The 57,671-nt window shown below is 56.0% G+C and carries 47 protein-coding genes (2 of these 47 running past the window's edge); 20 read left to right on the forward strand and 27 right to left on the reverse strand.

Features of this window, described 5'->3' with window-relative positions; translation table 11 throughout:
• From rapA to ACQYWX_RS07615, 3 genes are all read right to left on the reverse strand, one after another.
• Positions 1 to 2,343, reverse strand: partial view of an RNA polymerase-associated protein RapA gene (rapA, locus tag ACQYWX_RS07605; protein WP_431688385.1) — the 5' portion only. It extends 561 nt beyond the left edge of the window; 2,343 of the gene's 2,904 nt are visible here — the first part of the coding sequence; it begins with the start codon at positions 2,341 to 2,343; its stop codon lies beyond the left edge, outside the window.
• Between the two features lie 169 nt (positions 2,344 to 2,512).
• The gene (locus ACQYWX_RS07610) at positions 2,513 to 3,205 is read right to left on the reverse strand and encodes an exonuclease domain-containing protein (RefSeq protein WP_431688386.1); all 693 of its coding nucleotides are present in this window, start codon (positions 3,203 to 3,205) and stop codon (positions 2,513 to 2,515) included.
• Complete coding sequence (locus ACQYWX_RS07615) at positions 3,202 to 5,172, reverse strand: putative nucleotidyltransferase substrate binding domain-containing protein (protein WP_431688387.1); 1,971 nt, start codon at positions 5,170 to 5,172, stop codon at positions 3,202 to 3,204. Before ACQYWX_RS07615 ends, ACQYWX_RS07610 begins: the two co-directional genes overlap by 4 nt.
• Before the next feature lie 544 nt (positions 5,173 to 5,716).
• Between ACQYWX_RS07615 and ACQYWX_RS07620 the strand changes: the two genes are divergently transcribed.
• Positions 5,717 to 6,106 carry a hypothetical protein gene (locus tag ACQYWX_RS07620; RefSeq protein ID WP_216734850.1) on the forward strand — a complete coding sequence of 130 codons (390 nt, stop codon included), beginning with the start codon at positions 5,717 to 5,719 and terminating at the stop codon, positions 6,104 to 6,106.
• A gap of 16 nt (positions 6,107 to 6,122) precedes the next feature.
• On the opposite strand, the gene ACQYWX_RS07625 is transcribed toward ACQYWX_RS07620, so the two are convergent.
• The 4 genes from ACQYWX_RS07625 to ACQYWX_RS07640 form a co-directional block, all read right to left on the reverse strand.
• Positions 6,123 to 6,395 carry a PilZ domain-containing protein gene (locus ACQYWX_RS07625; RefSeq protein ID WP_216734849.1) on the reverse strand — a complete coding sequence of 91 codons (273 nt, stop codon included), beginning with the start codon at positions 6,393 to 6,395 and terminating at the stop codon, positions 6,123 to 6,125.
• A 173-nt stretch (positions 6,396 to 6,568) separates the two neighbouring features.
• Positions 6,569 to 7,354 (reverse strand): enoyl-CoA hydratase/isomerase family protein, encoded by a 786-nt coding sequence (locus ACQYWX_RS07630; RefSeq protein ID WP_431688388.1) that lies wholly within the window; start codon positions 7,352 to 7,354, stop codon positions 6,569 to 6,571.
• Between the two features lie 11 nt (positions 7,355 to 7,365).
• Positions 7,366 to 8,745 (reverse strand): hypothetical protein, encoded by a 1,380-nt coding sequence (locus tag ACQYWX_RS07635; RefSeq protein ID WP_431688389.1) that lies wholly within the window; start codon positions 8,743 to 8,745, stop codon positions 7,366 to 7,368.
• Positions 8,742 to 10,184: an AMP-binding protein gene (locus ACQYWX_RS07640; RefSeq protein WP_431688390.1), complete on the reverse strand. Its 1,443-nt coding sequence runs from the start codon at positions 10,182 to 10,184 to the stop codon at positions 8,742 to 8,744. Before ACQYWX_RS07640 ends, ACQYWX_RS07635 begins: the two co-directional genes overlap by 4 nt.
• A gap of 723 nt (positions 10,185 to 10,907) precedes the next feature.
• On the opposite strand from ACQYWX_RS07640, the gene ACQYWX_RS07645 reads away from it, so the two are divergent.
• Positions 10,908 to 12,383, forward strand: coding sequence for a methyl-accepting chemotaxis protein (locus ACQYWX_RS07645; protein WP_431688391.1), 1,476 nt, complete (start codon positions 10,908 to 10,910; stop codon positions 12,381 to 12,383).
• A gap of 43 nt (positions 12,384 to 12,426) precedes the next feature.
• On the opposite strand, the gene ACQYWX_RS07650 is transcribed toward ACQYWX_RS07645, so the two are convergent.
• Positions 12,427 to 13,164, reverse strand: coding sequence for a M48 family metallopeptidase (locus tag ACQYWX_RS07650; RefSeq protein WP_279503346.1), 738 nt, complete (start codon positions 13,162 to 13,164; stop codon positions 12,427 to 12,429).
• A 192-nt stretch (positions 13,165 to 13,356) separates the two neighbouring features.
• Here ACQYWX_RS07650 and ACQYWX_RS07655 point away from each other — a divergent pair, with 192 nt between their 5' ends.
• A complete protein-coding gene (locus ACQYWX_RS07655) occupies positions 13,357 to 13,746 on the forward strand; it encodes a TM2 domain-containing protein (RefSeq protein WP_279503348.1) in 390 nt (129 codons plus the stop codon).
• 166 nt (positions 13,747 to 13,912) lie between these two features.
• The gene (gene smrA / locus ACQYWX_RS07660; protein WP_216734842.1) at positions 13,913 to 14,494 is read left to right on the forward strand and encodes a DNA endonuclease SmrA; all 582 of its coding nucleotides are present in this window, start codon (positions 13,913 to 13,915) and stop codon (positions 14,492 to 14,494) included.
• 73 nt (positions 14,495 to 14,567) lie between these two features.
• Here smrA and ACQYWX_RS07665 read toward each other — a convergent pair whose 3' ends face one another.
• Positions 14,568 to 15,593 (reverse strand): DUF2804 domain-containing protein, encoded by a 1,026-nt coding sequence (locus tag ACQYWX_RS07665; RefSeq protein WP_216734841.1) that lies wholly within the window; start codon positions 15,591 to 15,593, stop codon positions 14,568 to 14,570.
• Positions 15,594 to 15,785: 192 nt separating this feature from the next.
• Between ACQYWX_RS07665 and ACQYWX_RS07670 the strand changes: the two genes are divergently transcribed.
• A complete protein-coding gene (locus ACQYWX_RS07670) occupies positions 15,786 to 17,123 on the forward strand; it encodes a sphingomyelin phosphodiesterase (protein ID WP_431688392.1) in 1,338 nt (445 codons plus the stop codon).
• A 13-nt stretch (positions 17,124 to 17,136) separates the two neighbouring features.
• On the opposite strand, the gene ACQYWX_RS07675 is transcribed toward ACQYWX_RS07670, so the two are convergent.
• The gene (locus ACQYWX_RS07675) at positions 17,137 to 18,267 is read right to left on the reverse strand and encodes a hypothetical protein (protein WP_431688393.1); all 1,131 of its coding nucleotides are present in this window, start codon (positions 18,265 to 18,267) and stop codon (positions 17,137 to 17,139) included.
• A gap of 226 nt (positions 18,268 to 18,493) precedes the next feature.
• Here ACQYWX_RS07675 and ACQYWX_RS07680 point away from each other — a divergent pair, with 226 nt between their 5' ends.
• Genes ACQYWX_RS07680 through ACQYWX_RS07690 form a run of 3 tightly spaced genes read left to right on the forward strand, consistent with a single transcriptional unit; the run spans position 18,494 to position 21,796 of the window.
• Positions 18,494 to 18,967, forward strand: a complete 474-nt coding sequence (locus tag ACQYWX_RS07680) for a (2Fe-2S)-binding protein (protein WP_216734838.1) — start codon at positions 18,494 to 18,496, stop codon at positions 18,965 to 18,967.
• Between the two features lie 14 nt (positions 18,968 to 18,981).
• Positions 18,982 to 21,180, forward strand: a complete 2,199-nt coding sequence (locus tag ACQYWX_RS07685; RefSeq protein ID WP_431688394.1) for a molybdopterin cofactor-binding domain-containing protein — start codon at positions 18,982 to 18,984, stop codon at positions 21,178 to 21,180.
• 25 nt (positions 21,181 to 21,205) lie between these two features.
• Positions 21,206 to 21,796, forward strand: a complete 591-nt coding sequence (locus ACQYWX_RS07690; RefSeq protein WP_431688395.1) for a nucleotidyltransferase family protein — start codon at positions 21,206 to 21,208, stop codon at positions 21,794 to 21,796.
• Positions 21,797 to 21,891: 95 nt separating this feature from the next.
• On the opposite strand, the gene ACQYWX_RS07695 is transcribed toward ACQYWX_RS07690, so the two are convergent.
• Both ACQYWX_RS07695 and ACQYWX_RS07700 read right to left on the reverse strand, forming a co-directional pair.
• Positions 21,892 to 22,554, reverse strand: coding sequence for an SDR family oxidoreductase (locus ACQYWX_RS07695; protein WP_216734836.1), 663 nt, complete (start codon positions 22,552 to 22,554; stop codon positions 21,892 to 21,894).
• Between the two features lie 83 nt (positions 22,555 to 22,637).
• On the reverse strand, positions 22,638 to 23,207 hold the full coding sequence (locus ACQYWX_RS07700; protein WP_431688397.1) for an NADPH-dependent FMN reductase: 570 nt from the start codon (positions 23,205 to 23,207) through the stop codon (positions 22,638 to 22,640).
• 347 nt (positions 23,208 to 23,554) lie between these two features.
• Between ACQYWX_RS07700 and ACQYWX_RS07705 the strand changes: the two genes are divergently transcribed.
• The gene (locus ACQYWX_RS07705; RefSeq protein ID WP_431688398.1) at positions 23,555 to 24,151 is read left to right on the forward strand and encodes a DUF938 domain-containing protein; all 597 of its coding nucleotides are present in this window, start codon (positions 23,555 to 23,557) and stop codon (positions 24,149 to 24,151) included.
• 73 nt (positions 24,152 to 24,224) lie between these two features.
• Here ACQYWX_RS07705 and ACQYWX_RS07710 read toward each other — a convergent pair whose 3' ends face one another.
• The 3 genes from ACQYWX_RS07710 to ACQYWX_RS07720 all read right to left on the reverse strand — a co-directional run bounded on the left by ACQYWX_RS07710 (position 24,225) and on the right by ACQYWX_RS07720 (position 27,825).
• Positions 24,225 to 24,878 carry a DUF4291 domain-containing protein gene (locus ACQYWX_RS07710; protein ID WP_431688399.1) on the reverse strand — a complete coding sequence of 218 codons (654 nt, stop codon included), beginning with the start codon at positions 24,876 to 24,878 and terminating at the stop codon, positions 24,225 to 24,227.
• A 121-nt stretch (positions 24,879 to 24,999) separates the two neighbouring features.
• A complete protein-coding gene (locus tag ACQYWX_RS07715; RefSeq protein ID WP_431688400.1) occupies positions 25,000 to 26,376 on the reverse strand; it encodes a WS/DGAT/MGAT family O-acyltransferase in 1,377 nt (458 codons plus the stop codon).
• Between the two features lie 234 nt (positions 26,377 to 26,610).
• Complete coding sequence (locus ACQYWX_RS07720) at positions 26,611 to 27,825, reverse strand: PilT/PilU family type 4a pilus ATPase (RefSeq protein ID WP_216734831.1); 1,215 nt, start codon at positions 27,823 to 27,825, stop codon at positions 26,611 to 26,613.
• Positions 27,826 to 28,113: 288 nt separating this feature from the next.
• Between ACQYWX_RS07720 and ACQYWX_RS07725 the strand changes: the two genes are divergently transcribed.
• The gene (locus ACQYWX_RS07725; RefSeq protein ID WP_431688401.1) at positions 28,114 to 30,660 is read left to right on the forward strand and encodes an EAL domain-containing protein; all 2,547 of its coding nucleotides are present in this window, start codon (positions 28,114 to 28,116) and stop codon (positions 30,658 to 30,660) included.
• Positions 30,661 to 30,713: 53 nt separating this feature from the next.
• On the opposite strand, the gene ACQYWX_RS07730 is transcribed toward ACQYWX_RS07725, so the two are convergent.
• The 3 genes from ACQYWX_RS07730 to ACQYWX_RS07740 form a co-directional block, all read right to left on the reverse strand.
• The gene (locus ACQYWX_RS07730; protein ID WP_431688402.1) at positions 30,714 to 31,193 is read right to left on the reverse strand and encodes an OmpA family protein; all 480 of its coding nucleotides are present in this window, start codon (positions 31,191 to 31,193) and stop codon (positions 30,714 to 30,716) included.
• 467 nt (positions 31,194 to 31,660) lie between these two features.
• Complete coding sequence (locus ACQYWX_RS07735) at positions 31,661 to 32,479, reverse strand: alpha/beta fold hydrolase (protein ID WP_431688403.1); 819 nt, start codon at positions 32,477 to 32,479, stop codon at positions 31,661 to 31,663.
• Between the two features lie 2 nt (positions 32,480 to 32,481).
• Entirely contained in the window at positions 32,482 to 33,504 is a 1,023-nt protein-coding gene (locus ACQYWX_RS07740) for a M14 family zinc carboxypeptidase (protein ID WP_279503373.1), read from the reverse strand.
• Between the two features lie 223 nt (positions 33,505 to 33,727).
• Here ACQYWX_RS07740 and ACQYWX_RS07745 point away from each other — a divergent pair, with 223 nt between their 5' ends.
• The gene (locus ACQYWX_RS07745; RefSeq protein WP_216734826.1) at positions 33,728 to 34,546 is read left to right on the forward strand and encodes a tetratricopeptide repeat protein; all 819 of its coding nucleotides are present in this window, start codon (positions 33,728 to 33,730) and stop codon (positions 34,544 to 34,546) included.
• A gap of 41 nt (positions 34,547 to 34,587) precedes the next feature.
• On the opposite strand, the gene ACQYWX_RS07750 is transcribed toward ACQYWX_RS07745, so the two are convergent.
• The 4 genes from ACQYWX_RS07750 to ACQYWX_RS07765 form a co-directional block, all read right to left on the reverse strand.
• The gene (locus tag ACQYWX_RS07750) at positions 34,588 to 34,869 is read right to left on the reverse strand and encodes a hypothetical protein (protein ID WP_431688404.1); all 282 of its coding nucleotides are present in this window, start codon (positions 34,867 to 34,869) and stop codon (positions 34,588 to 34,590) included.
• A gap of 130 nt (positions 34,870 to 34,999) precedes the next feature.
• Positions 35,000 to 37,606, reverse strand: coding sequence for a CHASE2 domain-containing protein (locus ACQYWX_RS07755; RefSeq protein ID WP_431688405.1), 2,607 nt, complete (start codon positions 37,604 to 37,606; stop codon positions 35,000 to 35,002).
• Positions 37,607 to 37,729: 123 nt separating this feature from the next.
• On the reverse strand, positions 37,730 to 39,310 hold the full coding sequence (locus ACQYWX_RS07760; RefSeq protein ID WP_431688406.1) for a FecR domain-containing protein: 1,581 nt from the start codon (positions 39,308 to 39,310) through the stop codon (positions 37,730 to 37,732).
• A 61-nt stretch (positions 39,311 to 39,371) separates the two neighbouring features.
• On the reverse strand, positions 39,372 to 40,058 hold the full coding sequence (locus ACQYWX_RS07765) for a response regulator transcription factor (protein WP_279503379.1): 687 nt from the start codon (positions 40,056 to 40,058) through the stop codon (positions 39,372 to 39,374).
• Positions 40,059 to 40,856: 798 nt separating this feature from the next.
• Here ACQYWX_RS07765 and ACQYWX_RS07770 point away from each other — a divergent pair.
• From ACQYWX_RS07770 to ACQYWX_RS07780, 3 genes are all read left to right on the forward strand, one after another.
• Entirely contained in the window at positions 40,857 to 42,794 is a 1,938-nt protein-coding gene (locus ACQYWX_RS07770) for a hypothetical protein (protein WP_431688407.1), read from the forward strand.
• Positions 42,795 to 42,911: 117 nt separating this feature from the next.
• Positions 42,912 to 43,235, forward strand: coding sequence for a BolA family protein (locus ACQYWX_RS07775; protein ID WP_011398756.1), 324 nt, complete (start codon positions 42,912 to 42,914; stop codon positions 43,233 to 43,235).
• A gap of 8 nt (positions 43,236 to 43,243) precedes the next feature.
• Positions 43,244 to 43,861 carry an L-threonylcarbamoyladenylate synthase gene (locus ACQYWX_RS07780; RefSeq protein WP_279503385.1) on the forward strand — a complete coding sequence of 206 codons (618 nt, stop codon included), beginning with the start codon at positions 43,244 to 43,246 and terminating at the stop codon, positions 43,859 to 43,861.
• A 36-nt stretch (positions 43,862 to 43,897) separates the two neighbouring features.
• On the opposite strand, the gene ACQYWX_RS07785 is transcribed toward ACQYWX_RS07780, so the two are convergent.
• Complete coding sequence (locus tag ACQYWX_RS07785) at positions 43,898 to 44,512, reverse strand: hypothetical protein (protein ID WP_216737305.1); 615 nt, start codon at positions 44,510 to 44,512, stop codon at positions 43,898 to 43,900.
• A 173-nt stretch (positions 44,513 to 44,685) separates the two neighbouring features.
• Between ACQYWX_RS07785 and sbcB the strand changes: the two genes are divergently transcribed.
• On the forward strand, positions 44,686 to 46,137 hold the full coding sequence (gene sbcB, locus ACQYWX_RS07790) for an exodeoxyribonuclease I (RefSeq protein ID WP_279503386.1): 1,452 nt from the start codon (positions 44,686 to 44,688) through the stop codon (positions 46,135 to 46,137).
• Positions 46,138 to 46,244: 107 nt separating this feature from the next.
• On the opposite strand, the gene ACQYWX_RS07795 is transcribed toward sbcB, so the two are convergent.
• Both ACQYWX_RS07795 and ACQYWX_RS07800 read right to left on the reverse strand, forming a co-directional pair.
• Positions 46,245 to 49,043 carry an insulinase family protein gene (locus tag ACQYWX_RS07795; RefSeq protein WP_431688408.1) on the reverse strand — a complete coding sequence of 933 codons (2,799 nt, stop codon included), beginning with the start codon at positions 49,041 to 49,043 and terminating at the stop codon, positions 46,245 to 46,247.
• A 221-nt stretch (positions 49,044 to 49,264) separates the two neighbouring features.
• Positions 49,265 to 49,561: a hypothetical protein gene (locus ACQYWX_RS07800; RefSeq protein ID WP_011398751.1), complete on the reverse strand. Its 297-nt coding sequence runs from the start codon at positions 49,559 to 49,561 to the stop codon at positions 49,265 to 49,267.
• Between the two features lie 339 nt (positions 49,562 to 49,900).
• Between ACQYWX_RS07800 and phbB the strand changes: the two genes are divergently transcribed.
• The 3 genes from phbB (at position 49,901) to ACQYWX_RS07815 (ending at position 54,071) form a co-directional block, all read left to right on the forward strand.
• Positions 49,901 to 50,647, forward strand: a complete 747-nt coding sequence (phbB, locus tag ACQYWX_RS07805) for an acetoacetyl-CoA reductase (protein ID WP_279503390.1) — start codon at positions 49,901 to 49,903, stop codon at positions 50,645 to 50,647.
• A gap of 431 nt (positions 50,648 to 51,078) precedes the next feature.
• Entirely contained in the window at positions 51,079 to 53,064 is a 1,986-nt protein-coding gene (locus tag ACQYWX_RS07810; protein ID WP_431688409.1) for an SDR family oxidoreductase, read from the forward strand.
• A 404-nt stretch (positions 53,065 to 53,468) separates the two neighbouring features.
• Positions 53,469 to 54,071 (forward strand): peroxiredoxin, encoded by a 603-nt coding sequence (locus tag ACQYWX_RS07815; protein WP_011398748.1) that lies wholly within the window; start codon positions 53,469 to 53,471, stop codon positions 54,069 to 54,071.
• Between the two features lie 130 nt (positions 54,072 to 54,201).
• Here the strand turns inward: ACQYWX_RS07815 and rnt are convergent, their stop codons facing one another.
• Together rnt and pyrC are read right to left on the reverse strand one after the other, a co-directional pair.
• On the reverse strand, positions 54,202 to 54,858 hold the full coding sequence (rnt, locus tag ACQYWX_RS07820) for a ribonuclease T (protein WP_011398747.1): 657 nt from the start codon (positions 54,856 to 54,858) through the stop codon (positions 54,202 to 54,204).
• 103 nt (positions 54,859 to 54,961) lie between these two features.
• Entirely contained in the window at positions 54,962 to 55,999 is a 1,038-nt protein-coding gene (gene pyrC, locus ACQYWX_RS07825; RefSeq protein WP_216737300.1) for a dihydroorotase, read from the reverse strand.
• Positions 56,000 to 56,152: 153 nt separating this feature from the next.
• Here pyrC and ACQYWX_RS07830 point away from each other — a divergent pair, with 153 nt between their 5' ends.
• Both ACQYWX_RS07830 and ACQYWX_RS07835 read left to right on the forward strand, forming a co-directional pair.
• Positions 56,153 to 57,058 carry a flagellar protein MotY gene (locus ACQYWX_RS07830; RefSeq protein ID WP_371824060.1) on the forward strand — a complete coding sequence of 302 codons (906 nt, stop codon included), beginning with the start codon at positions 56,153 to 56,155 and terminating at the stop codon, positions 57,056 to 57,058.
• A gap of 140 nt (positions 57,059 to 57,198) precedes the next feature.
• Positions 57,199 to 57,671, forward strand: the beginning of a protein-coding gene (locus ACQYWX_RS07835) for an argininosuccinate synthase (protein WP_127969249.1). 742 nt of this gene lie beyond the right edge of the window; 473 of the gene's 1,215 nt are visible here — the first part of the coding sequence; it begins with the start codon at positions 57,199 to 57,201; its stop codon lies off the right edge, out of view.

The following is a 57,671-nucleotide window of genomic DNA, read 5'->3' on the forward strand; positions in this document are numbered from 1 at the left end:
CTCCCAGGTGAGGAACTGCATGTCGTCGCGGCTTAACGCCAGATCGCGATGGAAGGTCGCGGTGACGCCATCTTCCGGCAATCCTGGGAAGTGGCTGCACTGCATATGATCTCCAGGGCGGAAGATATACGCGCGTTCGCTGTGCTGCTCCTGGTCCACGCCATATTGGCTGAAGACGCGCTCAATGTAGTCTTCCAGCTCTTTGCGGCGCTCGTCTTCTGCGATCTGCTCAACCAGATCGTTCGCTTTCAGCGGGTCACAGGAATTGAGTTCCAGCAGTGGATCGCGGCCTTGTTGCAGCTCCTGCAGCGTTTCTTCTGTGAACTGGTGGGTGTCAGCGATCAGTTGATTGAATTCATCCCGATCATCCGTTTGCTCCAGCTCGCTTTCCAAGCGCTCGGCGAAGCGTTGGTAAATCGCCGCGCCAGCGGGGCAAGGGCGACTGAAGGCGTTGATGCCTTCGTTATGCCAGCGTAGCAGGCGTTCCTGGGCGGAGTTTTCGAAGAACGGAACGTGAATATTCACATCGTGGCGTTGTCCGATACGGTCCAGTCGGCCAATGCGCTGTTCCAATAAGTCCGGATTTTGCGGCAAGTCGAACAACACCAGGTGTCTGGCGAACTGGAAATTGCGTCCTTCACTGCCAATCTCTGAACAGATCAGCGCCTGAGCGCCGTATTCGTCGTCCGCGAAATAAGCGCCGGCGCGATCGCGCTCCAGCAAAGACAAGCCTTCATGGAATACGGCTGTGCGGTAGCCGCCGCGTAAACGCAGGAAGTCTTCCAGATCCAGAGCGGTTTCCGCGTGAGCGCAGATCACCAATACTTTTTCCAGACGATTTTGTTTCAGCCACTGCGCCAACCACTCCACGCGGGCGTCGGTTTTAACCCATTCCGCGCCCAGCAGACGCTCGGGGTGCAGCCGTTGCTCCAGGTTGGCGGAGGCGGTCAGGGCGGCGAGTTCTTCCGGTTGGGGCAGCGGGTGTAAATGCAGGACGCGCTGTGGGAACCCTTTGATGGCGGAACGGGTGTTGCGGAACAACACTCGGCCTACGCCGTGTTGATCCAACAGCTTGCGCACGGCGCGTTCGACCCGGTGCAGGGCTTCTTCCTGGCTGTCCTCGTCGGCGTCGACCTCGAATTGCTGTAGTTCCGTCAGCAGCGTGTCCACCGCATCCTGTCCCAGGTAGCCGGCCAGCTTCGCCTGCACATCCTTGGAGTCCAGCAGACGCTTTGGACCGCTTTCACCCAGCAACTCTTTGACTAGGTCGTTGACTGGCTGATACTGGCTTTCCTCTTCCCGGAACCGCTCCAGATCATGATAGCGGGCGGGGTCCAGCAAGCGCAGACGCGCGAAGTGGCTTTCCAGGCCCAGCTGTTCTGGCGTCGCGGTCAGCAGCAACAGGCCGGGCGCCTTCTGCGCCAGTGCTTCGATGTGGCTGTAGGCGGGACTCTGTTGTTCTGGCGACCACTTCAGATGGTGCGCCTCATCCACGACCAGCATATCCCACTGGGCGTTCAGGGCGTGTTCGCGCCACTGTTCGTTGTCAGTGATGAAGTTCAGGCTGCAGAGCACCAACTGAGAACATTCAAATGGATTTTCCTCGCCGGACTCGGTCAGCGCTTCGCAACGCTCATTGTCGAGGATAGAGAACTGCAGATTGAAGCGGCGCAGCATTTCCACCAGCCATTGGTGCAGCAAGCTTTCCGGCACCACGATCAGCACGCGCTGGGCGCGTCCGCTCAACAGCTGGTGATGCAGGATCAGGCCCGCTTCAATGGTTTTACCCAGTCCGACTTCGTCCGCCAGCAATACCCTGGGGGCGTGACGGTGCGCCACTTCGTTGGCGATGTACATCTGGTGGGGCAGAAGTTGCACCCGCGCGCCCATCAGGCCGTAGCCCTGGGTCGCCTGCTGGCGGGTTTGGTAGCCGAGGGTTTCCTGGCGCAGCAGATAACTGCTCAGTTTGTCGACCTGACCGGAGAACAGGCGATCTTTCGGGCTGACGAAGTGGACGAAGCTGCTTAACTCCAGCTCCGGCAGTTCGACTTTGCGGCCTTTTTCGTCAAGCGCCTCATAGATCAGATAGCCTTGTTGCTCCATCACCCCGGCGACAGTGTATTTCTTCTCGTCATTATCGCTGACGTTATCGCCTACCTGATACTGCACGCGGCTTAAAGGCGCGTTGGCGGCGGAATAGGTGCGCTGCTCGGTGGCGGCGGGAAAGCTGATGGTGATTCTGCGATTATCGTTTTCGGTGATGATGCCGAGGCCTAGTTCAGGCTCAGTGTTACTGATCCAGCGCTGGCCGATCACAAAATTCGGGGTACTCAATTTACTCATTCTCGCTGTATTTAACGGTGTGCTTCCGTCGTGGCGGGAGAGGGCGCGTAGGCTCTCCCATGACGCAACGGACACTGATTGCGGGCGGCGCGCGGTGACGAACAGGCGCAGTCCGGCGCAAGGGCGTTATGGTATCACTGCTGGGGATCTGTTTCCTGTTCGCTTTTTGTCAATGAGCGCGCATTTTTTCCAGTTTGATCCGCGCGGCGACTTTATCCTGCAGTCCTTTCCAGGTAGTCACGCCCTGGCTGCGGGCCTTTTGCAGGCAGATTAACGCTAGTTCAGCGGCGGCCATGGCGTCGCAGGCGGCATGATGGCGTTGATCGTTATATAGGCCGAAATAGTGGGACCAGTCGTCCAGGCTGCGCAGATGGGAGGGCGCTTCCGGACATAGCGCTTTCAGCCATTCCGCCACGTCGTAGAATGGCAGCCGGCAACTGACGCCCAGATGCGCGCGGGCTTCTTTTTCCAGCATGGCCTTGTCGAAGGGCGCATGAAAGGCGAGCAGGATGGCTCCGTGCGCATAGCTAAGAAAGGAATGAATCGCTTCTTTGGGCTGTACGCCCTGGCTGAGGGCTTGGTGGGACAGGCCGTGAATCAGAATATTGTCGTTTTCCAGGCGTGCGTCAGCATTGATCACCAGTTCGAATGTCTGTTCCAGGCAGATGCTCAGGCCGTCGATTTCCACTGCGCCGATAGCGATCACCACATCTTTTTTTGTGTTAAGGCCGGTTGTCTCCACATCCGCCGTTACCCAGCGTATATCCTCAAGCGCCTGCCCCGGCGGAGGCGGCGACCAGCGCGTGAGGGCTTTGACGTCCGCGTCCATGGAAAAAAAGTCCGTTAATTGATCCAAGGTCATAATTGATAACTCCAGGCGAGCTTCCTTTGTAGTCGTTGGGCCTGGCGGCATGCTTCTTTCAGAATGCGCTGGTCGAGATCGTTGAGCGCATTGGGCGCCACCAGGTTGGTCAGTTCCTTGCCTTCCCGCTTGCAGTGCAGGTGATGTCGCAGGCGCAGCAGTTGAATGAAGTCGAACGCTTCTTCCCAGGCGCGCGCATCCCGGGTTTCCAGAACATTGGCTTCGCTGAGCTGGCGCAGCCGATAAATGGTGTTGGAGGCTTCCACTCCGTGTGCGAGTGACAGGACTCGGGCGGCGTCGACAAAGGGCGTCAGCCCCTGCTTTTTCAGGTCCACGCCTTCCAGGCCATGCTCTTTACGGGTGACGAATCCTTTGAATAATCCCAGTGGTGGCCGGTGCTCCAGCGCCGCCGTGGCCAGCATGCGTTGAAACAGTGTGTGCTGCTGGATGCGACGACGAATAGGAGCGAACATGCGGCTCGCTAGCGTCGCATCGCCCCACTGCGTTCTCAGGTCGAAGAAAATGCAGGAGTTGAGTACGTTCTGCGGCGTCGCGGCGTCAATAAAGCCATTGAAGCGCTGCTCCCACTCCTGCGCGCTCAGACACAGTGTGGGGTTGCCCGCCATGATATTGCCCTTGCAGAGTGTAAACCCACACTGATCCAGAGCCGCGTTGATGCGCGAGGCCAGGGGCAGCAAACGCTGACGGGCCGACTCCCACAGGCGCGAATCCTCCAGCTCGAAGATGATGCCGTTATCCTGGTCCGTCAGCAGGGTTTGCTCGCGCCTGCCGGCGCTGCCGAACGTAATCCAGCTAAACGGCACGCCTGGGTCGCCTTGTTCTTTGATGATCAGCCGGATGACCTGACGGGTGCTGTAATCGTTCAGCAGGGTCACAATATGGTTGAGCTGCTCGGCGCTGGCGCCGTGGGCGATCATGGTTTCCGCCAGACGCGCCACATCGCTCTGCAACGCCGCCAAAGCGTCTACAGAGGGCGCGTTCGCCAGCGTGCGGGCGATATGCACCAGATTGACCCGCTGCAGGGAAAACAGGTCGCGTTCGGAAACAACGCCCAGCAGTTTGTCATTCTCCGCGATAAGAACATGGGCGAAATGATGTTTCGCCATGATCAACGCTGCTTCAAAGGCGGTAGCGTCCGGCGACAGGGAAATCGGGTCCGCGTTCATGCGACTGGATATGGGCGCATCCAGATCCGCGCCGGGATCGGCGATAAAGCGACGCAAGTCTCTTAACGTAAATATGCCGATGGGTTTGCGATTGGCGTCCGTCACCACCATGGAGCCGACGCCTCGTTCATCCATGATCCTGACCGCTTTGCGAATGCTCAGCGTCGGCTCGCAATGTACGGCCTGACGTTCAATAAACTGACTCAGCGGCGTATTGAGAGAATAGTCTTCGCCCAGGGTGGACTGCGCTTGCGCCTGTATCTGCCGGTTGACCTGGTCCAGCAGGCTGCTGACCCCGCGCAGACAGAAGTCGCGGAATACCGGGCAGACCGCCAGCATGCGGGAAAAGTGCTCTTTGCTGCAGGTAATGCAGAACGTGTCTTCCTGAGCTTTGTGTAACGTGCGGGTAGGGCGTTCGCCAAGTAGCGCCGCTACCGGGAAACAGGCGCCGGGACCGATGTCGAATGTGGGGAGTTCATTGGCGTGACGGTAGCTGTCGCGTTCGCCGACGATATACCCCTGCTTCACGATATAGAACTTCTCCGGCGCGCCATCTTCTGGTCCGATGATCGGCGCGCCGGCGGGGAAAAACTCGATGCTGGATTTTTCCAGCAGCGTCGCCAGTGGGCCGTCGTCCATTTGCTTGAAAGGAACGAAGGCGCGCAGAAAATTCATCAGGGATCGGATGTTCTGAGGGATGGCGCTGTCTGCGCCAGAGGCTTCCGCCAGCGACATCCGGGAAACTCCGTTTGGCGTGTTGTCAGGGGATGAATCGGACATAGGGGCGACCTTTTTTAAACTTATTTATAAATAGGCGCGTGTTCCTAAACTATACGTCTTTAGTTGTACTGCGTCCCGCCGCCAGGCTTGGCGTAGATCAATTTGCATGAGAAAAACGGCGAGGGCGCATCGCCACTGGATCGAAACGCCGGGCCGGCCAAGGTTTAGACTAAGGTCGGGGTTTTACGGTATGGGGCCTTTGCTACTATAACGACGGGACTAGCTGGGCTATTCCCGCGAGCATAGGGAGGGCCCCTGAGTTTTCAGAGGTTCTTTTTGTGCCCCGGTCGTATAGACACTACCGGGAACGACCTTCAATGGTGTGTGAACGCTGAGTGATGGACGTTATTGTCCATGTTAAACCGGGATAGGCAGGTGGAATCTCCGCTGGCCGCCCGGTATTTTTTTTCGGTATGCTTCCCTTCCGTTGTTCTATCATCCCCTGTCATTCTGGAATCAGCACGGGTTCAACCCCATGTGCGCCTTGGTGTTGTATTATCACACTCAAAGCCTCGAATTTTTGTAAGTGAAGGAGCCTCATTGTATGAGCAAAAAATTTCATCTGGCCATTGCCGTCATCGATATCGAGCAGTCGGTGGAGGAGTACAACGAAAGGCTGGGGCGTCCCGCTGATGTTGTGGTGCCGGGTGAATATGCGCTATGGCGCACCAAGGAGCTGAACTTTTCTATTCGTAAAACCGCGCCAGGCGAAGGCGGGCGTTTACGTCACCTGGGCTGGGAAGACTCCGAGGCCAAATTCTTCACCTGCGATAAAGATTGCAACGGCATTTTGTGGGAAGAGTTCTCCGCTTCGCAGCAAGCGGCGGAAATAAAGTCCGCATGGCCGGAGACGGATTACAAGCCGGGCAAGAACAAAGACAAGAAGAGCAAAAAGAACAAGCTGGACGAACCGCCTGAAGAGCCCGCCTCGTAACCGAGAGGCTGCAAAATCAGTCTTTCGGAATGAATCGCAATCCTACCCCTTCATTCTCAATTCTCACTACTTCGCTTTCCACCGATTGACCGGGTTCTCCGGGCAGATCCAGTACGCGAATCTGCACTTTCATGTGTAATTCAGGCGTGGTTTCTTCGGCGATGATAACGAAGGCCCCGCCATCGGAAACATCCCGGGTCCGGGTTTCGATAACGCCCAATTGCGGGCTGGATAGCTCAACCCGGAAATTGGCTTTGATGCGGGGGGAGTTACGCTTTTCTCTACTCATAACAACATTGGGCTCGCTGCGAATTCATGTCAGGCGGACGCGGACTTCTTATCAGTGTAGACCACAAAATGAGCGAGAGGGAGAGAGAAGAGGCATGCTGGGACTGCGCACGCCTCGTTAGATCGGCTGGTTTTCACTAGCAGGTTAATCCGCCGTTACTCCTCTCTTTTCTTTCACCTGCCAGGAAAAACGGCGGGACGCTTTTCAACAAACGCCTGCACGCCTTCCTGCTTGTCAGCGCTTTCGAATGTGCGCCTAAAGGCTTTCTTCTCCACTTCCAGCGCTTCATCAGTAGTGCGCCCGTAACTGGCGTTGATGGTGTGTTTGCACAGGGAAATAGCCACAGGAGACTGACTTTTACATTGCAGCAGGATATCCCGGGCGGCGGCCAGCATGGCGTCGGCGTCGGCGAACACGCGGTTGACCAGGCCGATTCGCAGCGCCTCACCTGCGTCGATGCGACGGCCGGTGTAGATCAGTTCGCGAGCGCGTCCGGCGCCGACGAAACGGCTCAGTCGCACGCAGCCGCCAAAGCAGGGCGTCAGGCCTAATGAGACTTCCGGCTGGCCAAACTGGGCGCGCTCGGTGCAATAAATGAAGTCGCAGGCCATCGCCAGCTCACAGCCGCCGCCAAGGGCGTAGCCGTTCACGCAGGCGATGACCGGAATGGGCAGCGCCTCCAGTAAGGAGGTGATCTCCTGTCCCTGGGCGGCGAATCGTTCGCCTTCTTCAGGAGACATTTGCTGCATGGCGGCGATATCCGCGCCAGCGATGAACGCTTTTTCGCCTGCGCCGGTCAGAATCACGCCGCGGACAGGGAAACCCGGCTCCTGCAGTCGCAACAGAATGGCTTTTAACTCGACAAAAAGCTCGGGCGATAAGGCGTTCAGTTTATCTGGGCGGTTGATCGTCAAGGTCGTGACGCCGTTGACGCTGGTTTGTTGTATTAGTGCAGTCATGATCAATCTCCTCAAGAATCCCAAATGGCGCCAAAGGCGGGAATGCCGCGGCTTTCCAGTTCATAAACAACGTTCCAGGTGACCTTTTTGTTTGAGATGCAGATAACCGCTTCAGCGCCGGTATCGCGATAAGCCAGATAGGCCAGTCTGGCGAGGTCGGGTTTGCCATGAGTGTCGGTGTCCCAGATCAAGGCGTCCGGGTGAGCCGCTTTGATGTCGTTAACCAGCTCATCGCCGTAGGTTTTGCGGGGATTGCGCGTCGCCCACACCAGCTTCGCCGGCACGCCTTGCGCAACCAAATGCGGCAGGCAGGGACCGATGCCGCTGCCCGTGGCGATCCATACCACCTTTTTGAACAGGGTTTCGATATTGCCGACCCCCGCGGTGGGAATACCCTTGACCCACACTTTGCGGGGCTGGTTATCGATAAACGCCCCGGTCCAGTCGCCAGCCCGGGATATGGCCAACTGAAAACCTTCCCGTCCCGGCAACGGAATATTGGCGAACGCATGCCACTCAAACAGCGGGTTCAAACTGAGATCCGTCGATGAGCCGGCGAAGGGCGTTACACCATAATTAAAGTCGGCGATGACGGCATGGTTCGAAGGTTTGTGGATGGTCACTTCCACTTTGCGCAGGCGCAGCCAGGGCGCCAGGATGCTGAGGGTCACCGCCGCCAGCGCCCACACCTGAGGCGAGGTCGCGAGCGCAGACGGCAACTCGCTGACAGGGTGCGCCGCCGCGCTCAGAATAAGCGTCTGCGCCCAAAACAGGAGGACGGACGCCCAACTGCCGAAGCGTGCGGAGAACTCGAACTGATCGTGATATTTGGCGCGCAGGTCGGGCAACGCGAGAATGATCATCAGAGTCAGTATGCTCAGATGAACAGACGCCAATATCGGTATCGACAAGGGCAGGGCGGCATAGCTTCCGAGCAGGCTGAAAACCGTGAACGCGGCGTACCACAGCGTACCGCAAAAGAACCCTCCGACATGGATTCCGCCAAAGTGATACACCTTGCCCATGGCCCAGCGCCATTTCAGCGGCCAGTGGGTGGGCATGCTGGTGGCGATAGCGAACAGCGCATTAACGACATACTGCTGTCGAATCAGAATGGCGATGGTGAAATTGACAAGGGCGCCGTTCAGCACGGTTTCCATCGGCAATTGGTCTATGCGCCAGCCGCCATTTGTCAGCCAGTACAGCGCGCCGATATTGAAGGCGGTCATCAGTACGGCGAGACGGTTATAAGGCATCACCTTCGGATGACGGGCCCATTTGTGCCAAGGATGTTGCTGCGGCATCTTGATGCGGGACAGGTCAATGTGCTTTTTCTGCGGCGGCGCCTTGGGCGCATATTGCAACGCCGTCTTGGATAAGGAGGCCGTCATGCCGGAACCTCCTGCGAGGCGGGGATATTCGCCAGCATTTCCTCCAGGCGCCTCTTATCGACCTTGCCCCGCGGGGTCATGGGGAACTCGTCCAGAGCCAGGACTTTATCGGGGATGCAGTAATAAGGGAGCTTTGCCGCGACGGCCTGTTTTACCAGAGCAGGATTGACGCTGGCGGGTTTGACGAAGGCGGCGAGGTCGCGGCTGGTGTGTTTGATCACCACCGCCTGCTGACATCCGGGCAGGGCTTCTATGGCGCAGGAAACTGAGTTCAGCTCGACCCGGAACCCCCGGACCTTGACCTGATCGTCAGTACGTCCCAAATGCTCCAGTTCGCCATTGTCCAGCCAGCGCCCAAGGTCGCGGGTGCGGAACATTTTGCCGCCGTTATCCAGAAAGGGGTCGTGGCGATAGCGGTCTTCATTGAGTACATCGTTGTTGATATAACCCGCTGTGACGCAGGCGCCGCCAGCCCACATTTCGCCCACTTCGCCGATGGCGCAGGGTTTTAGTGAATCGTTTAAGATGTAGACCGTATTGTTCGGCGTGGGGGCTCCGATGCTCAGCGGGCCCTGATCCGGCAGGTAGCGTCCCATGGTGTTCACAATGGTCACTTCAGTGGGGCCGCAGCAGTTATAGAACTCACAATAGCCGGCCCACTTTCTCGCCAGCGGCTCGGGGCAGGCTTCCCCCGCGACTGCAACTGCGCGGAGGTTGGGGCAGGAGGCGGGATCGAGTTTGCTCAAAATACTGGGGGTGGCGATCACCACATTGGCGCGGCTGATTGTTTCCTGAAAATCGCAGCCGCGGATAATCAATTCTCCACCGTGGGCGAGGGTGGTCAGGATCTCCCAGGCGGCCATGTCGAAGGCGATATTCAGGATCTGCGCGACTTTTTCTCCGGGTTGAATGCCCAGATCGCCCGGCGCGGTCAGCAGCAGGTTGCAGACATTGCCATGCGTGACTTTGACGCCGTTGGGCGCTCCGGTTGTGCCGGAGGTGAACAGCACGAAGCAGGCGTCATCTTCTTCTACGGTCGGAAAAGATGGGGGAATTGGGGCGCTATCGGCGCATGCACGGCGGCTCAGGATTTCATCGATACACAGGCGCTCGCAGTCTGGAGGAACCGGCACGCTGTCATAGAATTCAGAAAGGGTAAGCATCACCCTGGCGGCGGAGGATTGCGCGACGAGCTTTAACTGTTCCTGCGGGCAGATCTTCACGTCCTGAGGCACATAGGCAGCCCCTACCTTGAGCGTCGCCAGAACGCCAACCACCATGGGGATGGATCGACGTACAAACAGAGCGACATGGTCTCCTTTTTTTACACCCGCCGAAATCAAAACGCCTGCGAGAAAATCCACTTGCTTTTGCAGTTCGCCATAACTGATCTTTTCGCCCAGATGCTCGACGGCGGTTTGATCTGCAAAGGTCTTCATACTTTGTTCTATGGCTAAATATATATTGCTAAAGGGCGGCGTCTTATATTCGCCCTGGCCATATTGGATAAATTTTATTTGATCTTTGGGAGATAAACCTTGCAGAGGTTCTAAACGAAACTTCTGTATAGATTGGGAAAGTTCTGATTTTTGAATGACGGAAGCGGTGAAGTTCATAAGTCTCTCCTTCTATTTATCTTTTGACAAGGCGAAAGCAACCCTTCAAGCCTCGGTTCGCCTGATGTCAATGGACTATGATCGTTGTGAAACAAATGGATTAGGTGAAGCGGCGAATGTTCTCCGTTTCTTTATATATTTAACTTTTTGTTTAACTTTTATCTTTGAGATTAGTTCCCTTTGAAATGGGGAATTAATACTTTGATTACGACTTTTGTTGTTGGAAAAAGTTCAGAATAAATTGATGAAAAAGTATAAATAAATGAATTTTAAATAAGGTTATATCCAAGGGCTGATAATATATCTCGTAAATACAAGTAAACTTATCTGCAAGGGCGACGGGATTAGTCTGGGGTTGGAATGACGCTGGTAAGAAGGAGCGAAAGTGTTTGTTCTTTCTATGGCGTTGCGCTAAGGAATCTGATTAACGGCTTGAATCAAAAAAAATTTTTACCTTTGTACTACACTTGCTACGAGGTCGTTGTTTTTGCCTCAGGCGGAGGCGTGGGCGGCCGATTGTAAACCTGATAACCAAGTGTGGTACGAATGTCCTGGCTCACAAATGTCGGTCTTAGATATAAATTTTGGCTGGTCAATGCGGTTTCGTTCGGCATCATGCTGGCGTTGGTATTGGCTTCCATGCGCTTGTCTCATAACGGCGGTATTGAGCTGCTGGCGTCCGAGTTGAAGGTGGCGGTGCGCGCTCCCGCTGGGCAGACAGCCGGTCCCTTGCGCGTGTATGAACTGGATAAAGTGCCGGCTAATACGCTGCAGCGGGACGTCTTGCGCATGATTTCCAGCGACGCTGCGGCGCAACCGCGAATGCTGGTTCAGTCTTCGGAGAGTTTAATGTCGGACGAACCAGACAAGGTAGTGGCTTATCTGCGTGATGGCGGCAAGGTAAAAGTGGCTCTGGGCGACGCGCCTAGTCTATGGAAAGTATTTAAGGATCAGGCGCCGGCGTTCGCCGGGATTGTTTTTGTTCTGATGTGTCTGCTGCTGGTGGCGTCGCAATTACTGATCGCGTTTGTGGAGCGTCACGTCAATCGACTCAAATCCATCATGTTGCAGGCGCAGAGCCAGAGCGACCTGACGCTGCGGGTGCCGATCGAATGTGAGGATGAAGTGGGGCAAATGGCTTCAGCCTTCAATCAGATGCAGCAGACCTATCAGGAGGCGGTGCTGCAGATTCATAACGCTGTCGCTACGCTGCAGCAGGAAGTGGGATTGCTGGCGCAATATTCCACAAAGACCCGCGATCAGATGTCCCGTCAGGCTAACCAGACCGAAAGTGTGGCGGATTCCATGCAGCAGATGCTGGACGCGGCGCAGCAGGTGGCGCAGTACGCGGATGAGACGCGGGAAATGTCAGGCAACGCCGATGCGAAAACTGAATCCGGACTAAAAGAGGCGCAGGATTCCAAAGTCGCCATCGCTAAGCTGGCCAAATCAGTGGACTCGCTGGTCGATCTGACCAACCAGCTCAACGAGGACACACAGAAAATCCAGTCTTCCACCGGGGAAATCACCAGTATCTCCGAGCAAACCAACCTGTTGGCGCTGAACGCCGCTATTGAAGCGGCCAGAGCAGGCGAACAGGGAAGAGGCTTCGCCGTGGTGGCGGACGAAGTGAGAACCCTGGCCACCCGCGCCTACACCGCCAGTGAAGGCATCGACTCCATCGTCAACGCCATTCAGGATCTGGAGAAGAAAGTGGAGAAGGGCATTCTGGAGGGGAGGGAAGATGCGGAGCGCTGCCTCGCCGGCGCACAAAATACAGTTGGATTGCTGACCGGCGTGAAAGAGCTGGTGCGGGACATTCTGGAAAAGAACACTTTGATCGCCACCGCGGTCGAACAGCAGGGCGCGACGGTCGGCGCCATGAATGACAACCTGCAGGAAATGCGCAATCTCACCCGGGACACTTCGCAGATCGCCGGAGAAGTCGCGGCCAGCAGCAAATCCATCCACACTCAGGCCAATACGCTGGATCGTCTGGTGAAGGCGATGAAGGTGAAATAGAGACTGGGACGGCGAAAGTCGATAGTCGCGAAGAGGATAGGCGTCAGGGCAAAACCCGCTGCTCCCAAAGGCGGATTTCCTTGCGCAGGCTGCGCCAATCCGGCAACAACTGTTCCTGTAGCGCATAGAAACGAGGGCTGTGGTTCATTTCCCGCAGATGGCACAGCTCATGGGTCACCACATAATCCACCAATGACAGCGGAATCTTCACCAGATTCACATTCAGCGTGATCATGCCTTTGCGATTACAGCTGCCCCAATAACGCCGCATGAAGCGCAGGCGCAGGGTGGGTTGAACCACATTCCAGGCGGCGATGCGCTCATTCCATAAAGCCAGGCGCTCTTCTAACAGCGCCTGCGCCTGATTGCGATACCAGGTATTCAGGTACTTTTCCGCCTGGGCCGGGTTCTCTTGATAGCGACCGGGCAGACAAATACGTCCGTCCTCTGTCAACGCCAGGGAGCGTAAATTGGGCTGGTACGCCAGCCTGAACTCCGCGCCCATGAAATAATGGAGACTGTCTGTGGCGTAACCCGGGGCTTGCTGAGGCTGCGGCAACAGCGCCTGTTTGTGCTGCTGCATGCGAATCCAGTGAATTTTTTCCCCGAGCAGGCGGTGAATGTCCCGTTGGCTGACGCGCAATGGCGCGCGGACTTTGACGCTCTGGTCCCGATGCACTTCAATCACTACAGATTTGCGGCGGGAGGAGCGCAGCAGTTGATACTGCAGGTCCAGCGCCGGGTGCATGCACAGGTTGGTGGCGGAGGCGTTTTCTGTCATCGGGAATGGGGTCTCTCAAAGCTGCTGCCGGCATTGTAACCGCTAACGCCGTGGGACGGGATTACAATGCGCTCGGCGGTCTCGCCGCCGGGTATGTAAAAATACGGTGGTCCGGTTGATATATGGGCTTCCGACCCCATTAACCAGTCTCATTAACATGGAAATCCACTTTACAGCGGAAATATGACGCATATGCAAAATGACACGCATTCCAAAGCCATGGGATACATCCTGTGGATTTTCGGGTTTACCGGCTCTCATCGTTTTTACTATGGCAAACCCGTTACCGGCACTATCTGGTTTTTCACTCTCGGCCTGTTGGGCATTGGCTGGATTATTGACCTTTTCCTGATCCCCTCTATGGACCGCGAAGCGGATCGTCGTTTTAAAGACGGCTCCACCAGCTATACCGCGAGCTGGATTCTTTTGACCTTTTTGGGCTTTTTCGGCGTACATCGTTTTTACATGGGCAAATGGCTGACTGGCCTGTTGTATTTGGTCACGGGCGGTGTGTTTGGCCTGGGTATTCTCTACGACTTCTGGACGCTGAACGACCAGATTTCCGAAGTGAACGCTGCCTAAGCAGACGACGATCAGCCGTTTCTTGAATCAGTGGGCGGCTTGGGTCCGTCCACTGATGGCTACGCATTGTGGACGGCTTGCGCTGGCGCGGGCGAAGATGTTAGAACGAAACAAGAGGCGCTGAAGGGATGCGGGCGCAGGCTTAACAGTAGAAGAGGGTAGTACCATGCAAGAAGATAAAGATGATCTTTTTGCCGAAGAGATGTCAGGGGTCAAGCCGTTGCCCCGCCATAATCAGGCGGACGTCAAGAAAACCAAGGAAGAAACCCCGGGACAGGAGGTTCGCCGTAAGGCCGCCGTCAGGCATAAGCTATTGGATCTCAACTTTCTCAGTTCCGACGATCATGTCGAGATACTGAAAAGCAATGACCTGCTGGAATACAAAAAAGATGGCGTGCAGCATGGAGTGTATAAAAAGCTCCGGCTCGGCCAGTACCAGATCGAAGCGCGTCTTGATCTGCATCGCAAGACGGTGGAGGAAGCGCGGGTAGAGGTGTTCCAGTTTGTGCGCGATTGTCTGCGTTACGACTTGCGCACGGTGATCATCCTGCATGGCAAGGGCGACCGTAATCAGAATCAGGAAGCGATCATCAAGAGTTACGTCAATCGCTGGTTGCGGGAATTCGACGAAGTCCTGGCGTTTCACAGCGCACAAAAACAGCATGGCGGTTCCGGCGCAGTCTATGTTCTGCTGCGCAAAAGCGACCGTGAAAAGCAGAACAATCGGGAACGTTTTGGCTCCCGCTAATCTTTGAGAAAACGCAGCCGGCCAGAAGCCGGCGTCGTGTTTTCCGTCTACCTCTTACCGATCCGGCTTATTCTCACCACTTCGCGTAGTGATCTTCAGCGAATCCAGGCTGATCGATAATATCGATAGCTTCACCCTGGGCGGTGATAATGCGGCCGTTGTAGCTGCCGAACATCTGCCGGAAATTAGAGGCCAGCAGCCACAGATTGATTTTGTCGCGGCGGCATCCTCGCGGGGTGAACGTGAGGTCGATTTTTTTGCTCTCAGAGTAAACCCGCCAGGGCTGGAAAGGCTCGCGGCGGTTGAAGCGGAAACGCACCGGCTCCAGTGGATGCATCATGCCGTTCAACCACATGGCGTTCTCCGTCATGCCGGTTTCGTTGACGCCGTTGGCCAGATTCAGACCCAGGCGGCGGCCGGTGGAGTCCACGCCGCTGACGCAGGCCCACTTCCATACAGTTTCTCTGCGCATAAAGCCGCAGGACCAGTCAGAAGAGCCCATCATGCCCATATGCTCCAGCAGGTACTTGTGGCCTTTCCAGATTAGATGGCCGCTGACCGGCAGGCCGGCGCTTTTCTGGGTGTAGACCCAGCCGTTGTATCCAGCGGGGCAGCACAGGCGCAGGGGGTCCTGGCGCACGCCGAAATCCAGATAGGCGGAGAGTTGCAGCCCGCTTTGCAGTACGACGTCGAGTTTGTGTCCGGAAGGGAAGTTATTGAAATCGAACTCGCTTTTGCCGTTGCTGAAACTCACGTCGCCGTTGTCCGGGGTGACGCTAAACTGAGTTTTACGAGCAAGTGGCTGCAGGAAGCTGAATTCCTCATATTCGCCAGTCGCGCCGTTAAAGCAGTAGAGAAAGGCGTTGGAGACCCATTTCAGGTCAACGATGGCGACGCCGATAATCAAATCCTGACTGAGCAGGCCGAAGAACTGAAACTGGTTGAACTTCTTTTCCTTGAAGAAGGGGCTGACGGCCTGGTCCATGGGGGTGCGCAGATCATAATCCCAATAGTTGATCTGCCCGACGGGTTGGGAAAAGCGGCCCCATGCAGGTTGGCCGTCCTCGCCAATAAGAATGGGGGTGTGGAAGCTGGTCATATTGTCTCACATGGTTTTTTTTATGTTTTCAGGTGTTGTACGCCATGACAGAGGCTATTCCGTTTTCATTTTAATGTTAATTTAACGGGGTTAAATCTGTGATTCAGGTCCGATTATGTTAATGACGTTCTGTTACATTCCGCTCACTGACTTCTTAGAGACGATAAAAATAACAATCTTGGGAGGACGGAGATGCGGCGATTATATAAATGGCTGGCGGGAGCGGCGATGTTTTTACTGCTGACGCGATGGTCCTGGGCGGAGACTTATATCTACCTGACCAACAGCACGATGGAGACAGTCACTCTGAGCACCGCGCAAAGCGGTTACGACAACATCCGGGAGGGTGTGGAATGGGACCGGCTGGAGACGGAGATTCCGCCCCTGGCCACGGTAAAAATTCTGCGCTTCAACCGTGACCAGGGCATCAAGTGGGGTAAAACCTACTTCTTCGACACCACCGTAATGGGGCGCAATAGTACGGCGCTGCTGCGGCAGAAACTCGAAGGAACCTGGAATTTCAGCAAAATGTGGATTGCGGCGGACGACGACCCCTGGCGTTATGACCGCGACATTCACGCCATCCCCAGAGAGTTTGACGGGGTGGACAGCCACTTGGCGTATCGCTCGCAATACGCCAGACCTGGCGGAGACGACGTTTACTACGTCATTAACAATGACTGGACCCTCAGCGAACGCGTTCCGCAAAGCAATCACCTCAAAGTGCTTACCTATAATGCCTGGGCGTTGTTGCCGGGCCTGATGTCAAAGAATACCTCCAACCGGCTCGCCACCATGGCGGAAGCCGTGAAAGGCTATGACGCCGTGGTGTTTCAGGAGGTGTTCGACCCAATACTTACCGCGCGTTTTCGCAGCGACCTGCAGGCGGAATATCCGTACCTGACCGAGATTCCCTTCAAACTGGGGCGCATTCTGACGGGAGGCAGTTTTATCGCCAGCCGTTGGCCGATCCTGGAGCAGAACACGATGGTCTACGAAGGCTGCCGCAATGACGGATGCTTCGCCTCAAAAGGGGCCAATTACGCCAAAATCGATAAGGGCGGACAGATTTACCATTTGTTCGGCACGCATACCCACGCCTATACCGGGGAAGAGGATGTCGCTCTGCGGCGCTGGCATTTTCAGCAGTACAAAGCCTTTGTCGACAGCAAAGGGGCGGCGGCGGATGAGCCGGTCATCATCGCAGGCGATCTCAATGTGGATAAGCTCAACTTTCCGACGGAACATCAGGATATGCTGGCGATTCTGGACGTCGCTGATCCGCCGTCACAGAGCCAGTATCCGCATACCTATGATGGCGGCGTGAATACCTTCGCGGACTCCAAGTACACCGAATATCTGGATTACGTGTTGACCTCGAACGCGCACGTCGCGCCGGTGTACTCCCACAATCGAGTGCGCATTCCCCGTTTCATCGAATGGGAGCACTGGACGACCTGGGATTTATCGGATCACTTCCCTGTGGAAGGCGAGTTCGTCTTTCCGTTGCCAGCCTATCCGGTGGAATAGGGACGGAGGCCAGTCATGGCGCCGGCAGATCTTCGGTGAAGCGGCGCATGAAGGCCGTTTTGACATGGTCGGGCAGCTTGCCGTAACCGCTGTCCCGCCAGTCCTGCAGTAGCTGGAGGTAGTCCTGATCATCTTCGCGGCGGTATCCCGCGGCCATGGCGATGGACTTGGGCTTCAGGGTGGGCGCGGTGCTGTAGTCGGCGCCGGAAGGCGCGTCGCGGTTCCATAACATGTGGGATTCGCCCAGCTCGCCTTTGAATTGATAGAAGGCGTCGTCCGGCGGCAGCGCCGTCAGCGTGTATTCGATCTCTATTTGGCCGTGGGTCACATCCATGCCGCCAAGAAAGGGGCGATCTGCGCCATAGATCAGGTATTCCGCGTCATCCGGCGTCAATGCAGTGGCGGCGCGGCGTCTCTGTTCAGAGGGCGAATGGGGATACAGTTCGTTGGATGACTTGGCGATATCCAGCCTGATGCGGCCATCCTCCGGCAGCTCAAGATCCCGGTTCAGAATGTACGTGGTCAGATAGTCATGCTGCTGCAAGGTGATGGCGATAGGGCGTTGCTGGTCATTCAGCGCAATGGTGGCGGAGACGTACTGATCCGGGCTGCGCCAGTGACGGGTATCTCCCAGCAGGTTCAACATGATCGACTTCCAGCCCGGCATGCCCACCGGCAGCCCGGAATAAGCGAATGTCAGGTTGTAGGTGAGAAAGGTCCAGGTTTTGGCGTCTTCCAGCCCGACATTGTCGTAGTCGACCCGGCCGTAGGCGACCTGTCGACTCGTGTCGCCATCGCCGTCATAAAAAAAGCAGACGTCTGGATTGTAGGTGAATTTGTTGAGGGTTTCCGGGCTGACGTCCTCGCTGATCAGCGCGCCGTGTTTGTCATACAGACGGCCGTTGGCGATGTAGTCGCGATAAAAATCGATGAATAACGTCTGTCCTTCCGCCGCGAAAAAACGGGGCTTATAGCGCTCCAGCAGCTCTCTTTCCGGTGCGGAAGGCAGCGTGGTGCGTGGAGGATTGACGGAAAAATAGTCCAGAAAATCCGGCGTCATGGACAGGCGCTCGGCGAAGGCGAGGCCTGGGGATAATGTGATACAGACAAAGACAAACCGCTTGATTGCCAACGTCGGCTTCATGCTCAGCGAACTCCCTTAGCGCAAAGGTCTACCTGACAAAACATTATGTTTTAACTACGCGAACTATAAGGAAAAGTTTTGTGTGGCGCCACGGTTATAAGCGCGCAGAGCGAAAGTAAGCGCCTACATGTGAACTCCAGCGCTTTCGGTTACTACATAGACAAATGACCATTGGTCATTTAGTCTTTCGAGCATCATAACAACAAAATGCGAACAGGGCGTCTTTATGAAATTAACCGTGAACGGCGAACCAAGAGAAGTGGATGTGACGCCGGATACTCCATTGCTTTGGGTGATCCGCGATGAGTTGCGACTGACGGGAACCAAATTCGGCTGTGGCATGGGGTTGTGCGGCGCCTGCACTGTGCATCTGGATGGAGAGCCCATTCGCTCCTGCATTACTCCGGCGAGCGTGGCCCAGGAACGCAAGATCACCACTATCGAAGGCATTGGCGATCCAGACCAGCCCCATCCGTTGCAGCAGGCCTGGGTGGAGTTGAATACACCCCAGTGCGGGTACTGCCAATCTGGGCAACTCATGTCCGCCTGCGCCTTGCTGACGAAAAATCCTCAGCCTTCCGATGCGGATATCGACAACGCCATGTCCGGCAACATTTGCCGCTGTGGAACCTATCCCCGCATTCGCGCCGCCATCCATCAAGCAGCGGCGCAAATCAATCAGAACTCAAACCAGAAATAGAGGGGGAAGGGGCTATGGAGACCATTGCATTATCCCGTAGAGACTTGCTTCGGGCTTCCCTCAGCGCTGGCGGCGGACTGATGGTCGCTTTGCAGTTGCCTGGTTGCGCGTCCTTGCCGCAAGGGATGGAGACGAATTCGCTGCGACCCAACGCCTGGTTGGAGGTCACGCCGGACAATCGCGTTATTCTGACTCTGGACCGGGTGGAGATGGGGCAGGGAACCTACACGGGCATGTGTACGCTGCTGGCGGAAGAGCTGGATGTCGATCCTGCCTCCATCGAAGTCGTGTTTGCGCCGGTGGATTCCGCCTACGAACAGCCTGATTTCGGTCTGCAAATCACCGGCGGCAGCACCAGTTTGAGCAGCAACTGGGTGCGATTGCGGGAGGCGGGGGCCATGGGGCGAGCCATGCTGGTCGCCGCCGCGGCGCAGGTCTGGAATGCGCCGGCGTCATCAATCATCACCGAGCATGGCGTCTGTCGCTTGCGCGAAGGCGGCCCATCGCTGAGTTATGGCGATTTGGCGGAACTGGCGGCGCGGCAGCCCACGCCGACTGACATTACCCTGAAGTCGCCGGCGGATTACCTCTACATCGGCAAGTTCAATCAACGACTGGACGCTTCCTTGAAAAGCTTCGGCCGCGCAGACTTCGGCATCGACGTGCAATTGCCTGATATGTTGTATGCGGTGATGGCGCGGCCTCCCGCGACGGGGGGCGCTTTGCGCACGCTGGACGATCAGGCGGCGCGGAATATGCCCGGCGTGGTGGCGGTCATACAGGTTCCCCGTGGCGTCGCCGTAGTGGCGGATAAATACTGGCGCGCCCGTCAGGCCCGGGACAAGCTGAAGATTGAATGGGACGCCGGAGAATTGGGAGAGCTGGATACCGCGTCGGTCTTTGATCTCTACCGGCAAACCCTGGACACGGAAAGCGGAGATACCGTTCGCAGCGAGGGCGATGTCGAGAGCGCATTGGCGTCAACTTCAGAGAGAGTGACGGCGGAGTATCGCGCTCCGTTTCTCGCCCACGCCACAATGGAGCCGCAAAATTGTACGGTCTGGTTTCGGGACGGGCGTTGCGACGTATGGGCGCCCACTCAGGGGCCCGACGTGGCGCGGGCGGTGGCCAGAAGAGAATGTGGCTTATCCGCCTCCGACATCCATATTCACACCACGTTTATCGGTGGTGGGTTCGGGCGTCGTCTGAGCCAGGATTTCGTTGGCGAAGCCGTTTCCATCGCGCAACATTTCGATCGCCCGGTGAAATTAATCTGGTCGCGAGAGGAAGACATTCAACATGACTTATTTCGACCCGCGTCGCTGCACCGACTGACCGCGGCGTTGTCGCCAGGGGGCGAGGCGCTCGCTTGGACTCATGACATCGCCGCGCCGCGGGTGATTGATCATTACGCGAAAGAAGCCGCAGGGGCGGTCGCTCCGACATGGGCGCCGCAAGCCATGGTGCGCATGGCCGCAGGCGTGGCGAAAATGGTCACGCCGGATCAGAGCGCTTATGAGGGCGCGGAGGATGTCCCTTACGCGATTCCCCACATCCGCGTGCGCCATATGAAGGCGGACTCTGGCGTTCCTATCAGTTATTGGCGCTCGGTCGGCCATTCTTTCAACGCTTTTGTGGTGGAGAGTTTTATCGATGAGCTGGCGCATCATGCCCGTCAGGACCCGTTGGCCTATCGGGAACAACTACTGCGTGATCATCCACGCCATTTAAGAGTGCTGCGCGCGGCGGCGCAGAAGGCGGACTGGCATGGTGCGCTGGCGCCAGGCAGAGCGCTCGGCGTGGCCTGCCATAAAAGCTTTGGAACCTATGTCGCGCAGGTGGCGGAAGTGTCTGTGGAAAACGACGCTATCCGGGTGCATCGGGTCGTATGCGCCGTCGACTGCGGATTGGCGGTGAATCCTGATACGGTGATCGCACAAATGCAAGGCGGCGTCATTTTCGGCTTGACAGCGGCTCTGTATGGGGAGATAACCCATATTCAGGGTGCGGTGAGACAGTCAAACTTTCACGATTATCCGGTATTGCGCATGAATGAAACCCCGGAAATCGATGTGGTTCTGGTTGGTGGTGACGCCGCTCCCACCGGAGTAGGAGAGCCGGGAACGCCGCCCATAGCGCCGGCGGTGGCCAATGCCGTATTCAGGCTGACCGGACGACGCTTGCGCGACCTGCCGTTGCGGCTGAAAACATGAATATAGCCGGGAGATTATAATAATTATGGGATGGTTGGTGCTGGCCGCAGGACAGAGCCGCCGCTTCGGCGCGGACAAACTGACGGCTAAAATGAGAGACGGACGTGCGCTGCTGGCGCACACTCTGGCGGCGTTGACGGCGACGGAGCAACCGGTGCTGGTAGTGGTCAGACCCGGACACAACGCCGTCACTGCATTGTTGGATCGCCTTGACGTTCCCTATACGGTTTGTCCCCACGCGGAGGCGGGTATGGGCGCCTCATTGGCCTGGGGAGTGTCGCAAGTACGGGACTGGATGTTCTGCGGCGTGGCGTTGGCGGATATGCCTTACATTCGCGCGAGCACGCTGGCTGCGCTGCATGAGCGTGGAGAAGAAGAGCGCATCATCGCGCCTTTCTACCACGAGCGGCAGGGACATCCGGTAATTTTCGGACGCCGCTTTTACCCGCAATTGATGGCTCTGGGCGGCGACGCCGGAGCGAAGTCGGTGTTGCAGCGATACAGCGATGCGTTATTGCGTTTGGACGTGGAGGATCGCGGGGTGCTGTGCGATGTGGATACCCCGGATGATATCCATGAAGCGCGGCAGGAAGGGGTGGCTTACTCTTTGCCCTGAACCCGCTTTCGCTGTCTGAGCCCTGTCTCGCGCATCCCGCGGGACAGGGCAAGCTCATTGGGCGATGGTCGCCCGGCCTTACATTTTTGTCCGACTTACCAGGGCAACAATTCCCCATTCGCATGCCAGAACTTCCCTGAGTTCTCCAACGTCAGTTCGTCTATGCGTGCGGCCAGTCCCTTCGCTGATACGTCGGGAGTGATATCGCCGGAATGCCCGGTCATGTCCGTAATAACATAGCCCGGATGCAGCAACGCCACCGCTACGCCGCGACTTTTCAGGTCCAGCGCCAGAGATTTACCAATTGCGTTGAGGCCCGCCTTGGACATGCGATAACCGTAGTACGCGCCGGAGCTGTTGTCTGCCACTGACCCCATGCGACTGGTGATCAGTCCTACCTTGGCGCCTTTATGCAGGTTTTCCATCAGCGCACTGGTTACGCGCAGCGGTCCCAGCGTGTTGATTTCGAATTGCGCGCGCATGGTGTCCCAGTTGGGGCTGGGCAGCGTTTCATGGTGCAACAGGCCGGCGTTGTTGATGAGAATATCGACGGCTTGTCCCGCCAGGGCCTGACGAATCTGTTCCACGCATGCGTCCTGGCTGATGTCGATATCGGTCAAAACGGTCACGTTCAGTTGTTGTAACTCGTCGGAAGCGCGTCGGCAGATGGCGGTGACTTTATCGCCCCGTTGGCTGAAAAGACGCGCCAGTTCCAAACCGATGCCGCGATTGGCGCCGGTAATGACGACGTGAGCCATGATGTGCTCCTTGTATCCTTGATGAATGGAGGGTTCCCCTGGGAGATGGGGACGCCCCGCAAAGGATACAAGGCGCGATGCGGTTATTTGGCGGCGAAGCGGACCAGGCGTTCGCTGAGACGTTGCACCCGGGAGGCGGCGGCTTCGTCCGTGATGGCGCCTTCCGCGTCGATGACTTTGTTAGCCTGCCCAAGCGCCACTTGCTCAGGCATCATCACGCAACCGATGCCGGACAATATGGTTCTGACCATCGGCAGAGCGCGAATGCCGCCCAGGGTGCCGGGAGACGCCGCCAGTAACGCGACCCACTTATCTTTAAACGCCGCCATGGAGGGCTCGCCTTCCAGTGGGCGCGACACCCAGTCGATCATGTTCTTTAGAACGCCGCTGATGCCGCCATTGTATTCGGGGGAAGACAGAATGAATCCGTCGTGAGCTGCGAGAATCTGCTTAAGCTTGAGCGCGTTCTCCGGCAGGCCGGATGCGCTTTCTATGTCTCCGTCGTAAATGGGCAGGGGATAATCCGCCAGGTCCAGAAAGGTCACCTCAGCGCCAGCGGCTTCCGCATAGCGACCCGCCGCGCGCGCCAGTTTCTTGTTTAGAGAATCTTTACGCAGACTGCCAGCGAAAACGAGAATTTTGGGTTTACTCACATCGACCTCCTTAGTTGAGTAGATTTCTCGAAGAATACCGACGCAGACGGCTTCTCTCCACCTCTAAATTTCGCCGCCCGGCGACCGGGAGTCTGATCGTATTACGATAAATTTGATTGATTTGTAATCTGATAATGTGGTTCAGATATCCACACATCCTGTGGATATCTCTTTGGAAAACGATGGGAGCCCTTTATTTCGTAGGGATTGCGGAGATTTTGGTAATTTATGATCAGTGTATTTTTTAGACTGACTGCTTGTCGCTTTTCTATCCAACGGCACAGGTTGCAATATCCGGAGGATTTGGAAATGATTCAACCCGGATAAAACATTAAGGAGACCCAGTTGTGAAACCTGTCGCTGAAGCCTGTTTGCGGAATCAGGCCCCGATCGCCGAGGCGGTGCGAGAGCCGTTCGCCAATGTGAAAACAGTATTGGAAATCGGCGCCGGCACCGGGCAGCACGCGGTGTATATCGCTGAGCGCATGCCTCATCTGCAATGGTTGCCGACGGATCTGGCGGAGGCCTTGCCGGGGATTTGCGCCTGGGTGGAGGAGTCGGGTCTGGATAATCTTTTGCCGCCCAAAGCGCTGGATGTGACGGCTGGGGATTGGGGACTGACTGAAATCTTTGATGCGGCTTATACCTCGAACACGTTGCATTTTATCGGGTGGACGCCTGTGGAAGCCTTGTTTGCGGGCGTCGCCAAGCGCTTACGCGTGGGGTCTCCCTTTTGCGTTTATGGGCCGTTTAATGAAAACGGAGCATTCACCAGTCCGGGCAATCAGGGTTTGGATGAGTGGGTGAAAACCCGCGATCCTGACGCAGGACTGAAGGATCTGGCGGACATTGAAGCGCTGGCGTTGCGCTATGGTTTCAAGCTGGAAAATCTCAAGCGGCTGCCAGCGAACAATCTGTTGCTGGTATTTTGCTTTGAAGGGTGAAGGGAGGAAGAGAAAGAGGAAGGGAGGAAGATAAAGAGAGTGCGCTTGCGGCGGAAAGGCCGGCAAGCGTTGATCAGTCCGGCGAGTCCAGACGCAAACGGGCGCTGACTTTGGCGTCAGAGGGGACAAACACCTGTTCCTGTGGCGTCATCAGCTCCGCATAGCGTTCCGGGGTGGCGTGAGCGCGTTGTTCTGCGATGAATTCTCTGAAGTCGATCACTTCCAGAATTTCTTCTTTGCCATAGCGGGCGAGCATGTCTCCACGTAGTCCCAACTGAATGGCGCGGCGCTCGCATTTGGCTCCGTTCGGCGTATGATCCGGGTCCCATTGCAGACGCACGTTGGAATTTTGCACGGCTTCCTGCCAGGCTTCCTGAGTTGGGAACTCTTCCGGATTGTAGGAAGAGGGAATCGCCTGGCTCAGGATGTCTTCGAAGAACTGTCTGCGTATTCTCAGGCCCAGCACTACCTCCTGGCCTTCCTTCATGCCCCATCCGCAGCGATACATCATCCACAGAAAGTTGGGTTTAATCCAACTCATGCGGGAGTAGCTGTACGCGCCGCCGAAGCGACCGTGTTTGATGGCGTACTCGCCGATTTCCGGTCGATAAGCCTGATAAACGATGAGTGTGTCTTGATCCTGATGCGCCAGAATATGTCTGCCGCTGGCGGGCCAGAGAGTGGTCTGTTCGAGGTAGGGTGTGGTTTTAATACCTTTGATTTTCATTTTTCACTTCCTTAGTGATGTAGTTATTTCTCCTATTGCCGAATTTAACCGGCGGTGAGAGCGCATAGGTTAACCGAAGCGAAGGCGCGCGCCAACTGCGGCGCCTTCGCTTGATCGCGGCTCAGACTCCCGCTGCTTTCTCCAGCTCGGCGATGCCTTGTTCGATGTAGTCCAGCAACCGCTGCATGGACGGCAGGGTTCTGCGGCAGGCGGTGAAGCCGAACTCCAGCTGGTCGCGATAGCTTACCAGCGTGATGTTCAATGCGGCGTAATCCACCGGGATTGATACCGGATACATGCCTTCCAGACGCGCGCCATTCCAGTACAGCGGCTTGTCCGGGCCGGGCACGTTGGATATCACCACATTGAACGCCTGCCATTTGGGCGCGAGGCCTGTCAGCAGATTTAAGCCCGAAGGCGCCAGGGTGAGGGCCGTGTAATTGACTGCTTCTTCCGGCGTCATCTGACGAAAGCGTTCTTTGGACTCCCGCGCAGAAGCCTGGGTCACCGCCAATCGACGCACCGGGTCGGCGATGTGGGTGCCGAGGTTGGCCAGAATCATGGCGATTTGGTTGCCGCTGTCGCTGTCATCCTGGCGGATGGACATGGGCGCCATGGCGATCAAGGGCTGATCGGGCAACGCCTGGCGACTGAGCAAATAGTTACGCAAAGCGCTGCCGCACACCGCCAGCACCACGTCGTTGACCGTGGCCTGGAACGCCTTGCCGATCGCCTTAAAGCGTTCCAGCGCGTAGGACTGGGCGGCGAATCGGCGTGAGCCGGTAATGCGCTGATTGAGAATGCTTTGCGGCGCGCGGAAGATCAGGCCAGCGCCGCTGTCATCGCGGGCTTTCAGCAGGTTCTTGCCCAGTTCTCTGACCAGCGTGGGGACCGTGGCGATTTGTTTGCTGGCGCCTTCCACCAGTTGCGACAGACTGTGAACCAGATCGCCGGCAGTGGGGGCGTGCGCCTCGCGAGCTGGTCTGGCGTCTTTTGATATCGCCCAGATCGGCGGCATCTCCGTCGCGGTAGGATCGAAAGAATACGATTTCACGCACATGCGCATGGCGGCGACGCCGTCCAGCATACAGTGATGCGCTTTGTAGTACACCGCGAAGCGGCGTCCGCGAATGCCTTCAATCAGATGGCATTCCCACATGGGGCGCTCACGGTCCATCAGGTTGCTGTGTTCTGCGGAGACATGCGCGAGCAGTTCCCGGATGCGGCCGGGCTTGGGCAGCGCCTCATGGCGGAAATGGTGCTCAAGATCAAACTGGGCGTCAGTATCCCAATAGTAACGCCCCCAACGCTGGCGCAGGCGGCGGTTGAACGGCGGCTGCGGCGTGGCGTAGGCGCGCAGTTGCTGCGCCAGCTCCGTCATGTATTTGGCGTCGGCGTCGTCAGGGAAACTGAAAATATGGAGACCGCCGACATGCATAGGCTGTTGGCGCTTTTCCAGCCAGAGGAATATCTGGTCGACTGGACTGAGTGGGGTCATAACGTCTACTTCCTGGTGTGATGTGCTTTTTAGTTGTTATGCAAATTCGTTGTTATTGAATTTAATCGTCACGGCAAATTAACTGCCGCTACAAAGCCTGTAGCCAACCCTGGAGTTAAAGCTAAGTCTTTGAGACGGTTCAGTTTGGCGGAAGCCGGAACGGCTGACAACTGCTATCGCAGCCCGCAAGCGGCTGTATCTCGCTTGCGGGAAAACGGGAGACTGGCTGGGGGGTCAATTTTTAGGTTTGAAGGGGTCGTTATCCTCCTCGTCGTCCTCTTCAATTTCCTGCAGGCTGAGAGAAAAGCCGCTGCTGGGCTTCTTGGCCGCCAGTTCTTCGGGGCCGGCGTCCTCAACTTTTTCATCGCCCAGGCTGGTGGGAACTTCCACCCCGGCGTGCAGTTTGATGCGCAGACGCAGGTTGTTGGCGGAGTCGGCGTTTTTCAGGGCTTCCTCCACGCTGATTTTTTCCTGTTGCACCAGCTTGAACAGCGCTGCGTCAAAGGTTTGCATGCCTATGTTTTCCGACTTCTGCATGATCTCTTTGATGCCGTCGATATCGCCGCGCAGAATTAGTTCACTGACTGTGGGCGTACCCAGCAGAATCTCGATGGCGGCGGTGCGCTTGCCGTCAATCGTTGGCACCAGACGTTGAGAGACGAAGGCTCTTAGGTTCAGCGACAAGTCCATCAGCAACTGATTACGCCGCTCTTCCGGAAAGAAGTTGATGATGCGGTCCAGCGCCTGGTTGGAGTTGTTGGCGTGCAGAGTGGAAATACACAGGTGCCCGGTTTCCGCGAAAGCCAGCGCGTGCTCCATGGTTTCCCGGTCGCGGATCTCGCCGATCAGAATCACGTCCGGCGCCTGCCGCAGGGTGTTTTTCAGCGCGTTATGGTAGCTGCGCGTATCGACGCCCACTTCCCGCTGGTTGATGATGCTTTTCTTGTGCTTGTGAATGAACTCCACCGGGTCTTCGATAGTAATGATATGGCCGCCGCTATTGCTGTTGCGGTGATCGATCAGCGCCGCCAGAGAGGTGGACTTGCCGGAGCCGGTAGCGCCGACGAACAGAATCAGACCCCGTTTCGACATCAATACTTCTTTCAGGATAGGGGGCAGCCCCAGGCTGTCAGCGTTGGGAATATCGGTCACGATATTACGGGCGACGATGGAGACTTCATTGCGCTGTTTAAAGATGTTGACCCGGAAACGGCCAACCTGGGGAATGCTGTACGCCAGGTTCATTTCCAGCTCATGGGCGAACTGCTCACGCTGCTCTTCATCCATGATGGAGTTGGCGATTTCCATGATTCTGCCCGGCGGAATAGGGGTTTTATCGATGGGTTTCAATTTACCGTGAAATTTGGCGCAGGGCGGCGCGCCGGTGCTCAGGTAGAGGTCGGACCCGTCATTCTTGGCCAGAACGGTCAGATACTGGTTGAATTCCATGCAGAAGTCTCCCGAAGTGATGTCCGGTTGGTTTGGAGCATTGTCGACTTTTTGATTTTTTTCAAAGGGCGCGTCTTTAACAGATAGACGAAAATTATCCTTCCCGCCACCACAAAATGGCCTATTGAGCGGCGCTTGCCGCTATGTAAATCTACGGCCTGTTGCGGCTGAGCTTGCAATGATTTTTCGCAGACTGCAGAAACAGGGAGCGTAAAGTTAGAAAAGTTGGCTGTATGACATATAGTTTTTATAACGCATGATTTTCCCGGGGAAAGAAATCAACGGCTCATGCAGCTAATTCGCTACTCTATCAACTTCGTTCTGTTGCTTGCGCTGTATTACCTGGGTGGTCGCCTGGGATTGCTGCTGGATGTGTATTACGGCGGCGTAACGCCATTGTGGCCGCCCTCAGGGCTGGCGCTGGCGATGATTTGGTTCAGCGGCTGGCGCTGGGCGCCGGTCATCATCGTAGGCGAATTGCTGTCGGCGATGACCTTGCATCAGTCGATTCTCAACGGCGTTATCGGCGGCATTGGCCAGCTCAGCGAAGTCGCCTGTGCGATGCTGATGATCCGTTACTTTGGCATCACCCCTTATCTCAGCAGCGTCGGCGACAGCCTGCGCTTCATCGGCCTGGCCGCCTTGCTGGCGCCGCTGTTCGGCGCGGGATTAGGCGTGGCGGGACAACTCTCCAGTGGACTGATCACTCCCGAACAGGCCGGAGCGACCTGGATGACCTGGTGGCTGGGCGACTCCATCGGCATCATGATTGTCACTCCGCTGATTCGATTCTGGTGGATAGAGCCGCCGTCCGGCTATCGTCTGGTGTTGCGCTGGCTGACTCAGACTTCCTGGGTGGCCATGTTCTTCACCGCCGCCTTCGTGATTATTCCCGACAAGGCGTGGACCCTGTTTTTTCTGTTGCTGCCTTATGTCGTCTATACCTCCATCACCCTGGGTAAGCAGGGCGCGAGCCTGAGTCTGGTCGCGCTGGCGGCGCTGGTGTTGGGCGAGGGCGCGCAAGGCGTCTCCAGCGACTTTATGATCAGTGTGAAAATGGCGTTCGTTGGAACCTGCACCTTGCTGGCTTATGTGGTGACCGCCAACTTTGAAACCAATCGCACCATCCGCAGCATGCTGGCCACGGAGCGCAACCGGCTGCGGACCACGCTGATGTCGATCAGCGACGGCGTGATCAAAGTCGATGAACGCGCCCATGTAGTGTTTATGAATCCCATGGCGGAGCAGCTGACTGGATGGAGCGAGCGCGCGGCCATGGAGAAGCCCTTCGTGGTGATCTGTCCTCTCAAAACGTTGAAAGAGCCTGGGCATCCCGCAAATCCGGTGGAGTTTTTCCTGGCGCAGACGCAACGCGATGCGCAGATAGAGAGTTATGCCTTTGAGTCCGCTGAAGATGGCTCCCGAACCCTGGAAACCCGCATTCGCCGGGTCGTCGGCGGTGGAGGACGGGGCGACCGACTCAGCAACGGCGCCGTGATCGTGTTGCGGGATATCAGCGATGAAGTGCGGTTGCGTCGGCAATTGGAGCATCAGGCGTTGCATGACCCGCTGACCGATCTGCCCAATCGCCGTGCTTTGGACAATTATCTGCACCGGCTGTTAAGCGAGAACACCAACCATCTGGTGTCGGGCCTGCTCTATATCGATCTGGACCAATTCAAACTGATTAATGACACCTGCGGCCATGAGGTGGGCGATCTGTTGCTGAAAAAGCTGTCGTCCCTGTTGCGCAAGAATACGCCGGAGCGCGGCATGCTGGCGCGCATCAGTGGCGATGAATTCGCGCTGGTGATTGAGGGCGTCACCGAAGCGCAAACGCTGGCGGTGGCGGAGCAGGTGCGACAGACCATTTCACACTGTCAGTTGGCCTACGAGGATCTGGTGTTTTCCGTGGGCGCCAGCATTGGCGTCACCTTTATCACGGATCAGGACAATAGCCGTCAAGCGGTGCTGTCCCGCGCTGATATCGCCTGTTATCAGGCCAAGGAAAGCGGGCGCGACAGAGTCAGAGTCTACCATGCCGGCGATACTGTCATGATGCGTTATCACGGCGAACTGGAATGGTTGTCGCAGTTGAAAAACGCTATCCAGATGGGACAGTTCGAGCTGTACCAGCAGGGCATTTTCTGTGTGGATGAAAACGGCGATGCGGTGGACATGCCGGGATGTGAAGTGTTGATTCGCCTGCGGCGACAGGATGAGATGGTCAGTCCTGGCAGCTTCATTCCTGTGGCGGAGCGTTTTGGGTTTATGCCCATCATCGATCGCTGGGTGACGGAAACCCTGTTCCGACGCATGTCCAGCAGCGTGGGGCTGGAGTTTATCTATAACGTTAATTTAAGTGGCGCCACATTTAACGATCATGGCTTCTTCAAAGAGGTGGAAGGCTGGGCGGAGAAGTATCGCATCGATCGCTCCCGTGTCTGCTTTGAAGTAACGGAGAGTGTGGCGTTGGCCGATATCGCCCAGACGCGGGAGATAATCCGCAGCATGGCGCAGAAGGGATACCGCTTCGCCTTGGATGACTTTGGCAGTGGTTCCGCCAGCTATGGCTATCTGAGCGAATTGCCAGTGAATTACGTCAAGCTGGACGGTGGTTTCGTACGTCGGGTGCTGGAAGATCCGTCTGCGGAAATCGTGATTGAATCTCTGGTCAAAATCGCCCGCTTACGCAGCATGCATTGTATCGCCGAATGTGTGGAAAGCCGGGATATCGCCTGCCGCATGGTGAAGTTGGGGATTCCGGTCTTGCAGGGCTTTTTCTATGACCGACCTCAACCCATGGGGCCGGTCACAAAAAACGAGGGGAAGTGAAGGGCGTGGATCTTGGCGGCCAATGATGACCGCCAGTTTCCGTCAATCAGCACTTAGAATGTTTCGCTGACTTCCGCAGCGTTATGCTCCATGATCTGGGGCGCGCCGTACACCGCCACCTGATCGTTCAGGTAAATCAACTCGACGCGACGGTTCTTCTCATGGTGAGAGGAGGTCAGCAACGGCTCGCGGCTTCCCCAGCCGAAAACTTCCACCTGCTCGGGGCGAGCGCCGTTGTTCAACAGGTAATCCGCTACACGCTGCGCACGCTCTGCAGAAAGTCGCTCGTTGTAAGAGGCCTGGCCGGATGCGTCAGTATGTCCGTGTATTTGGATTTGGTAGTTAGGGTGCACGCTAAGAAAATCCGCATGCTGTTTCAGCGCCGACATATCTTCCTGGTTCAGATTGGATTTCTCCAATGGGTAGAAGATAACGCGGGGTTGAGGTGGTTCGACGTCTGCGAACTGGTTCGCGCCGCCATACTCTTTTTCCAGGGCTGCGGCTGTTGCGTCGTCAAGTACTAGAACAGTCATATCATTTCCCTCCGTGGTCGAGGCGCTTGTTACTTCGGTTGTTGTGCTGTCAGAAGTTGTTCCTGCAGCGTTTATTGTTTCAGCGGCGTTCGATGTCGTTATTTCTGGGTTGTCATCGGCCTGGGATAAACCGTAGCTATACAGCTCATCGGCTTCCGAAGTTGACACATCCCTATTATTGTCGGCGACTTCCACGTTATGGGCCGCTGACTTTACAGCAAAGTCTTCGGAAGGTGAAGACTCCGGCGTTAGATTTTGCGAGCTGCACGCTGCGATCATGGCCACGGAAAACAGAGTGGCGCTGATGCGAGTGAATTTATTTGGGTTCAGTACGGGGTGTTTCATGTCTCTGTCCTGTTCTGTTGTTGCCTTGTGATTGTCATTACAACAACGAAATCAGGCGCGACGATGGGGGCTCCCAGGGCAATGCGCTGACGAATCATGGCCAAATGTGGCGGAGGCCCTGATCAGGCGAGAAGGCGCTTAGCCTCCGCCTGTGCGCACAGCGGTATGAGCCAATTGAGCAATTGCAGCCGCAACCAGTGCGGGTCTTCCACCGGCAGATCGTGCCCGGCTGTAGGATGCGTGACGCAACGGGTTTGCCAGGCCTGCGCCATGGCGATAGAGCATTCCGGGTCCACCAGTTTGTCGCCAAGACTGCACAAAATCAGGCAGGGCCGGTTCGGCGCGAAATCAAACGGGCAACTAAAGCGCGCCGCCGCCGCCAGCTGACGCAGAGCATTAACCGTGCGCACCGGGCGCTCACGGCTCCAACCGGTCCAGAGACGCAGGCGCTCACGGGTGCGCAATAAAGGAGACAGCGTGAGCTGCATAATAAGCTTTTCCCGACGGGCGGTGGTGACGCCGACGCCTTTCAGCACCTTGGGCCATACACGCAGCCGCAGGCGACTCCAGGGCGCGCCATAGGGACGCATGCTGGCGTTGATCAGCGCCAGTCCCGCGACTTCTTCAGGATGATCATAGGTCCATTGCGTGGCTAACATGCCCCCCATGGATAAACCCACCAGCACCAGTGGGCGCTGCGTTTGCCAGTTTTCTCGCAGCCCGGAGATCATACTGGCGATAGTGGCGGGGGTGGTTTCCTGGTTGCGAACGCCGTTGCCTGGGATATCCAGGGTGCGCACGCGAACGTCCAGACCCTTTGCGTCCAGGGCCTCCTGCAACAGGGCGTCGAAGCCTTCCCAGTGGCGCCCGTCCCGCATCCATCCCCGCAGCAGGATCAAATCATATTGATCCCGCGCTGGAAACTCATGGGCCTGGTTCATAATCAGGACTCATACCACAGGGATAACGCCGCCAGTTCATAGTGCTTGCGCTGGCGTTTGTCCGGCAGCCAGTTGCCGTAAGAACGCACGGCGTTTTTCAGAAAGTCGATGAAGATAAGGTGGCGACGCAGTACGCGGCGCAATCGATGGGGAAGCACGGGATGGAAGAAGCCCAGTAACTGGATAAGCTGGCGCGGATTCTTTTTGATCCAGAGCCAGGAGCCCATTTCCATAGTGATAGGCAGGAACAGGCGGTTGGCGGCTTTCGCCTCCATGTACAAGTAGTCCCATAAATCGCCATGGGAGGTGTAGACCCGGGACTGCGGTTCGAAGGTGTAGACATGGTTGGGATAGGTTTCGAACAGCAGGTTACGCAGCGCGAAGATCTCCGGCAGGTGATAAATCGGCTCTTTACTGTAGGCGTAAGGAAACCAGATCTGATCGTTGAAACCGAAGCCGGAGTGACAGTCCAGCGCCATGCTGAACGGCGCCGGAAACAGGCGTTCCCGAATAAAGTCACAGAGAGCCACCGCCTCTTTTTGCATCGGCTGTCCCTTCTGGCCGCGATACCAGGGAATGCGCGTGGTCAGGCGGTGGCCGCCCAGCAGGGGCGGGACGCGGGCTTCGGCGTCCACCGGGGCGTTACGCATCAAATCTATGCCATTGCCGTTGGCGCGGGTCTTGCGCATCATGCCGGCAGGGTTAAGGGCGGGAAGAAAATAAAGTTGCAGGTGGTTCAGCTCTTCCTTCAGTCCCTCATCCCAGATCAGCTGCTTCAACAGGGATTCCATGAAGGCCAGGATAACCTGCGTGCCTATTTTTTCCAGACCGTGCACGCCGCCAGTGAGAGCCAGCGCGGGCTTGTCGGGGCCAGCGGAGCCGACTTTGATCAGGTACAGCGGCAGTCGGTAGCCGCGAAATTCAACGGTATCCAGAATTTCGTGCTGGACATTGCCGCCGCCGAGTTCAATTAACTGCTGGATTTTATTCAGTTCATTAACCGGAAAATGAATTTTCGGATACATAAAGCTGAGGGGTCCCATTCAGTCAGACGTCCGCCGAGCGTCGCAACGCCGTCGTCAGGTGGAAAGCGGCGTCGCATCCTTTCAATAAAGGGTAGAGCCTATGCTGTAATCATGAAAGTACTGTGACGTAATCGTCCGATAGAATGAAAATTGCGTTAAACCTTAGCCGCCGATCTGTAACTATGCTTATAATTCGGTAGTAAGTGTGTATGAGGTGTATAGAATGTTTCGTCGGACGTTATTGATTTTAGCGCTCAGCTTCGCCTGTCAGGCTAACGCGGACTCCCTGGCGCCGGAGCATGAAATGCGCAGATTGTTATTTGTCGCCGAAGAGAGCATCGAAGCGGAAAGGTTCGCCCAGGCGCAGGAGGCGCTGGATAAAGTTGCCGAGCTCAACATTACGCCAACGGTCCAATACTATTTCTACCGGGGACGGGTGGCGATGAAATCGGGCGAGTACGAGAAAGCGCGGGAAGCCTTTGTTCGTTACGTCAATCTCGCTGGCAGTGAAGGCGAGTACTACGAGGAGAGCCTGCGCTCCATTACGCGTCTGGATGACCAGCTCAAGCCGCCCAAGCAAACGGCGGAGTCCACCTCCATCGATTGGAGCAAAGTGGTGGAGAACGGCAGCGGCGAATACCTGCAGAAGCTGCGAGGACTATACCTGGCGGGATCGGATCAGAGCGCGTTGGTGCAACACATCAACAGCCTGTTGGCCGCCAATGTCTACATCCCCTCCCGCATACGCAAGCTGAATGAAGAAGAAGGCATCGTTTACCGCGTCAGCGTTAACTCACGGAACGAAATCGTCCTGCAGGAAACCAATTACCTGAGCGCGAACGTCAGCCACAATGTCTCCCGCTTTAAGGTGTTTGGCGTCGATCCCTATGTGCGCACCGGCTGCGATTTGAATCAGCGCGCCTGTTGGCTGTGGAATCCTGAAAATCAGGATGAAAAATGGCTGATGATCACGGAAAACAAAAGTGCGGTGGATGAGTTGAGCCGCGCTATGACGGAACTGATAAAACTGCTGCAAAGCTGATAATGGCGCGGTGCGGGGTTAACAGACGCCGCGCCGCATTTCTAACGGACTGGGTTGTTGGCTTTGATGGGCTGAACTGGCGTTGATTGGGCGACCATCGGCGCGCGCGACCACTTCACTTCTTCACTACAGGTTTCAGAATACGCGCATACCGAAGAGACGGCGCTGACCGGCGTCGCTTTTTCCAGGTTCGCCTGAGGCAGGCTGAAATCGTATCTCTTTTCCTTGGTCGGCGGCGTTCCTTGCAATTTGGACACGATGGCGCTCGTCAGTATGAAGCACAGACCGATCAGGGCCGCTTTGCAAAATGAAAATCGAATCATAAAAAGGGCTTTCTGGCGCTGACACTTTATGTATCTAAGCGCTGTTAACAGGAGAGTTACCTCAAGTATCTCCTAAAACGCCCAATGCGAAAGCGGGCTTCTGTGAAACACTGTCAAATGTACGCTGACGTCACTCCGCGTCAGGCAACTCGATCACGAATTCCGTCCCTTCACCCAGTGCGCTGTTTACTTGGATCGCGCCGCCGTGGCGGTCGATAACCAGTTTAACGAAGCGTAAGCCCAGGCCGCTGCCTTGTACGCCCTGCTGCTCTGAGGCATGGGTGCGGCGAAAACGTTCGAACAGGTAGGGGATTTCTGAGGCGGCGATGCCCGGTCCCTGATCGCGTAAGTGAATCAAGGTGCCGGCGTCGGCTTTTTCCAGCTTCAACTCGATGCTGTGATTCTGCGGTGTGAATTTGACTGCGTTATGTAAGAGGTTGACCAAGGCTCGCTCCAACAGGTCCGCATTGGCTTTGATGGGCAATGAATCCTCTTCGCAGTACACCTGCACCGCAATGCCCCGGGTGAGGGCGCTGGGGGAGATGGAGTCCACCGCGTTATCCACGATATCCAACAGCTCGCAGTCGTAAAAGTGAATGTGGTCCGCCGCTTCCACCCGCGCCAGTTGCAGGAAGGCTTCCGCCATGCCCAGGCTCTTTTGCGTCAGTTCTCGGGCGGCGTCGATCTTGGACGCCAGTTTGGCGTCGGGCAGCGCCGCGCTGAGGGTGTCCAGCAATGCTAACTGCGAGGCCAGCGGCGCGCGCAGGTCGTGAGAAATGAAGTGAATGGTCTCCAGACGTTTTTGCTGGGCTTCGTGTATCGGTGTGATATCGGAGAAGTTGACGATAATGCCGTTGGCGTTCAAATGGGTGAAGCGCATGGGCGCCAGGGAGATCAGGACCGCGGTGTTGCGGGTGTGTAATTCCATGGACTGCGCTTCGCCCGCCACCAGCACTTTGCGCACTACGGAATCCCACAACGCCGGCGTGAACTTATTGGCGATAGGCATGCATTCGGCGATATAGGCGTTGGCGGTCGCGTTAGCGCTTAGCCAGCGGCTGGCGTGTTCGTTCAGATACAGAATACGGCCGACCTCATCGCCCACCAGCACGCCGTCGGGCATGTTGGCGATGGTTTCGGATACAAACTTGCGCATGTCGCGGATAGCGGCGATAGCGAAGCGCACCTGGGAGATACGGCGGTCAATAAGTTCGCTGGAAGGCTGACGGAGAGTGGTTTTCTGCATCAGCCGGGGATACAGGCGCTGCAGGTAGTCGGCGGTCTGCTGGAGCTGGTCAGGATGATCTTCGAAGCGCATGTATAACGCCATTTTGCCGACCGCGTCGGATACAGGCAGAAGGATCTCCATCATGCCCGCATCGGCGTTCAAATCGATACGCTTCTGTCCTCCTGGGGCGATTTCACGAAACTCCCACAGTGCAGGTTTAAGCAGGCGGGTGACTTGTTGCGCCCACTGTTGGGGTGAGTCATAGATGCCGCCCTGTTGCAGGCGCGGCTCCTCCTCCAGTCGCTTCAACTCCTGATTCAGAAACTGGTTGAGGCGACTCAGGCGTCGCCAGCTCCAGAAAGGGTAGGCGAATATCAGGGAGAGCACGACCGCCGCCGGCGGATACCATTGGTGGTCCACCCTCAGCAGCAAATAACTGAACACCAGCACTGACAGCGCCAGGGCGAGGGTCAATGGCAGATTTTTCTCCGGCGACACCCGCGGATACACCAGAGCGGCGATCAGCACCAGACTGAGTGACAGCAGGTATTGCCAGGTGGGAGAAATCAGGCGATGCATATTTTTGCGCACCAATCCCTCGAAGACGTTGGCGTGCACTTCCACCCCCGCCATGCTGGTGGAGGCGCCGGATACCGGCGTCGGCAGGAAGTCTCCCAGACCGGCGGCGGTGGCGCCGACAAATACGACCCGGTTCTGGAAATAGTCAGGAGGAAGCTCGCCATGCATAACCTCGCTGTAAGACAGCGTGGGGAAGCTGCCCGGCGGCCCGATGAAGGGGATCAGGCGATACTGCTCGCGGACATTGAAGGCGCCGCCGTTATCCAGTTCCTCTTTCTTCTGGTGTTCGTCGGGATACAGGTTCTGATATACCGAGAGCGCCAGGCTTGGCCAATGACTGTCTCCCAGGCCCTGATACAGATATAACCCCCGCGCGATGCCGTCAGCGTCCAGTTCCATCTGGGCGTGTCCCAGGCCTTCTGCGGTGTCGATGAACTGCGCGATGGGCAGAATCTCGGTGAGGTGGCCGGTATTGCCGACATGATCGATATGCAGAGGCAGAAACACCTTGCCGGATTCCGCCATGGCTTGAGCGAAGTCCTTATCAGCCTCGGGAGAACTGCGTTCTGACAGCAGCAGGTCGAAGGCCACGGCGCGGGCGCCGGAATTGCGCAGGCGTTTGATCAGGGCGGCGTGGCGATCCCGCGACCAAGGCCAGCGGCCGTATTCCAACAGGCTCTTCTCATCGATGGCGACGATGACGCTGGTCGTGCTGGTGCTGACTGGGCGCACCTTGAGGCAGAAATCATAAAACAGGTAATCCAGTCGCTGCATCCAGCCGCTGGATATCAACAGGAAGCAGAGTCCCACCAGAATGGCGGCGAATAGATAGCGCTCGGTGACGGGGAAGCCGCGGCTATGGCGGACTTGGGAAGCGTTGTCCCGCTGGGGCGGCGGGTTGGGCTGCGCATCAGGTTTGCCTGGGATCATCCCATAAAGGCCCTTTTTGTTGTGAGCGAAACAGTGTTGTTAGTGAAATACTGCTGTGAGTGAACTAGCCCTGACGTTGCTTGCGCCCGATACGCCTTATGGGAATAACGGGTCTGGCGGAGTCTACGGCTCTATTCTGACCGCCTGGATCGCGCCGAAGTTCGACGAATAGAGCGGCCCTGCAACCGGTCTGATACGAATCCAATATGTCTTTTCCGGAGTCAAACGGAGATTGGCGGAGGTTTTCTCCACCTGTTGCTCTTCAATAACCCGGCTGAAAAATTCGTCTTCCGCCAACTGAAGTATATACCGGTCTGCATTGGCCACGCTTTTCCAGAACACTTTCGCTTTTTCGTCAAAATAATTCACTGCAATGACGTGGGTGTCGTCAAGCTTTCCCAGAATGGTGAATCTCCGCGGCTCGCTATAGGAAAAATCGTCGCCGCCAGCCAGTGTGGCGATACGCCAGAAATATTCGCCTGCATTCAGGTCGCGTTCGGCTTGGGCGCTGGAAATGGAAGAGAAGGGGGTGCGGGTGTAGAGGGCGGAGAACTGGGGATCGGCGGAGATTTCAAGGCTGGACATCTGGGTTGGCGTGTCCAGTCGCCAGCGGAAGACGGGGCGGGGCTCTCGCAGCAACGCCCCCGTCAGCGGGGTAATCAGCTGCGCCGGCTCCGCCTTTTGCTCCACCCTGAAGCGCACTTCCGTATCCACGCCCTCCAATCCTCCCGGGTCCACCGCCCGTAGCAGTAAACGGTAGTCGCCGTTACCCAGGTCAGGCAACTCAACCAGGGGGGCGTCAATCTGCTGGGAAAAAACCGGCAGCTCCTTCCCATCGCCTTTAAATACTTCGATTACGTATGCCGTCGCATTGGTCACCGGGGCCCAGCTCAAGGTCACCGGAGCGGCGTTGTACACTGCCGAGGCGGAGACTTCCGGCGCCTCCGGCAATTGAATTTCGGAAAATACGGAACCGGAGCCAACCGTGGCGCCCTGGCCTTTATAGAGTTTGCGAGAGGCGGTGGCGTTGGAGACTTCCACTACACCCTCAGTAACTTCCGCTACGGTGACGTCGGCGGTCGCCCGCAGACGGAAAGCCGTACCGCGCACCGCCGCCACGGCGGAGGGTGTGGAGACTTCGTAACGTGAAGCGGGGCCTCTGCGCGGCGTCACCTTCTGCTGCATTTTGCCGCGCAGCAGACGCAACCGCGTATCCACCATGCCGGTATCGCCATAGTGGGTCAGAGTATTGAAGATCACGATGGATTGACGGGAAACCGTCAATTCGCTGCCATCTGCGAATCCAACCAGCGCGGAGCCCTCATCGGTTTTGATCTCATCGCCGATTTCGAGTTTGGCTTCCTGCGTCGCCAGTACGTAATGAGAGGTATGTGCTTTACGCAGCCACACTTTGCCGCGCAGATTGAGGAAAGAGGCGGATTGTGGATAGTGGCGCAGCCAGGCGACAGGAATTCTTAACTGCGTGCCAGGCGTCAGCGACCAGGCGTCGTTGAGGCTGTTATAGCGCATGAGCGCGTCCCAGCCGCGATTGGGCGCCAGGAAGCGCTCACCGATGCTTTGCAGGCTGTCGTTGGGCCGGGTGGTGTAGGTCCACTCCATCTTGTCGGGTTCTTGGGCGAACCCGGCGCAGGAGAACCAACACAGGAACCAGAACCACAACAGGTGGCGTTTGCTCTGTTTCAATTAGACTCCCAATATTCACAGTGTCGTCAATCGTTGGCCGCAATACCCGGACAATGGCGGCCTATTCCACTTCTTCCAGCCGATAACCGTGCTGGTAGATGGTCTTAATGCGAAATCCGTTTTCCGGTTTGATTCCCAGTTTTCGCCGCAGACGGCTCATGTGAGTGTCCACGGTGCGGGTATTGATGTCGCTGCTGACGCCCCAGACCCGTTCCAGCAGGTACTTGCGCGACAGCAGGCGGCCTTTGTTTTCGAACAGAAACGTCGTCAGGTCGAAGTCTTTGTCCGTCAACGTCAGCGGCTCGCCGTTCAGTTGAATGGTCCGTTTCTTGTGGTTGATGCTGAAAGCGCCATAGCTGGCTTCTTCGGCATCCGTCTCCTCCGTGCGGTTTCTCCGACTCAGCGCTTTTAGCCGGGCGATGAGTTCGCCGGGCCGCGCCGGCTTCACCATGTAATCGTCGGCGCCGGCCTCCAGCGCCTCAATAATGTCTTCTTCCGCTTCGCGCTGAGTCAGGAACAGCACCGGTATCGGCCATTCCTGCTGCTGCCGCACCTTGCGGAGGATATCGATGCCGTCCATATCCGGCAGTTGCCAGTCCATGATGAGCAAATCGAAGCTGTCATGGGTGACGGCGAATAAAAAATCTTTCCCCGTATTGTAGTGGCGGCATTGAAAATCTGAGTTCCGCAGATTTAGCAATAGCTGGTCCGCCAGATTCTGGTCGTCTTCTAGAAGTCCGATTTTCATAGTCTGCGTTCGTCTAACTGTTTGATGTATATCTAAGTTTGGCAGTAAACCGCCAATCTCGCTAACTTTTGCCGAAAAATGTGCGGACGGGGTTGAACCGCACCTGATTCAGCGACTTTTTCGACAGACAGCAAACCTTGCGAAAAGCCGGACTAGGGCAAGGTCTACTTCAACTTAAATGATTTTTGTGAGCAATTTAAAAATGTAACAACAAGCTACTTTTTGCATCGCACAGGCCTTTCAACGCATTCTGGCGGCTCAAATTTCACTTCGATAATGCGTGTTCGCAAACATCTGTTGGACTTAGCCATGGTCCTGGCGGCGGGGTTGGTTATATGATGGCGCTGCGGCTCTCCCGAAACTCCCGCCAAGGCGTGGGCCAATCAACGGGATGAGCGCAGCGCTCCGCGCCGGAGCGGTGTCAGGCGTTCAAGCAGGAAATGGAACCGTCCAAATGCGAGGGGCTGTGGTCGCAGGGATCGGAAGTCAGGATCTTATGCGGGTAAGCGAAGCGTGCAGTGCTCCCTTCGCGACGCCCTGATAAAGGGATGGACGGCGAATATAAGGAAATAGCGGCGATCGCAATGATCGCTGTGGAGAAGGAAAATGAAATTAATAAGGACTTTTAAGCGAGAAACAGGATGTAAACTTCATTTAGGTGTGGCCCTTTTTGCGCTGTTGACGGCCTTTGCTCTTCCAACTCTGGCGGAGATCAATTTTTACCCGCCTGTAAATCTATCCTACTCAGAAGGTCTGAGTTTTAACCCCAGTCTGGTGACTCAAGGCGATAATCTCTTTGTGACCTGGGACGATAACAGTTCCGGTGTAAAGGAAGTGATGTTCGCGCGCTCTCGTGATAAAGGCGAAAACTACACGCAGGCGAAGCAGCTGTCGTCGCCCTCAGGGCAGTCCAGCGCGCCGGATGTGGCGGTGGACTCCCGTGGTCGCGTGCATGTGGTGTGGCAGGATACCTTGTACGGCGCCTCTACGATCCTTTACGTGCGTTCGGAAGACGGCGGCAAGACCTTTACTCCGGCTGTCAGCCTGTCTGGGGATGACAGCGCGTCCGTGCGGGCGGATATTCTGGTGGACTCGGCGAACGTGATCTACGTGGCCTGGACCGACACCGGTACGGAAGAAGTGATAGTGACCCAGAGCGTGGACGGCGGCGACAGCTTTCAACAGGTCGCCAAAATCAAAGCCAACTTTGTCTCCAGCGTGCGCATGGCGGCGGGCGGAGATCGACGTATTCACGTGGCCTGGACCAATGCGCAGAATGTCTATCACATGTATTCCAGGAACGGCGGGCGCAGTTTTTCTCAGCCGGTGAGCATTTCCGCTAGCAGTGCGGTGTCGTCTTCTGTATCGCTGGCGGCGGACGCGGGCAGCAATGTCTACATCGGCTGGAGCGAGCAGATCAACGATGAGGCGGAGATCTATGTGGCGCGCTCCGAAGACGGCGGACAGCACTTTGCGCCGCCCGGCAACATCAGCCGCAACCCGGGGGCCTCGATCGGTCCGGACTTGACCACAGATGCGGAGGGCGTGCTGTATGTCGTTTGGCAGGATACGACGCCTGGCAATTACGAAGCGATGTTCGCGTATTCCTCCGACAGAGCGCTGACCTTCTCGTCGGCTGCCAACATCTCTCCCAGCGAACTGGGGTCTCTGGTGACCAAGGTGGCGGTCAATGAGTCCGGCGGCATATTCGTCGCCTGGGACGATAATCGCAGTGGCAATTTTGAGATTATCGTGGCGCGAGGGATGCAGGGCTTGGCGGCGATCAAGAACGCCACCGCCAAGCCCTCTCCCTTCAGTCCGAACGGGGACGGAGCCAACGATACGTTGAGGGTGCGCGCTGATTTCACCGCCCCGCTGCAATGGGAAGCCTCCGTTCTCACGTCTGAGAATGAACCTGTGAACGTGTTTCGCGGTAATGGGGAACTTTTCGATTTAACTTGGGATGGGCTCGACCATAATGGCGCAGTAACCCCGGACGGCTCCTATCGTTTCCTGATTACAGGCGTGGACGTGGATGGCGTGGCGGCGGCGCCGGCGGAAGTGTATTTCAGCGTGAATACCGTATCGGATTCGGAACCCCCGCAGCTGTTGAGCTACGAGTCCAACTATGCGGAGTTTGGCCCGGACGGCGACGGACGACGCGATAGCGTCGCGCTAAAAGCGAGCTTCAATAAAAGTCTCGATTGGACGCTCAGTTATCAAAACCGGGATGGCGTGGAGCTGTTCAGTCAACAAGGCAGCGGCGTTTCCTTGGACAAGCAGTGGGATGGCCGTGATTTCAGTGGAGTCACCGTTGCGGATGACCGTTATGTGATTGCGCTGTCGGCCACAGACACCCAGGGAATCAGTGTGGGCGGCGAATTGCGGGTGATTGTGGACACGGTGGCCCCGCAATGGGCCAATATCAGTGTGACGCCGGAGGTGATCACTCCCAACGGCGATCAATCCAATGATAAGGCGCGGCTGGAGTTCGACCTCAATGAAGGCGCTTTGACGACGGTGTACGTCTATGAGGCGCGGGGTGGTTCTCTGGTGCGGGAGTTGTATCGGGAGCCGTTGATTGGCGAGCGTCATGTCGTGATCGACTGGGACGGACGCTCCGGCACTGGGAGCGTCGTGGCGCCGGGAAAGTATATCTTTAAGGTATGGATGCGGGATTACGCGGCCAATCGCGCGGAGCCCTATCCGGTCGTGGCGGGGGTCACAGTGAGATAAGCGCTGGCCGCTCCGCTCGTCGAATGCGGCGGAGTGGTTTATAGTGTAGTCATTATCTACGCCGCGACGAGGCCCGTCGCGGCGGCTTGCTGTCTAATCCTATCTGCTGAATAAAATATGAAAATCCAAATCTCTGTTGAGAATAAGTTAAAAGAGGCTTTCACTCCGACGCACCTGGAGGTGATCAATGAAAGCCATATGCACAGCGTCCCCCCCAATTCTGAAACCCACTTCAAAGTGGTGTTGGTGACGCCGCAGTTTACGGACATGCGTTCCGTGCAACGGCACCAGAAGGTGTATGCGGTGCTGGGAGAGTTGATGCAACAGGGCATTCACGCGCTGGCGCTGCACACTTTCACCCCACAGGAATGGCTGGAAAAAGGCCAGGCCCCGGACTCGCCCAACTGCATGGGCGGCAGCAAAAAAGCTAAAACGGAGTAGGGCGGTCAATGAGCCAGTTTTTCCAGATTCACCAAGATAACCCTCAGTCCCGTCTGGTTCGTCAGGCGGTGGAAATCATCCACAACGGCGGCGTTATCGTTTACCCCACGGATTCAGGCTATGCGCTGGGGTGCGCTATCGGCGATAAAAGCGCCGCCGACCGCATCAAGAGCATTCGCCGCCTGGATGATAAGCATAACTTTACCCTGGTGTGCCGGGATTTGAGCGATATATCCACTTACGCCAAGGTGGATAACAGTACGTATCGCCTACTGAAAAATCACACTCCCGGCGCCTATACCTTCATTTTGCCGGCGACCTCGGAAGTGCCGCGCAGGTTGCTGCATCCGAAGCGGCGGCAGATCGGCATCAGGGTGCCTGATAACCGCATTGCGCAGGCGCTGCTTGAGGAGCTGGGCGAGCCGCTGATGAGTTCTACGCTGATTATGCCTGGCGAAGAAATGCCGATGACCGATCCTTATGAGATTCGCCAGATGCTGGAGCACGCGGTGGATTTGATCATCGACGGCGGTTTCTGCGGTATGGAGCCCACTTCGGTGGTCGACCTGACCGACGATGCGCCGGTAATCCTAAGGGAAGGCGCGGGCGATATCTCCGGCTTCTGAATGAGTGCGCCGCCGGATTCCCGGCGGCGTTTCGCATCAACTGATCGAGATAGAGAAGGCGGCGCCGGAGTTTGCGGTCATTTCCGCCGCGGCGGACCCCATCTTGTGAAAACGCTGCACGATGTCCTGCAGGGAATTGTTCTGCGGATTGGAGGAAAGCAGCGAACTGAACAGCGAATTGTCGCCGCCGTAGGCATTTTGCAGGCGCATGACATTCTGAACGTAATCCAGTGCGGGCTTCTGATTGCTCAGACGCACGAACGTTTGCTTGATATCCGGGTTGCGGTTGATATCCGCTTCTATCTTCTGCTTGGCTTCGGTCGGAATGGCGCCTGAAATTTCCAGCGCGCCGGTCTCGTTGCGGCCTAGGCGAACCTGTCCGCGCACGCTGGTGACGCCATACTCGGCAAGCTTTTGCCTGAGCGTCTGTTGTACAAAGGCAGTATCTTGCCCGACGCCTTGTTGAAACTCTTTGATCATGACTCGGGGGCGGGAGCTTTGTTCCTGCTGCTGGCCCGACAGGGTGACGGTTCCTGGTTCGGGAAGATTGTCCATGGCCGCGTCGGCCTTTGTCTGCTGGGCGGCGGTGGGCTGTTTCAGGCCTTCGTACGCCTGATTTCCGTATTCAAATAAAGTGCGAATTAAACCCATGACGGCTACCTTGTTATCTCTGAGTGCGTTGTTTCCGACATTGGAAAGCACGTATTCCTGACATATTCAGAACTTATTCAAATGCTGTGCCAGCATTGCTCCGGGAATCCAACATGACGAACGGAGCGCTATTGGCTAACATGGGCGCCTGATTGACGACTCAGAGTAGTTAAATGGCTGACACCTTTTATTGGTACGATTTCGAGACCTGGGGCGCAGATCCCCGCAGAGACAGACCTTCTCAGTTTGCGGGCGTGCGCACGGACTTGGATCTCAACCCCATCGAAGAGCCGCTGGTGATGTATTGCAAGCCGGCGGAAGACGTATTGCCGCAACCGGAAGCCTGCCTGATTACCGGCATCACGCCGCAGAAGGCGCTGTCGGAGGGCGTGAGCGAGGCGGAGTTTATCCGTCTGATCCACGAGCAGTTTTCGCGCCCTGGAACCTGTGTGGTTGGCTACAACAGCATCCGCTTCGACGATGAAGTCACCCGCAATACGCTATATCGCAACTTCTACGATCCATATAGCCGGGAGTGGCGAAACGGCAATTCCCGTTGGGACGTTATCGACATGGTGCGGCTTACCTACGCCATGCGGCCCGAGGGCATAAACTGGCCCATGAACGCGGAAGGCGTCCCCAGTTTTCGCCTGGAAGAACTCACCAAGGCCAATGGCGTGACGCATGAAGCGGCGCATGACGCCATGTCTGACGTATACGCCACCATTGCCGTGGCGCGTCTGATCAAAACGGCGCAACCCAAGCTATATGACTACGTGCTTGGCCATCGCAATAAGAAAGTTCTGGAAGGGCTAGTGGATATCGAACGCATGAAACCCCTGTTTCATGTGTCCTCCAAATTCCCGGCGGCAATGGGCTGTTGCGCCATGGTGGCGCCCATCGCGCGTCATCCAACTAATCCTAACGGTGTGATCGTCTATGATCTGCGCGCTGATCCTTCCACCTGGACGCACCTGCCGGTAGAGAAGATTCGAGAGCGTATCTTCACCTCAAATGAAGACCTCCCTGAAGGCGCGGAACGCATCCCGCTGAAAGTCGTGCATCTGAATAAATGTCCGATTCTGGTGGAGAGTAAAATTCTCAAAACCATGGACCCGGAAAGATTGCGCGGTTTCCAGCTGGATGGCGACAAGTTGAGATCGCACCTGCAGGCGTTGCGTCAGGTAGCGAATATTCAGCAACGGGTGGCGGAAGTGTTCAACGAGCCCATGGACGACAGCGAGACCGATCCGGACCTGATGCTCTACAGCGGCGGCTTTTTCAGCAACAACGACCGGGAGCTGATGACTTTTATTCACGAGCAGTCACCGGAAGTGCTGGGGGAGCTGGAGCTGCCCTTTGAAGATCCACGGCTGCAGGAGATGCTCTTCCGTTATCGGGCGAGAAACTTTCCTGGCACGTTGAATGAAGAAGAAATGGAGAAGTGGGAGCGGTATCGTTATCACCGTTTGGCGGGGGAATCCAGCGGAGCCTCAATCGGCTTTCAGGCGTATTTCAAAAAGTTGGAGCAGCTCGCCGCTAACCCGGATATCACGCCGTTTCACTTATCCATTCTTCAGGATCTGCACTTATACGGCGAGTCCATTATTCCCATGGACTTCTGATCTCTGACGGCGCCATAGCGTCTAACTCATGCTGATGGACAGCGTAACGAAAAAGACCCGCATGATGCGGGTCTTTTTTATTGGAGCAGGTTTCGCAGGAGCGCCTGTCAGTATTTGACTCGCAGCGGAAACAGCTTGTTCGCGTTGAGCCAGCTCTCTTTGTCCTTCAACGGCTCCGCTTTTCCAGGACGCCAGTGCGCACCGCTTTTATCGCCATCGGTGACCACCAGCAGCGCGCTCTTATCTGTCACAAACTGCTTGTCGAAGTAATCCGCCAGTTGATCAAGGCTGAGTTTGTCCACTTCGCTGGCGATCTGGTTTAGGGTGTCGAACTGCTCGTTGCCAACGTCAATTTCCGTCCAGAACCGGTCGGAGCGCTGCTCCAGAGTCTGATCTTTCTCCATCAGGCGCGCCTTCAGCGCAGCTTTATGTTTCTCAAACTCCGCTTCAGGCAGCAGGTGCAACTCTTTCGCAAAACGAGCGATGAAGTTCTCGGTGGCGGTGTGGATTTGCTTCGGCGTGTGCGACGGAGATTGCACGATAAAGGCCAGGGCAGGCGTATCCAGCAGCGTATAGGGTGTGGCGAACACCACATAGCCCATTTGCGCTTCTGTGCGGATGTCGTTGTAGTATTCCGGCGAAATGATCTGTGCGATCAAACCGAAAGCTGCGCGGTCCGCATAGGTTTTCCCGGGGCCCTGAACATAATAAAGATAGGCGGAGTCCTGATGGGGCGTGCTGATTTCTTTAAACCAGTCGCCCCCTTGAATATCCACCACCGCGCTTTTCTGTACATTGACGATGTTGGCGCCGGCCATCAGTTGCGTTTCCACTACTTTGGCGGCGTGCAGCGCCTGCTCACGCGAGATATTGCCGTGGGCGAGAGCGACCAGATTGATATCCTTGAGCGCAGTGGGCGCGAACGCGCGTACGTCATCCAGCGTGATCTTCTTCAGCGCTTCAATCTGTTGCTGTTCCGTCCAGTAAGGTTGCAACAACCAAGTTCGAGCTTCTGAGGCAAGGCGCTCGAACGGCTTGTCTTGAATCGCATTTTTCAGATCGCGCAACATATCTTTCTTGAACTGATTGAAGCGGTCTTCGCGCAGTTCAGGATGCTTCAATGTGGTGAGAATACGCTCCAGTAGCACGGGCTGTTTGTCGCTGAAGCCGTCTATACGAAGCGTTATGCCGCGTAAATGCTTGTAGAGCTTGAAGTCCAACCCGGCGAGGTAGGCGGGATAGGAGTATTCGCTTAACTCGTCACGGGCCAGGGAGATAAACAACTCCGTCAGCGCCTGATCTCTCGGGCTCTTGTTAGCCAGCGGCGAGCGAATGCTCAAGTAGAAGCTGGATTTGGGAGAGTCGAAAGACAGGTCTTTGGCGAACCAGACTTCATATCCTGGGTGCTCATAGATCTTCTCGGGAACCGTCATGTCTGGGCCGGCCAGCAAATCGAGATCGTCTGGTATGAATTCGTTGGGGCCTGGCAGATGAATGGCGGCCTGTTGATCCGGTGAGCGGATCTCAGCGTCTTCTTCTGTGGTGAAGGCGCGCACGCTGTAGGGCGTTTCGTACCAGCGCTCAGTTTTATCGGTGGCGACTTCAGGCGCGGACAGCACCGCCAGCATATTTTCCGGACTCAAGCGGTCGGCGAATTCTTTCAACACCTTGGCGTCATAGTCGTCCATGGCGTAAGGCGCGCGCAACACTTGCTCAGGCGAGTGATCCTGCAGGCGACCCGCCAGACTGCTCACATAGTGGATGGGCGCGGCCTGATCCTGGAAGCGATAGGCGATATCCAGCATCTTCGCCTGTTCCTGAAAGCGCCATTCCTCAATGCCTTGCTGCTTGATCAGGTTGATGTAAGTGAATACGTCACGGACAACCTTAATCCAGTTCTTCTGGCCTTTCTCCGTCAGAGTGATGGAGACGCTGACCACAGAGCTGTCTTCCTCGCTGGTGAACAGACCGGAAGACAGTCCCTCCGCCAGATTCTGCTGTTTCAACCAGGAAAGCAGACTGCCTTCGCCTTCGTGACCGATAAGGTTGGTCAGGTAATACACCGGTTTGGCGTGGTAGTAAGGCTCAATCGGCGGCGCTTCAAACATCAGGTGTAAGGAGCGCTTTTCCTTGATCGGTTTGACGGACAGAAGCGTTGGCGCTGCGCCGGGTTTGAACAGGGGAGGTCGTTTCTGGTTGTGTTCGATGTCGCGCTTTTTCACGCCGCTGAACTTTTCTTTCACCCAGGCTTCCATCGTGTCCAAGGGCTCTTTGCCATAGACGGTCAGCTTCATGATGTCTGCGGAGTAGTGTTGCTCGTAAAACTTGAGCAGGGCGTCGCGGACGTCTTCGCCAGGACGGTCAGCCAGGGTTTCCAGGTTGCCGACGGCGAACTTGGCCATGGGGTGGTCCGGATTGATGGCCTGTTTCACCGCAGCGAAAAAGCGGCGACTGTCTTCCCGCAGTTTCGAGGTGTATTCCGAATGCACGGCATTCTTCTCACGCTCGACATAGGCTTCGGAAAACAACGGCGCGACAAACTGCTGGCTGAAACGGTCCAGCGCCGGCTCCAGCGCGTCGGCGTCCACATCGAAGAAATAGTTGGTGTGATCGAAAGCGGTGAAGGCGTTGTGAGAGCCGCCATGCTGGTTGATAAAAGACTGGTATTCGTCAGGCTGGGGGTATTTTTCCGTTCCCAGAAACAGCATGTGCTCCAGGAAGTGCGCCAGCCCCTCCCGACCGACTGGATCGGCTCCGCTGCCGACGTCCACATCTATCGCGGCGGCGGCTTTATCGGTTTCCGGGTCGGATATCAACAGCGCCTGTAAACCGTTGTCCAGCGTGACAGCCCGATATAGTCGCTTGTCATTCGGGCTTTTGGCTATGTTGTTGTTCACTGAGGGCATAGTGTTAGGACTTTTATTGAGAACGCTGCAAGCGGAAATAAAACTAAAAACCAGGATCAAAGTGCCGGCGGCTGCAACGCTAAGGGTTCTTGATCGCATAACTTAAGGCCATTTACTGAGTATAGGTGTTTTGCGGGATAAATTGGCGGGCCGTTGCAGTCTTTTGCTGTGCCGGCGAAGCCAATATCCGGTTAGCTGAGACACGTCCGCCAAGACTTGGTTCAATGATGTTTTGCGGGTTGGTTGGCTTGCTGCAGGGCTTCCAGCGCTGATGAGGCGATGGTTTTGGCCTCGCTCACGGATTCCCTGGCGCTGAGTTCGCTGATTTTTTTCAGCGCGCTTTCAGCGATGCCGGCGTTTTGTTCAATGATCAGAAACTCTTTTTTAAACGCTATATCGATGGCTTCATAAACTTTGCGGATGTTTTCCTGCAGAGCGTCCTTGTCGGTGGAGGTTTCGTTGATGGCGCGCAAACAGGCTTGCGCGATGCGGATGTATCTCTGGTCTTTATTGGTCATGGCGGCCACATCAGGTTAAACATGGGCCGAGTATATCACAATGGTTCTTGAGTCCGACCTGCTTAAGGAATCTTAATGTGAGACTTCATCCGCTTGCTGAAAATCTCTTTAGTACGACGTTATTGCCCGGTTTAGCGGGCTCTTAGAGGCGCGAAAATAGTGATCATTGTTGCGACGGGAAAAATCGAATGCAGGCAGTAGGACAACTCTTGACGTTGGTCAAGACAGGCCCCCTCGGCGAAGGTCTAATTTAAGCTGTCACATAGAATAAATAGTATCCAAAATGCGACTTTTCGCACTGGACAGAAACTCGCATTGGAAAGAAATAAGGAGATTGACATGGAACAGCACATTGCATTGGTTACTGGCGGCACAGGGGGTATCGGGACCGCCATCTCTCAGCGTTTGGCGGAGGACGGCTTTCGAGTGATCGCCACCTGCAGTTCGCCGGCCAGGCGCGCTCATGCGGAAGCCTGGCGGGCTGAGCAGAGGGAGCGTGGGTTTGATATCGCCATCGAACTCATGGATGTCTCCAGTTTCGAAAGTTGCGCCGCGGCCGCCGCGGATATTCGTGAAAAATACGGGGTGGTCGACGTGCTGGTGAATAACGCCGGCATCACCCGCGATGCAGTTATGAAAAAAATGCAGATGGAGCAGTGGAAGGATGTCATCGACACCAACCTCAGCAGCGTCTTCAATGTCACCAAGCAGTTTCTCGACGATATGCTGGAAAGGCAGTACGGCCGGATCGTCAATATTTCCTCCATCAATGGCCAGAAAGGGCAGTTCGGCCAAGTGAATTACTCCGCCGCCAAAGCAGGCATTCATGGTTTCACCAAAGCGCTGGCGCAGGAAGTGGCGCGCAAAGGCGTGACGGTGAACACCATCTCTCCCGGCTATGTCGCCACGGCAATGGTGATGGCGGTGGCGGAAGAAGTCAGAGAGAAGATCAAGGCGCAGATTCCCGTGGGGCGCTTCGCTGAACCGGAAGAAATCGCCCGTGCAGTATCTTTTTTGACAGCGAAAGAGGCGGGTTATATCACCGGCTCCAACCTGTCTATCAATGGCGGCCAGCATATGTACTGACGCCTCCGATGGAACCGGCCGCTGCGGCGGCCGGAGCCTCATTGTCGGTCAAACACTCTAATCCCTTGTGATTTTCTTGCACGAAATCCGTTGATTTCGCCTCCGTTGTTTTTACGCTCCGCAATGCCTCATCATCCCGCTTACAATGCGGGTTAGGGCGCATCGGAAGCGCGTCTTCCGTCAGTGTCGCCTTTATCAAATTGTAGTTATTTTGATCTAATCCATATTTCGAGCCATTGCTCTAACACAAACAATGAGTTGCGGAATAAAAATAAGTACACTCGTAAAGGTTTATAGCCTAGGCATTCGACAATAAAAACCTTTGCCATACTTAGAGGCTATACAACTGGAAAACAGGAAAGCTTTGCACTGAATCGGTGGAGCTGGGTTCATTAATAAAGTTAAAAAACATCAACCGGAATGGAGTGGATATGAACTACTTCGTGACAGGAGGCACCGGATTTATCGGTCGTTTCCTGGTTCCCAAATTATTAAAGCGCGGCGGAACCGTATATTTATTGGTGCGGGAGGCGTCTCTCCCCAAGCTTGATGAGCTGCGTGAACACTGGGGTGCGTCGGATGAGCAGGTAGTCGGCGTTGTCGGCGATTTGGCGGAACCGATGCTTGGCGTCAGTGAAAAAGATGTCGCGATGCTGCAGGGCAAAGTGGATCATTTCTTCCATTTGGCGGCCATCTACGACATGCAGGCCTCTGCGGAAAGTCAGGAGCAGGCGAATATTGAAGGCACTCGGAATGCGGTTAAGCTTGCCGATAGCCTCAAGGCCGGCTGCTTCCATCATGTCAGCTCCATCGCGGCGGCGGGTTTGTACCGCGGCATCTTCCGCGAAGACATGTTCGAAGAAGCGGAAAAACTAAATAACCCCTATCTGCGCACCAAGCATGAATCCGAAAAACTGGTGCGGGAAGAGTGCCAGACGCCTTGGCGCGTCTATCGTCCGGGCATGGTTGTCGGTCACTCTAAAACCGGTGAAATCGATAAGATCGACGGTCCTTACTATTTCTTCAAGCTGATCCAGAAGCTGCGTAGCGCATTGCCGCAGTGGATGCCCACCATCGGCCTGGAAGGCGGGCGCATCAATATTGTGCCTGTGGACTTCGTCGTGGACGCGATGGATCACATCGCGCATGCGGAAGGCGAAGACGGCAAATGCTTCCACCTGACTGATCCTGATCCCCATAAAGTGGGCGAAATTCTCAATATCTTTGCGGAAGCCGGCCACGCTCCCAAAATGGCCATGCGCATTGACGCGCGTATGTTCGGGTTTATTCCTCCGATGATTCGCCAGGGGATTGCGCGCCTGCCCCCAGTACAGCGGATGAAAACCGCTGTGCTTAACGACCTTGGGATTCCGGATGAGGTAATGAGCTTTATCAATTACCCAACCCGCTTTGATAATCGCGAGACTGAGCGCCTGCTTAAAGGAACCGACATCTCTGTGCCCCGCTTGCAGGACTATGCGCCGGCGATTTGGGATTACTGGGAGCGTCACCTCGACCCCGATCTATACAAGGACCGTACTTTGCGTGGGGCGGTGGAAGGGCGTGTCTGCGTTATTACTGGCGCCACCTCCGGCATAGGTTTGAGCGCCGCCCGCAAACTGGCGGAGGCGGGCGCCAAAGTCGTGATCGCTGCGCGCACCCCGGAAAAACTGCAGGAAGTGAAGAAAGAATTGGAAGCGCTGGGCGGCGAGATTTATGAGTACTCCGTCGACCTCTCTGATCTGGAAGACTGCGATCGCTTTGTCGCCAATGTCCTTAAGGATCTGGGGCATGTCGACGTATTGGTGAATAATGCTGGCCGCTCCATTCGTCGCTCCATTCAGCATGCGTTTGATCGTTTCCATGATTTTGAGCGCACGATGCAACTTAACTACTTCGGCTCATTGCGGCTGATTATGGGGTTTGCGCCCAGCATGCTGGAGCGGAGGCGGGGGCATATTGTGAATATTTCCTCAATCGGCGTATTGACCAACGCGCCTCGCTTTTCCGCGTATGTGGCTTCCAAGGCGGCGCTGGATGCGTTCTCCCGCTGTGCGGCGGCGGAGTTCTCCGATAAGAACGTCACTTTCACCACTATTAATATGCCGTTAGTGCGGACGCCGATGATCAGCCCCACCAAGATCTATGACTCGGTGCCAACGCTGACGCCAGAGGAAGCGGCGGATCTGATTGCGGAGGCGATTATTCATCGTCCGAAGCGCATCGCTACACGTCTGGGCGTATTTGCGCAGGTGCTGCACTCCATGGCGCCGAAGTTTAGTGAGATCATCATGAACACCGGCTTCAAGATGTTCCCTGACTCCAGCGCCGCCACGGGCGGTAAAGATGGCGAGAAGCCCAAGGTTTCCACCGAGCAGGTCGCTTTTGCAGCGATCATGCGGGGAATTCACTGGTAACGTCTATCGCTGTCGGAAAACGGGTTCCGGTCTTGGCGCCGGGACCCGGCTTATTATTATCAAGTATCCTCGTAGTCTGCCTGAATCAGGCCGTTGCGCATTAGAAAATTGGCGGCAAAACACCTACACTTGCTGGCTCAGGCTGCGTAACCCGAAAATTTTTAGGCATTATTTCGGTTCGTAGGGGCTCCGTGATTTTATAGGGCGGACCTATGCTCGCCATTAATAAATTAAATGGCGCGACAATAGGCTTGGTTCAGTGGAAAAGGTATGATTACGCCACTTTTGTGTGGTGTCTTCCACCCTCTGAACGCAGCAACATATCGCTGCAATAATTTGTTGAAATAACAAGCGTATTTTGATGCTTGCATCAAAACAGAAAATGTAATTTAGGAGAAACAACGATGGGCGTTCTAGTAGGAAAACCTGCTCCCGACTTTACCGTTCCCGCTGTTCTGGCTGACGGTCAGATCGTAGACGAATACAAGCTGTCTGAAGCAATCAAAGGCAAATATGCTCTGATTTTCTTCTACCCTCTGGACTTCACCTTCGTATGTCCTTCTGAGCTGATTGCACTGGATCACCGTGTAGAGCAGTTCAAAGAGCGCGGCGTAGAAGTGATCGGCGTTTCCATCGACTCACACTTCACTCACAACGCATGGCGTAACACGCCAGTGGACAAAGGCGGCATCGGTCCCGTCAAGTACACTCTGGCGGCTGACCTGAACCACGAAATCTGCAAAGCGTTTGACGTTGAGTCCGCTGGCGGCGTTGCGTTCCGTGGCGCTTTCCTGATCGACAAAGACGGCGTTGTGCGTTCCCAAATCGTTAACGACCTGCCGCTGGGCCGCAACGTAGACGAGCTGATTCGTCTGGTTGACGCGCTGCAATTCCACGAAGAGCACGGCGAAGTATGTCCTGCTGGCTGGAAGAAAGGCGACAAAGGTATGCAGGCTTCCCCAGAAGGCGTAGCTAACTACCTGTCTCAAAACTCCGACAAGCTTTAATCGCTGTCGAGTTAACGAAAAAGGCCGCTTTTGCGGCCTTTTTTGCGTCTAGGAGAAGGGGGTGACCCAAAAAAGAAAAGCGCTGTAAACAGCGCTTATCGAATCGGTGTGGATAACCTAAATCCGAAGATCAGTCTGCGTAGTCTTGCTGATCGGTAGTCCAGCCGCCCAATTCTTTCCAGCGATTCACGATAGAGCAGAACAGCTCGGCCGTTTTCATCGCGTCATATTCTGCGGAATGCGCTTCTTTATTATCGAAGGGAATGCCGGCTAACTGGCAGGCCCTGGACAATACTGTATGCCCATAGGCCAGCGCCGCTAATGTCGCTGTGTCGAATGTGGAAAACGGGTGAAACGGATTGCGTTTTACATCTCCTCTCTCGGCGGCGGCGAACAGGAACGAGTGATCAAAAGTGGCGTTATGGCCGACCAGGATCGCGCGATTACAGCCGTTGGACTTCACGGACTTGCGAATAGGGCGGAACAGCTCGTTCAGCGCATCGGCTTCGGGTTTGGCGTCGCGTAAAGGATTGAATGGATCAATGCCGGTGAACTCCAGCGCAGCCTGTTCGATATTGGCGCCGGCGAAGGGTTCCACATTGAAGCTGACTGGCGGTTCAGGGTAGAGCATCCCATCATCTTCCATGCTGATAATGACGGCGGAGACCTCCAGTAGCGCATCGGTCTTGGAGTTGAAGCCGGCTGTCTCGACATCCACCACAACAGGCAGAAAGCCGCGGAAACGTCTGGCGAGAGGGGATTTAGGGCGGTTTTGCGATTCAGACACTGGTTATCTACTTTTGGTTGGGGTGGCGAACATCTCCCGCCACGGCTGTACTGTTATGAGAAATAAAGGTTTTGCGCGACAGGAGAGTGCGCGAGGAGCTGCGTCAGAGCAGCTCGGCCTTCCAGCGAATGGTCTCTCCAGCGCGGAAAGGAACTATAGTTGAGTCGCCCAACGCCATGCTGGTGGGCATGGTCCAATCCTGTTTGCTCAAGCGTACTTTGCCGCTATTGACTGGCAGGCCGTAAAACTTCGGACCGTGATGGCTGGCGAAACCTTCCAGTTTATCCAGCGCGCCCAGCTCATCGAAAGCTTCCGCATATAACTCCAGCGCAGAGGGCGCGGTGAAACAGCCGGCGCAACCGCAAGCCGCTTCCTTCTTCTCTTTGGGATGCGGCGCCGAATCTGTGCCCAGGAAAAATTTATCGCTGCCGGAAGCGGCGGCGTCGCGCAGTGCAAGCTGATGTTCAGATCGCTTCAGAATGGGCAGACAATAAAAATGAGGGCGAATGCCGCCTACCAGCATATGGTTACGGTTATAGAGCAAGTGATGCGCAGTAATGGTAGCGGCGACATTAGAGTCAGCCTGATTGACAAACTCCACTGCATCACGGGTGGTGATGTGCTCCAATACGATCTTCAGGTCTGGAAAGCGCTCAGTCAACGGTGCAAGGGTTTCATCGAGAAAACGCTTTTCACGATCGAAAATATCCACGTCCGCCTGGACCACCTCGCCGTGCACCAGCAGCGGCAGGCCGACTTCACTCATTTTCTCCAGTACCGAAAAGACATTGGCGACATCAGTGACGCCGGCGTCGGAGTTGGTGGTGGCGCCTGCGGGATAAAGCTTGCAGCCATAAACGATCCCGCTTTGCTTAGCGACGACAATTTCCTCTGGAGAGGTATTGTTGGTCAGATAAAGCGTCATCAGCGGATCAAACGTCGCGCCAGCGGGAATGTGACTCAGGATTCGGCTGCGATAGGCTTCCGCCTGCGCTGTGTGGGTGACCGGAGGAACCAGATTCGGCATGACGATGGCGCGGGAAAACAGGCGCGCTGTCGCGGGTACGGTAGTCGCAAGGGCGTCGTCGTCGCGCAGGTGAAGGTGCCAATCGTCGGGCCGGGTAATGACTAAGTCAGACATAGAGTATCAACCACCAGGGCAATGCAGAAAAGCAGGGTTACAAAACTGCACGCAAGTATACCAGAACGGAACAGGATTCAGGGTAAAGAATTCCCGCGCCGGGCCGATAATATCGTTAATGTATGTTGTGATCACCGTGTTAGTGAGATTATCGTGCGCAAACTAACAATCGCCTCCATGATCGCCCTTTGCGGGGCTGCTCCAACCCAGGCCATGACTTTTTCGGCTGGCATTGAGAAAAGTCAGTGGTATTTATCTTCCTCCATATTTGAGTGCGCGTTGACGCATAACATTCCGCAGTACGGTAGGGCGGTGTTCTACCGGGAGGCGGGAGAGTCACTGAGATTCTATCTCGACACCTCGCGCAACCCTATGCGCGAAGGCGAAGCGGCTCTGGTGCTGGAAGCGCCCCGTTGGCGTCCTGGCATTAGCGTCCGAGACTTGGGTTACGTGGCTGTGTTGGACAAGCCGCACCCCATTACCGTGGATAATCCCAAAGCAGAGCAAATGATGGACAGCCTGCTGGAAGGGATGATGCCGACCTTTACGCGTCGAGCGCGTTTCAATGACGACACCGTCAGAGTGGAGGTTTCTTCCATCAACTTTTCCCGTTATTACGAAGACTATCTATCCTGTGTTTCCGGGCTGTTGCCTGTGAATTTTCGTCAGGTTGAACGTACAGCGGTATTTTTCAAGCTGGATGAGTCTGTGCTGACGGATCAGGATAAAAGAGAGTTGGACAAGGTGGTCTTGTACGTGAAGGCTGACCCTTCTGTGACGGCGATTTTCGTCGACGGACACACAGATTCCACTGGGCGTAGAATTTATAACCGCCGGCTTTCTAAAGATCGGGCGGAAGCGGTGACCGCCTATCTGACGGAGAAGGGCGTGACCTCCGAGAAAATCACCACCCGCTATCATGGCGAGCGTTATCCTGTGGTTAAAAACGCTGGCCCCAAAGAGCTGGCTCGTAATCGTCGCGCCACGGTCAGGCTGGAAAGAGGAACGCAACCGCCAGCTAAAGATGACGTCCTGGATATTTCGACAGAAGAGCTTTAATAACGCTCCATTTTTAATCAGCCCCCATAATCTGCGCCTCGCCCTGAATGGCGTGCGCGCAGTCACCTTGCTCAGCCATAGAAAACTTTGTACGAAGGGCCTAGAATAACCGCCTTTCGTAATCTCTTGGGAGCATCGTCATGTCTAAGGTCAACAAAGTCGTGCTCGCCTACTCGGGCGGGTTGGACACCTCGGTAATCGTTAAGTGGCTGCAAGAAAACTATAACTGTGAAGTGGTGACCTTTACTGCTGATATCGGTCAGGGTGAAGAGGTTGAGCCGGCTCGCGCCAAAGCGGAAAAGCTTGGCGTCAAACAGATCTTCATTGAAGACCTGCGCGAAGAATTCGCACGTGACTTTGTTTTTCCAATGTTCCGCGCCAACACTATTTATGAAGGCGAGTATCTGCTGGGCACTTCTATCGCGCGCCCCTTGATCGCCAAGCGTTTGGTGGAGATCGCCAACGAGACTGGCGCTGACGCTATTTCTCATGGCGCCACCGGAAAAGGGAATGATCAAGTGCGCTTTGAGCTGGGCGCTTATGCGTTGAAGCCAGGCATTAAAGTGATCGCGCCCTGGCGTGAGTGGGATCTGACCTCAAGAGAAAAGCTGCT

Source organism: Hahella sp. NBU794 (assembly GCF_050749805.1).
Classification (GTDB): domain Bacteria; phylum Pseudomonadota; class Gammaproteobacteria; order Pseudomonadales; family Oleiphilaceae; genus Hahella.

Excerpts from the sequence above, each read along its gene's own strand:
- ACQYWX_RS07815 (WP_011398748.1), top strand. The coding sequence starts at position 53,469 with ATGGGCGTTCTAGTAGGAAAACCTGCTCCCGACTTTACCGTTCCCGCT.
- ACQYWX_RS07690 (WP_431688395.1), top strand. The coding sequence starts at position 21,206 with ATGGGATGGTTGGTGCTGGCCGCAGGACAGAGCCGCCGCTTCGGCGCG.
- ACQYWX_RS07765 (WP_279503379.1), bottom strand. The coding sequence starts at position 40,058 with ATGAAAATCGGACTTCTAGAAGACGACCAGAATCTGGCGGACCAGCTA.
- ACQYWX_RS07710 (WP_431688399.1), bottom strand. The coding sequence starts at position 24,878 with ATGAAAATCAAAGGTATTAAAACCACACCCTACCTCGAACAGACCACT.
- ACQYWX_RS07630 (WP_431688388.1), bottom strand. The coding sequence starts at position 7,354 with ATGACTGCACTAATACAACAAACCAGCGTCAACGGCGTCACGACCTTG.
- ACQYWX_RS07735 (WP_431688403.1), bottom strand. The coding sequence starts at position 32,479 with ATGAACCAGGCCCATGAGTTTCCAGCGCGGGATCAATATGATTTGATC.
- ACQYWX_RS07725 (WP_431688401.1), top strand. The coding sequence starts at position 28,114 with ATGCAGCTAATTCGCTACTCTATCAACTTCGTTCTGTTGCTTGCGCTG.
- ACQYWX_RS07685 (WP_431688394.1), top strand. The coding sequence starts at position 18,982 with ATGGAGACCATTGCATTATCCCGTAGAGACTTGCTTCGGGCTTCCCTC.
- ACQYWX_RS07645 (WP_431688391.1), top strand. The coding sequence starts at position 10,908 with ATGTCCTGGCTCACAAATGTCGGTCTTAGATATAAATTTTGGCTGGTC.
- ACQYWX_RS07695 (WP_216734836.1), bottom strand. The coding sequence starts at position 22,554 with ATGGCTCACGTCGTCATTACCGGCGCCAATCGCGGCATCGGTTTGGAA.
- phbB (WP_279503390.1), top strand. The coding sequence starts at position 49,901 with ATGGAACAGCACATTGCATTGGTTACTGGCGGCACAGGGGGTATCGGG.
- ACQYWX_RS07615 (WP_431688387.1), bottom strand. The coding sequence starts at position 5,172 with ATGTCCGATTCATCCCCTGACAACACGCCAAACGGAGTTTCCCGGATG.
- ACQYWX_RS07785 (WP_216737305.1), bottom strand. The coding sequence starts at position 44,512 with ATGGGTTTAATTCGCACTTTATTTGAATACGGAAATCAGGCGTACGAA.
- ACQYWX_RS07610 (WP_431688386.1), bottom strand. The coding sequence starts at position 3,205 with ATGACCTTGGATCAATTAACGGACTTTTTTTCCATGGACGCGGACGTC.
- ACQYWX_RS07625 (WP_216734849.1), bottom strand. The coding sequence starts at position 6,395 with ATGAGTAGAGAAAAGCGTAACTCCCCCCGCATCAAAGCCAATTTCCGG.
- ACQYWX_RS07635 (WP_431688389.1), bottom strand. The coding sequence starts at position 8,745 with ATGACGGCCTCCTTATCCAAGACGGCGTTGCAATATGCGCCCAAGGCG.
- ACQYWX_RS07795 (WP_431688408.1), bottom strand. The coding sequence starts at position 49,043 with ATGCCCTCAGTGAACAACAACATAGCCAAAAGCCCGAATGACAAGCGA.
- ACQYWX_RS07720 (WP_216734831.1), bottom strand. The coding sequence starts at position 27,825 with ATGGAATTCAACCAGTATCTGACCGTTCTGGCCAAGAATGACGGGTCC.
- ACQYWX_RS07655 (WP_279503348.1), top strand. The coding sequence starts at position 13,357 with ATGCAAAATGACACGCATTCCAAAGCCATGGGATACATCCTGTGGATT.
- ACQYWX_RS07780 (WP_279503385.1), top strand. The coding sequence starts at position 43,244 with ATGAGCCAGTTTTTCCAGATTCACCAAGATAACCCTCAGTCCCGTCTG.
- ACQYWX_RS07755 (WP_431688405.1), bottom strand. The coding sequence starts at position 37,606 with ATGATCCCAGGCAAACCTGATGCGCAGCCCAACCCGCCGCCCCAGCGG.
- ACQYWX_RS07750 (WP_431688404.1), bottom strand. The coding sequence starts at position 34,869 with ATGATTCGATTTTCATTTTGCAAAGCGGCCCTGATCGGTCTGTGCTTC.
- ACQYWX_RS07650 (WP_279503346.1), bottom strand. The coding sequence starts at position 13,164 with ATGACAGAAAACGCCTCCGCCACCAACCTGTGCATGCACCCGGCGCTG.
- ACQYWX_RS07810 (WP_431688409.1), top strand. The coding sequence starts at position 51,079 with ATGAACTACTTCGTGACAGGAGGCACCGGATTTATCGGTCGTTTCCTG.
- ACQYWX_RS07745 (WP_216734826.1), top strand. The coding sequence starts at position 33,728 with ATGTTTCGTCGGACGTTATTGATTTTAGCGCTCAGCTTCGCCTGTCAG.
- ACQYWX_RS07665 (WP_216734841.1), bottom strand. The coding sequence starts at position 15,593 with ATGACCAGCTTCCACACCCCCATTCTTATTGGCGAGGACGGCCAACCT.
- ACQYWX_RS07730 (WP_431688402.1), bottom strand. The coding sequence starts at position 31,193 with ATGACTGTTCTAGTACTTGACGACGCAACAGCCGCAGCCCTGGAAAAA.
- ACQYWX_RS07740 (WP_279503373.1), bottom strand. The coding sequence starts at position 33,504 with ATGTATCCGAAAATTCATTTTCCGGTTAATGAACTGAATAAAATCCAG.
- smrA (WP_216734842.1), top strand. The coding sequence starts at position 13,913 with ATGCAAGAAGATAAAGATGATCTTTTTGCCGAAGAGATGTCAGGGGTC.
- ACQYWX_RS07680 (WP_216734838.1), top strand. The coding sequence starts at position 18,494 with ATGAAATTAACCGTGAACGGCGAACCAAGAGAAGTGGATGTGACGCCG.
- pyrC (WP_216737300.1), bottom strand. The coding sequence starts at position 55,999 with ATGTCTGACTTAGTCATTACCCGGCCCGACGATTGGCACCTTCACCTG.
- ACQYWX_RS07675 (WP_431688393.1), bottom strand. The coding sequence starts at position 18,267 with ATGAAGCCGACGTTGGCAATCAAGCGGTTTGTCTTTGTCTGTATCACA.
- ACQYWX_RS07800 (WP_011398751.1), bottom strand. The coding sequence starts at position 49,561 with ATGACCAATAAAGACCAGAGATACATCCGCATCGCGCAAGCCTGTTTG.
- ACQYWX_RS07670 (WP_431688392.1), top strand. The coding sequence starts at position 15,786 with ATGCGGCGATTATATAAATGGCTGGCGGGAGCGGCGATGTTTTTACTG.
- ACQYWX_RS07775 (WP_011398756.1), top strand. The coding sequence starts at position 42,912 with ATGAAAATCCAAATCTCTGTTGAGAATAAGTTAAAAGAGGCTTTCACT.
- ACQYWX_RS07620 (WP_216734850.1), top strand. The coding sequence starts at position 5,717 with ATGAGCAAAAAATTTCATCTGGCCATTGCCGTCATCGATATCGAGCAG.
- sbcB (WP_279503386.1), top strand. The coding sequence starts at position 44,686 with ATGGCTGACACCTTTTATTGGTACGATTTCGAGACCTGGGGCGCAGAT.
- ACQYWX_RS07640 (WP_431688390.1), bottom strand. The coding sequence starts at position 10,184 with ATGAAGACCTTTGCAGATCAAACCGCCGTCGAGCATCTGGGCGAAAAG.
- ACQYWX_RS07715 (WP_431688400.1), bottom strand. The coding sequence starts at position 26,376 with ATGACCCCACTCAGTCCAGTCGACCAGATATTCCTCTGGCTGGAAAAG.